Here is a 54,002-nt window from a genome sequence, read left to right as displayed (position 1 = left end):
CGGGCGAAAGCGCCCCGGCCGCGCACGCCGGCCACCGGCCCACGCCCGGAGGCCCAGCGGGTGGCGGCGGGCAGGACGGCAGCGCTCAGGGCGCGGATGACGGCGCCGGGCGGCCGCCGCCCGGTTCTCTGGCGGACGTGCTGACCCCGCAGGAGCTGCGCATCGCGGGACTGGTCGCCGACGGCCTGTCCAGCAAGGAGATCGCCGCCCGGCTCTTCCTCAGCCCGCGCACGGTCGAGTACCACCTGTACAAGATCTATCCGAAGCTCGGCATCGGCACCCGTACCGAACTCGCGCGCCTAGTAGTTCTACGGAAGGCGCCGGTGGCGGCGCAGGACATGCTGTGAGCATGCAGAACGACATCTGGAGTGAAGAGTTCGGCGCCGCCGCCGACGCGCCGATCCTGCTGATCATGGGGTCGATGTCGCAGGGGATCCTGTGGCCGGACGAGTTCGTCGGCAGGCTCACGGCGGGCGGCCGGCGGGTGATCCGGTACGACCACCGCGACACCGGCCGATCGGCCACCATCGATTTCGACAAGGAGCCGTACACGTGGGACGACATCAGCGACGACGTGCTGCGGGTGATGGACGCGCACGGGCTGGACAGCGCGCATCTGGTCTGCCACTCGGCGGGCGGGCTGCTCGGCCAGAAGATCGCGGCGGAGCGGCCGGAGCGCGTGCGGACGCTCACCGTCATCGGCTCCTCGCCGCTCGGCGGCGGTGAGGGCCAGGTGATCATGCGGGCGCTCATGGGAGAGCCGCAGCCGGAGGGCAGCCTGCCGGATCCGTCGCCGGAGTTCGTGGCCTTCTACCGCGCGCTGCTGGCCGCCCCGCCGGCCGCGAACCGCCGCGAGCGGATCGACGGCATGATCGCCGAGCAGCGCCTGCTGCACGGGACCGGGCTGCCGTTCGACGAGGACGCGGCGCGCCGGCTGCAGGAGCGCGTCTACGACCGGGCGCGCGACCTGGACGCCGTGGTCAACCACCGCCGGGCCGCGATGGCCAGGCCGGACTTCGAGCCGGTGGGCGTCCTGCACCTGGTCAAGGCGCCCACCCTGGTCATCGAGGGCACGCACGAGCCCGTCAAGGCCGGCCACAGCGCGATCATCGCGGAGCGCGTCCCGGGGGCGCGGCTGATGATGATCGAGGGCTTGGGGCACACGCTGCCGCCGGAGGTGCACGAGGAGCTGGCCGCGGCCGTCCTCGCGCACACGGCGGAGTGAGGTCGCCGGCCGCGGCGGCACGGCCCGTCGCGGCGCCGGCCTCCGGGAGGCGTTACAGCAGTTTCTCGATGGCGGCGGTGACGGCCGGGTCGTCGGGGGCGGTGCGGGGTCGGAAGCGGGCCACGACCTCGCCCTCCCCGTCCACCAGGAACTTCTCGAAGTTCCACTGCACGTCGCCGGCCTCGCCCTGCGTGTCGGCGGCCTCGGTGAGGCGCTCGTAGAGCGGGTGGCGGTGCTCGCCGTTCACGTCCGCCTTCTCCAGCAGCGGGAAGTCGACGCCGTACGTGGCCGCGCAGAACTGCTGGATCTCCTCCGCCGAGCCCGGCTCCTGGCCGGCGAACTGGTTGCAGGGCATGCCGATGACGGTGAAGCCGCGGGGGCCGTACTGGCGCTGGAGCTCGACGAGGGCGCCGTACTGCGGGGTCAGGCCGCATCGGGAGGCCACGTTCACGATGAGGGCGGCCTTGCCGGCCGTCAGCTCCCCCAACGTGGTGGGGGCGTCCGTGAGGGTGCGAAGTGGGATGTCGCTGAGACTCATGGTTCGACCCTACAGAACGAGTCAGGGCCAGATTTGTGACGCAGTCCTCATTTTCCCGACAAACACGCTGAACACGGATATATCGGAATCTTTACTGACGATCTGTATTTCCATGGTCAATTCGCTGTAAAGGGAGCAACTCGGGCAGGGTGGCGCGGTCCACGTACCCCCTCGAAAGGGAACCCGCATGCCCATGCTCCGCCGTACCGGCGTCCTGGTCCTGTCCGCCACCCTGGTGGCGGCGGGCGGCGCCTCGGCCGCACAGGCGCAGAGCTCCCAGACCAGCCAGACCGGGAAGAACAAGTCGATCGCGAAGGCCATGGTGGCCAAGCGAGGCTGGGGTCAGGCCCAGTTCAGCTGCCTGCTCAGGCTCTGGGCCCGAGAGAGCGGATGGAACCACCGCGCCGGCAACCGCTCGTCCGGCGCGTACGGCATCCCCCAGGCGCTGCCGGGGCACAAGATGGCCACGTCGGGCCACGACTGGCGGACCAACCCCCGTACGCAGATCGCGTGGGGCCTCGGTTACATCAAACAGCGCTACAGCTCGCCGTGTCGCGCGTGGGGCCACTTCCAATCCCACGGATGGTACTGAGCCAAACCCCAGACTTGCCCGTTCTTTCCCGCAAGGGCTGCCCAAACAGGCGGCGGACCGGGCAATCCCGGCCCTGCGAGAGGGCCCTTTATCCGCAACGAACCCACAAACACCTGTCCTAGGCGTGTCGAGATGTATGACCCACGGTGACCGCGCGTAATAGGAATCGTGCTAGAGGACACGTCGTGGAGCCCTCCGGGCCGTCCAGCAGGATCGGGCGGAAGCAGAATCCCGGGGGGCCACGCGGACCCTCCACGTCCGAGCCACGGACGCGGACCGGCAGGGCGCCGGCTGAGTGCGCCCGTCCGCACGCGACCCGACCGTGAGGATCGACTTGGACGGCAAACGCGCCCTCAGCGGCACTCTCATCTCAGTTACCGCGTTCACCGCACTGGGCACCACACCAGCCAGGGCCGAGACCGGACCGCCGGTCAGGACCCGGATCTGGACCACGTCAGCGCAACCGAAGATCACGGCCGTCAGGCCGGCCAACAGGAACAAGAAGATCGCCCTGGGCCACGTCGTCCAGCGGGCCTGGAACGTCCAGGAGTTCCGCTGCCTGGACAACCTCTGGACAAGGGAGAGCAACTGGAACCACCGGGCGCTCAACCGCTCGTCCGGCGCGTACGGCATCCCGCAGGCCCTGCCCGCGGGCAAGATGCGCGGCGCGGGCAGCGACTGGAAGTCCAACCCCGAGACGCAGATCCGCTGGGGTCTGGCCTACATCAAGGGGAGGTACGGCAGGCCGTGCGGCGCCTGGGGGCACTGGAGATCGCACAACTGGTACTAGCCGGCTTCGGAGGGCATCCGGAGCAGCTCACCGGGTGCCCTCCCGACGCCCCGCGTGGGCCTCGATCGCCTTGATCAGCAACTCGAGCCCGAAGTCGAACTCCGCCTCGTGGTCGCACTCGTCGAGCAGCGCCGACAGCGAGCTCACCTCGGGGAACAGCGCGGGATCGACCCCCTCCGCATTGATCGTCCGGGTCTGCACGGGCGCGAACGTGGGCGTCACCCCGACCTCCCGCAGCAGCGAGCCCACGATGTAGGCGATGAACATCCGCAGCATCCGGACCGCGTCGGCCCCGTCGAACCCGGCGCTGCGCAGCGTGGCCAGCGCCCGCTCGACCGGCAGCAGCCCCGCGGCGGAGTGAAGCTGGCGGCTGACCACGAGCATGGTGTTGCGCGGATAGTGGTGGGCGATCTGCCGGAACGCCCGCGCCTGCATCCGCACCCGGTCGGTCCAGTGGGCGTCGGGGTCGTCGGTGAACTCGATCTGGCTCAGCACCGTCTCGGCCACCCCGTTGAGCAGGGCGTCCTTGTTGGGCACGTGGTTGTAGAGGGACATCACCCCGACGCCCAGCTCGGCCGCGATGCGCCGCATGGAGACCGCGTCCGCCCCTTCGCGCTCGATGAGGTCGATGGCCGCGGCGACGATGCGGCCTCGGGAAAGGGGCTCGGTGGGCATAGCTCATTCTATTGACTGACGTACGGCGTACGTGCAAGCTCGAACCACGGACGTACGGTGTACGTAAGCTCCCCCCGGAGGTCCCATGTCGACGCACGAGCTCTACACCATCCCCGCCGGCCTGTCCACCTGGGACGTCGAGATGGCCGGCGCCAGCCGGTTCACCTGGGAGTACGACGACGGCAGGGATCGCATGCTGGCCTTGTACCAGAAGGGCAAGGACAAGCAGTGGGACTCCACCAAGCGCATCGACTGGGACCTGGAGGTGGATCCGTACAACGTGCTCGGGATCCCCGACCAGACCATCGCCATCTACGGCACCCCGCTCTGGGAGCGGATGAGCGAGCAGGCCCGCCAGGACGTCCGGCTGCACGGCGCGGCCTGGCAGTTCTCCCAGTTCCTGCACGGTGAGCAGGGCGCGATGATCTGCTCGGCCAAGATCGTGGAGTCGGTGCCCGACCTGGACTCGAAGTTCTACGCGGCCACGCAGACCATGGACGAGGCCCGCCACGCCGAGACCTACGCCCGGTTCCTTCAGGAGAAGGTGGGCCTGGCGTACCCGATCAACCAGCACCTCAAGGCGCTGCTCGACAGCACGCTGAGCGACACGCGCTGGGACATGCCGTACCTGGGCATGCAGGTGCTCATCGAGGGGCTGGCGCTGGCGGCGTTCGGGGTGATGCGCGACATCACCACCAAACCGCTGCCCAAGCAGATCCTCGCGTACGTGATGCAGGACGAGGCCCGGCACGTCGCGTTCGGCCGGATGGCGCTGCGCGACTACTACCGCGACCTGTCGGAGACGGAGCTGCGCGAGCGCGAGGACTTCGTCATCGAGGGCTGCTACCTCATGCGCGACCGGCTGCGCGGCCGGGAGACGTGGGAGAACCTGGGCCTGTCGAAGGCCGAGGTCGAGGAGGCCATGCGGGCCACCGACCAGTCGGAGTACCTGCGGCTGTTCAGGTCGCTGCTGTTCAGCCGGATCGTGCCGTGCGTGAAGGACATCGGGCTGTGGAGCCCGCGGCTGCAGCAGGCGTACGCGGAGATGGGCGTGCTGGAGATGGCCGGGCAGTCGCTGGACGCGCTGATGCGGCAGGACGAGGAGATCGCCGACAAGATCGACGAGGCCCGCTTCGCCGAGGAGGAGTCCGAGCGGCACGCGGAGGTGGCCGACACGATCGCGATGGGCGCCGACTCCTAGTTTTCGGCAGACTACGGGGAGACCGGATCCACGTCAGGGAGCCCCGTTTGCGCGCACTACTGAGCTATCGCGACGCTGTGGTCCTGCTGGGCGGCGAGAGCGCGCTCACGCGGGTGCTGGACAACGCGTCGTCCGTGGCCCTGTTCGGGCTGGGCGGAATCGACCTGTTCGACGCCCGCGCCGAAGCGGTGCGGCTGGGCGACGGCCTGATCCGCCGCCTGCGCGACAAGCTCAAGGGCCTGAGCCGCTACGACCGGACGCAGCGGCTGGCGGCGGCGCACGCGGTCATCGTGATCAGCGCCTATCTCGAGGCGCTGGGCGAGGCGGACGTGCTGCCCGAGCTGACCCGCGAGGACCAGGAGCGGCTGCTCGGCCTGAACGCCGACCATCTTCTGGGCAGCCTGATCGACATGCGGCTTCCCCTGCCCGCGCCGGACCGCCCCCATGAGGACGTGGTCGCCGACCTGACGGCCGCCTACCGCATGTACACCGCCACGCTGGTCACCCTCCTCAAGGGCCTGGCCTGCTGGGACGCCTGGGACGAGACCCGGCGGGGAAGGCTGGGCCACGACATCCCGGAGCGGGCCGTGCGCCGCTACCAGGAGTCGTTCCTCCGGCTGGCCGCCGACTTCCCCGAAGTGGCCCTCTGGTCGGCGATGATCGACCACCGGGCCACCCGCGAGCGGATCACGCGGGGCCTGGCCGGCCTCCAGGAGCGGCTGGCCGCGCTCGCCTCGGGCCGCGGCCCGTCCGACCGGCTGGCGGCGCTCGTCCAGGCGAACCGGGCCGCCCTCCACCGCCCGATCGTCACCTCGGCCGAGACACCGCCCGGCATGACGATCCCCCGGCTGCACGAGGGCTACGTCAATCCGGGCTTTCGCGCCTGCCCACCCGGGGGCGACCGCCGGCTCGCCTCGGAGGAGTCGTGGTGGGCGCTGCCCCAGCGCGACGATCTGGACGCCTTCCTGGCCGCCCATCTCACCCATCCGTCGGCCACACGAGCGCCGCTCCTGGTGCTCGGGCAGCCGGGCGCGGGCAAGTCCGTGCTGACGCGCATGCTGGCCGCCCGGCTGCCCGCCGCCGACTTCCTGCCGCTCCGGGTCGAGCTGCGCGGCGTCCCCGCCGACAGCGACGTGCTGGCGCAGATCGAGCACGGCATCAGGGACGCGCTCGACGAGAGCATGTCCTGGCCCGAGCTGACGCACGCGGCGGACGGGGCGCTGCCGGTGATCATGCTGGACGGCTTCGACGAGCTGCTCCAGGCCACCGGCGTGAGCCAGACCGACTACCTGGAACGGGTCGGCGACTTCCAGCGCCGCCAGGCCGAGCGGGGCCGGGCCCTGGCGGTCATCGTCACCTCCCGCACGGCGGTGTCGGACCGGGCACGCGTCCCCGAGGAGTCGATCGTGGTGCGCCTGGAGCCGTTCACCAAAGACCAGGTCCGCCGGTGGATCACGGTCTGGAACGACGGCAACCGCGCGTTCTTCCAGCGGCACGGCCTCGAGCCCCTGCGTGAGGAGCACGTGCTCGCCGTTCCCCGGCTCGCGGAACAGCCCCTGCTCCTGCTCATGCTGGCCCTCTACGACGCCGACGGGAACGCGCTCGGGCTCACCGGCGACGAGCTCCACGAGGCAGAGCTGTACGAGCGGCTGCTGCGCGGGTTCGCCGCCCGCGAGGTGCGCAAGACCGTCCGGGGCCTGACGGACGCCGATCTGGAGCAGGCCGTGGAGGACGCGCTGCTGCGGCTCTCGGTCACCGCGTTCGCCATGTTCAACCGGGGCCACCAGTGGGTCCGGGAGCCCGACCTGGACGCCGACCTGCGGGCGCTGCTGCCCCCGGCCCAGGAATCGGCCCAGAAGTCGGCACAGGAGCCGGCCCAGCCGTACGGCCTGCGCCGTGTCCTGTCCCGCGCGGAGACCGTCATCGGCGGCTTCTTCTTCATGCACACCACGGAGGCCCTGCGCGACGAGGAGCGTCTCAAGACCTACGAGTTCCTGCACGCCACGTTCAGCGAATATCTGGTCGCCCGGCTGGTGCTCCGCGAGCTCGCCGACCTGGCCGGCGAGCTGGCCTTCGCCGCCTCCCGCCACCGCCCGGCCAGGCCCGACGACTCCTTCCTGCACGCGCTCCTGTCCTTCGCGGCCCTGGTCGTCCGCGAACCCGTCGTGGACTTCCTGCGCCACGGCGTCCGCACCCGGATCCCGCCGGACGGGCTCCCGCTGCTGCGGCGGCACCTGCACGAGCTGTTCGCGGCGGCCCTGATGCCCCGCCCCGGGTCGCCCTACGACGCCTACCAGCCGGTACGAGCCGACTCGCCCACCCGCTGCGCGGCCTACAGCGCCAACCTGCTCCTGCTGTCGGTGCTCTCGTCGGCCGACCCCGTCCCCGGCACCGACCTGTTCCGCACCGCCCAGCCGGAGGGCGCGAACGAGGCGTGGCGCAAGATCGCCCGCCTGTGGCACTCGCAGCTCACCCGGGCCGAGTGGAGCGCGCTCATGAGCACCGTCCGCGTCCGCCACTTCCTGCGCGGCCGGACCCGGATGCTGGAGGTCGGCGCGGAGCGGGGGCAGAGCTTCCAGCTCAAGGACCTGGCCTTCTACTCCTGGCCGGGCCAGGACGGCCCGCGGCCCGACACCACGATCGCGGCTCACGGCCCGCTCGACCTGTGGGCCCGCGAGATCTCCTTCCGGGACGACTCACTGCTGGCCCAGCTCTTCGTCAACCTGCTCCCCTACACGAGGCACGTGGTCCCGTCGCTGGACGCGGGCGTCCTGTCCCCCGTCGCCGACCTGCTGGAGCTGGTGCTGGCGGCACACCCGGACACGAAGACCTTCCGCCAGGCCATGGGCTGGATCCCCCAGGGAGCCTACGACGACGTCGTGCTGCGGCGGCTCGAAGCGGACTTCCACACCTTGCCTCCGCGCGACGTGCGGCGCCTCCTGGAGCTCTACGTGTCCAGCGACAACGAGCGCTTCCACCGGATAGCCGCGCTGGCGGAGCTAGCAGAGGGGCAGGCGCAGGATCAGATGCGCTCCCGGTCCCGTCCCGGCCTCGAGGGACCCGCCGTGGGTGCGGGCGATGTCGCGGGCGATGGGCAATCCGAGCCCGCTCCCCCCGGTGTCCCGTGACCGGGTCTGGTCCAGCCTGGTGAACCGCTCGAACACCTGCTCCCGCCGCTCCTCCGGAATCCCCGGCCCGTCGTCGGCCACCTCCAGCACCGCCTCCTCCCCGCGGGCCCGGACGCAGACCCACACGGCGCAGTCGGCGTAGCGGTCGGCGTTGGACAGCAGGTTCACGAACAGCCGGGCCAGTTGCAGCCGGTGCCCCATCACGATGACGTGGGGCTCGACGTCCACACTCACCGGCAGCCGGCAGGGCCGCCGGGCGATCTCGTCCTCGACGAGCCGCCCCAGGTCGATCCGCTCGTACGCCGCCGCCGCGCCGGCGTCCAGCCGGGCCATCAGCAGCAGGTCCTGCACGATGTCGGCCAGCCGCTGCGCGTCCATGAGCGCCGCCCGCCAGTCGGTCTCCGTGCGCTCCTCGAGCCCCGCCTCCAGCCGCACCAGCAGGGCCGTGATCGGGGCGCGCAACTCGTGGGAGGCGTCCGACACGAACCGCCGGTGCCGGGCGATGGCGTCCTCCAGGCGGGCCAGCGTGTCGTTGACGGTGGCGGCCAGCTCGGCCACCTCGTCCCTGGTCGGGGGGACCTCGATGCGCAGGCTCAGGTCCGCGGCGCTGATGTGCTCGAGCCCGGAGCGGATCCGCTCCACGGGGGCCAGCACGCGGCCGACGCCGTACCAGGCGCCCCAGGCCATCAGCGCGAGGAGCGTTCCCGACCCCCCGTACAGGAGCATGGGCAGGAAGGACGAGCGCAGCAGGAACGGCTCCCGCAGCGCCGCGTAGGCCACGATCGGGCCGTAGACGGTGCTGCGGTTGCTGGTCCCGACCACGACCATGCACCCGCTGGGCGGGCATTCCCGGGTGCTGACCCGCGAGTCCGCCCCGGTGGGCCTGACCTGGGTGAGCGGAGGCCGGCCGGTGAGGCTCAGGCTGGCCGCCACCACATGGCCGTCGTAGTCCACGATCTGCAGGAGCTGGACGCCCTGCTGCGGGGGGATCGGGCCGTCGAACCGCTGCCGGTCGACGATGGTGGTCAGGCGCCGGCTGGCCGCGTCGGCCTGGGCGATCAGATCGGCCCGCGCCCGCGCCGGGTACGTGATCGAGATCACCCCCACGCCGCCGAGGATGACGACGCCGAACAACACCACCGTCGCGATCGTCACCCGGCACCTGATGGAGCGCCAGTGCACCATGTTCCGACTTTGCCACGAAGCGTACAAACCGCAGGTCAAAGGCGCATCCACCGTCAGCTGTGGAAGCGGCGGTGCAGCTCGCGTATCTCCTCGGCCAGCTCGGGGACCGGGCCCTCGACGACCACCCCGGGGGCGATGTCGCCGATCGGCAGCGTACGCACGGGCGGCGGGGGGACGTCCAGCTCGGACAGCCAGGCGGCGAGCTGGACCGACGAGGCGGCGTACACGATGCGGCCCAGCCCGACCCAGGCGTGCGCGGCGGCGCACATCGGGCAGTGCTCGCCCGAGGTGTAGACCGTGGCCGCCGCCCGCTCCTCGGGGCTCATGTGCTCGGCCGACCAGCGCGCCAGCGCGAACTCGGGGTGCCGGGTGCGGTCACCGGAGGCGACCCGGTTGTGATCCTCGGCCAGGACGGCGCCGCCGCCGGAGACCAGCACCGAGCCGAACGGCTCGTCCCCCACCTCCAGGGCCCGGGTGGCGAGCTCGACACAGCGGCGCAGGTGCGGCAGTTCGGATGGGTCGATCATCATTTCCTCCTTCAAAGACACCGGCCTTCAAGACACCGGCCTTCGATCACCACTGCAGATCGGCCACGTGGGTGCTGCCGGTGCCCCGGCCGATCGCGGGCAGGGCCACGTTCACGATCGTGATGTCGAGCAGCACGAAGAACATTCCCGCACACATCACGATGAAGGTAATGGTCTGCCGGAAGTGCATGATCTTTCACGTTCCCGCACGTCATGTACAGGAACCCCACCTCGAGGCCACAGAAAATCGGTTGATCCGACGTATTAGCCTAGATGGGATGCCTCCCGATACGCACGAACCTCGCCGTCCCCTGCTGTCCACTCACTCCCTGTGGCGGATGAAGTCCTACCTCCGCCCGTACGCCGTCAGACTGGTCTTCATCTGGCTGGCCGCCATCGTCGGCATCGCCGCCGCCATCGCGCTGCCTCTCATCATCGAGAAGGTCATCGACGGTCCCGTGGAGCACCGCGACCCCGGCGCGCTGCTCCCCCTGGGGCTGCTCGCCGTCGGCGTCGGCGTCCTGGAAGCCCTGCTGATCTTCCTCAGGCGCTGGGCCCAGGTCAAGCCGGTGCTCGGCCTGGAGACCGCCATCCGCGACGACCTGTACAAGCACCTGCAGCGCCTGCCCATGGGCTTCCATGGCGACTGGCAGTCGGGGCAGTTGTTATCGCGGGCCACGACCGACCTGTCGACGATCCGCCGCTTCCTCGGCTTCGGCATGCTCTTCCTGGTCATGAACATTCTGCAGCTCATCACGGTCAGCGTGCTGCTGCTGAACAAGTACTGGCCGCTCGGTCTGCTGGTGCTGGCCTCGGCCGTGCCCATCGTGTGGACCTCGCTGCGCTTCGAGAAGCGCTACATCAAGATCTCCCGTCAGGTCCAGGACGAGCAGGGCGACCTCGCCACGCTGGTCGAGGAGTCCGCGATCGGCATCCGCACGATCAAGGCGTTCGGCCGCCGCCACCACGTCTACGACCGCTACGACGACGCCGCGCTCAAGGTGTACGGCTCCTCGATGGACAAAGTACGCCTGTCCGCCAAGTTCTTCTCCTTCCTCGAGATCATCCCCAACATCACCCTGGCCCTGGTGCTGCTGATGGGCGCGCTGGCCGTCGGCTCGGGAGCGCTGACGCTGGGCGCGCTGATCGCGTTCACCACGCTGATGCTGCAGCTCGTGTGGCCGATCGCCAGCCTCGGCTACATCCTGGCCATGGCGCAGGAGGCGATGACCTCCGCCGACCGTCTCATGGAGGTCATGGACACCGTCCCCGCGATCGAGGGCGGCACCGACACCATCGACGAGCCGCGCGGGCACCTGCGCTTCGAGGGGGTCGGCTTCCGCTTCGCCGACTCCGAGGGGCCCGTGCTGCGCGACGTCTGGCTGGAGGTGCGGCCGGGTGAGACGGTGGCCGTCGTCGGCGCGACCGGCGCGGGCAAGACCACGCTCACCGCGCTGGTGCCCCGCCTGATCGACCCCACCTCGGGGCGCGTCACGATCGACGGGCACGACGTGCGCGACCTGGAGCTGACCACGCTGCGCTCGGTGGTGGCCACCGCGTTCGAGGAGCCGACGCTGTTCTCGATGAGCGTGCGCGAGAACCTCATGCTCGGCCGGCTCGACGCCACCGAGGAGGAGCTGGCCGAGGCCATCCAGACCGCGCAGGCCATGTTCGTCTACGACCTGCCGTGGGGCCTCGACACCCGCATCGGCGAGCAGGGGCTCTCGCTGTCGGGCGGGCAGCGCCAGCGGCTCGCCCTGGCCAGGGCGGTGCTGAGCAAGCCCAGGATCCTGGTGCTCGACGACACGCTGTCCGCGCTCGACGTCGAGACCGAGGCCCTGGTCGAGGAGGCGCTGCGGCACGTGCTGCGCGAGGCGACCGGCATCGTGGTCGCCCACCGGGCCTCCACGGTGCTGCTGGCCGACAAGGTGGCGCTGCTGCGCGACGGCACCATCACGCACGTCGGCCAGCACCACCAACTGCTGGCCGACGTGCCCGAATACCGGGAGCTGCTGGCCCAGGACGCCGACTTCGACGACGCCGCGGAAGGAGCCCTGCGATGACCACGACGGTCCAGGAGGACAAGCCGAGCGCGGCGGCGTCCTGGCGGGGCGTCGCCTCCGAGGATCAGGACGAGCTGCCGGAGAAGGTCTCCGTCCTGCTGCGGGCGCGCTCGCGGCGGCTGCTCGGCGGGCTGCTGCGCCCGTACCGCAAGAGGATCGCGCTGCTCGTGTCGATCATCGTGGTCTCGAACGCGGCCGGTCTGTCGATCCCCTACCTGGTCTCGGTCGGCATCGACCGGGGCATCCCCCCGATCACGAGCGGCACCGGCCCGGCCGTCCTGCTGACCGTGGTCGGGGTGATCCTGGGCGCGGCGATCACGCAGGCGCTCACCCGGCAGGCGTTCCTGCGGCTGTCGGGGACGATCGGCCAGAGCATCCTGCTGGAGCTGCGCCGGAGGGTGTTCGACCACTTCCAGCGGCTGTCGCTGAACTTCCACGAGCAGTACACCTCCGGGCGCGTCATCTCGCGGCTGACCTCCGACATCGAGGCCATCGCCGAGCTGCTGCAGTCCGGGTTCGACGCGCTGGTCAAGGCGGTGCTCACCATGGTGGGCACGGCGGTGCTGTTGCTGGTGCTGGACGTGCACCTGGGCCTGGTGGCGCTGGTCCCCCTGCCGCTGTTGCTGCTGTTCACGCAGTGGTTCCGGCGGCAGTCGGCCATCGTCTACCGGCGCACGCGCGAGACGGTCGCCCTGGTGATCGTGCACTTCGTGGAGTCGATGACCGGCATCCGCGCGGTGCAGGCCTTCCGCAGGGAGCCGCGCAACCAGGAGATCTTCGAGCAGCTCAACGACGACTACCGGGGCGCGAACGCGCGCAGCATGCAGCTCGGCGCCACGTTCATGACCGGCATCAAGCTGATCGGCAACATGACGATCGGCGGGGTGCTGCTCTACGGCGGCTGGCTGGCCCTGCACGGCGAGGTCACGGCCGGGGTGCTGACCGCGTTCCTGCTGTACCTGCGCCAGTTCTACGAGCCGATGCAGGAGGTCAGCCAGTTCTACAACACGCTGCAGTCGGCCGGTGCGGCGCTGGAGAAGCTGTCGGGCGTGCTGGACGAGGAGCCCGGCGTTCCCGAGCCGCGTCAGCCGGTGGAGCTGCCCCAGGGCAGGGCGCGCGGCAAGGTGCGCTTCGAGGGCGTCAGGTTCGCCTACGTCGAGGAGATGCCGATCCTGCCGGACCTCGACCTGACGGTCCCGGCCGGGCAGACGGTGGCGCTGGTCGGCGCGACCGGCGCGGGCAAGACGACGCTGGCCAAGCTCATCTCCCGCTTCTACGACCCCACCGGCGGCCGGGTGCTGCTCGACGGCGTCGATCTGCGCGATCTGGACGAGCCGACGCTGCGCCAGGCCGTGGTCATGGTGACGCAGGAGAACTTCCTGTTCAGCGGCACGGTCACCGACAACATCAGGTTCGGCAGGCCCGACGCCACCGACCGCGACGTCCGCGAGGCGGCCAAGGCCATCGGCGCCCACGAGTTCATCTCGGGCCTGCCCGACGGCTACGACACCGAGGTGGGCAAGCGCGGTGGCCGCATGTCTGCCGGGCAGCGGCAGCTCGTCGCGTTCGCGCGGGCGTTCCTGGCCGATCCGGCCGTGCTCATCCTCGACGAGGCCACCTCCAGCCTCGACGTGCCGAGCGAGCGGCTGGTGCAGCGGGCCCTGCGCACGATCCTCGCCGACCGCACCGCGCTGATCATCGCGCACCGGCTCTCGACCGTGGAGATCGCCGACCGGGTGCTGGTGATGGAGCGCGGTGAGATCGTCGAGGACGGGCCGCCCGACCGGCTCATCGCCGCCTCGGGCCGCTTCGCCGGGCTGCACCAGGCGTGGCTGGACAGCCTGAGCTAGTGGTGCGGGTGTGCCACGGCCACGACGTTCGCGTACAGCTCGTACGCCACGAACAGGGCCAGCGGCACCCCGAGCCCGACCAGTAACCGGCCGGGCAGGTGCGTCCGCGCGACCGCGGGCGCCCTGCCCGGCACGGGCATCGGTGCGAACACCGGCTCGGGTTCGGGATCGGGCGCGGCCACGAGTTCGGGATGGCGGGTCAGATACCCGGAGGGGAACCAGGTCACGCGGTACGCGCCACAGCCGGGACAGCACGCCCCTGACCAGGGCGGCTGTACGGGAATTCCCGAGCTGAGCCAGATGTCGACCTTGTTGCCGCGCGCGTCGGAGAGGTGTCTGACGACGAAGTCCTCTTCCCAGACGTACAGACAGCGAAGGCATTCGTAGGGCCACGTCTCACGGGTGTCGAATCCGTCGGGCACTTGGGCCACCCCCGGCCATTGATCCGCCGTGTCGTCCCGAGTGTCCGCCCGGCCTCGCGCGCCCATCAAGACGGGCTTGTGACACCTGCAGCCACGGAATGCTCACCGTGTGTCAGGTTAGGAGTCAGTAAAGCGGTTTGCGGACCGGGCTGAGCAGCGGCGTCGCGTCGGGCGCCACAGGCTCGGCCGGTGGGATCAGCTCCGGATGGCGTGACAGGTAGCCGTCCGGGAACGTGGTCGCCTGCTGACAGCCGCAGTGCGGGCAGATCACGCCCGCCATGGGCGGTGTCACGGGCAGGCCGCCGCGCAGCCAGATCTCCCCCGCGTTGCCGTGCTCGTCGTCGATGTGCCTGACGGTGTAGTGCTCTTCCCACACGTGCCAGCAACCCCGGCATTCGAAAGGCACTTTCCTGTGCTCTTCTTCCAATGAGGTCACCCCCCTCGCTTTCGAGTGTCCGCCTCCCTCCCGGAATATCGCAACCGGACTCACCGAACCGTGAACACAAAGGTGAAAGCGCCCGCTACCACGCTCATCGTGCCCAGCCAGGCGAAAAACGCATCAAAGCCCGCATACAGCGGCCTTCCAGCGTGCAGCGCCGCCTGCACCCGGCGAAAGCGCACCCCGGTCCGGATCAGCAGCACGCCGCCGCAGAGCGCGGCCAGCGCGAAGCCGGCGATCGCGATCGCCGGCAGGCCGTGCCTGGCCGACACCCCGGCCGCGCCGAGCCCGCCGGTGGCCAGGGCCACGGCCGTGCGCACCCAGGCCAGCCGGGTCCGCTCGCTCTGCAGGCCCCGGTCCCAGATCTCCTCGTCCGGCGTCATCGGATCAGGCGGACAGGACGATGAGGACGAGGGCGACGATCGCCACGGCCGCCACGCCGTAGCCGAAGACGGCCGCGAGCGCGGGCGGCGGCAGCGGATCCTGCTTGCGCAGGGCGCGCTGGATGTTGCGCCAGCGCGGGTAGGCCATGCCCGCCGCCAGCGCGGAGAGGGTGACGAGCACGATGGCCAGTCCGGTGCGGATCCACGGCACGAACACGTCTTCGGGCACGGCCGCCATGGCGACCCCACCCGCGCTGAGCGCCAGCGCCGTGCTCAGCCAGGTGAGGAAGGTGCGTTCGTTGGCCAAGGTGAAACGCGGGTCGGGCTCCATGGGAAAAACGGTAGTTCGTCCCCATTTCCCCTAGAGATGGCGGGATTGGGCTAACTGCAGGCCTTGGCCACCTGCTCCACGTAGGCGGCGCCCTCGGTGGTGACCTTCTGGGCCGCGTCGACGGCGTCGTTGACGTCGTTGACGGTGATGCCGGTCAGGGTCGTGGCGAGGTTGTCGGAGGCCTCCTTGAGCGTGGTGTTGGACGCGGAGTCGGCCACGTCGTTGAGCTTGGCCGCGGCGTCGTCGATGGCCTTGTCCATGGCCTTCGGGTCGTCGGTCAGCTGGGCGATCTGCGCTCCCAGGTCGGTGATGATCTTCGGCGCCTGGATGCACGCCTGGGCCTTGTCGATGGTGCTGTTGACCTCGCTGCAACCTGCGGCGGCTATGCACACGACGAAGACTGCGAGGGGCACGAACCGGCTCTTGAGGCTACGCATACTTCGACCCTACCCAAGGGTTCGGCCACGTGGCGTTATTGATCGGAGCCAGCCGGTCAGCAGCCGCCCGACCTCGTCGGGCCGCTCCTGCTGGATCCAGTGCCCGCAGCCGTCGAGCAGGTGGGAGGCGGTCAGGCCGGGCAGCGTCTCGGGGAAGGCCGCGATGGCGTCGGCCATCCAGGTCGTGCTCGGGTCGAGCCGGCCGCCGGCGAACAGCGCGGGCTGGGTGATCGGGGCCCCTTCCCAGGCGGCGAGGTCCTCCCAGTCGCGGTCCATGTTGCGGTAGCGGTTGAGCGCCCCGGTCAGGCCGGTCCGCTCGAACTCGCCCGCGTACACGTCCAGGTCGTCCTCGCTCAGCCAGGAGGGCAGCACGCCCTGCGGGAAGCGGTCACGCAGCCGGCCGCCCCGGGGGACGAACGAGGCGGGACCCGCCATCGTGTCCGCCGACAGGGCGGCGTAGAAGCCGGCCAGCCAGCCGCGTACGTCGGGCTCGATCTCCGCCTCGGCCCGCCCCGGGGCCTGGAAGTAGCTCGCGTAGAACTCCTCCTCCCCGCCCATGGCGGCGAAGGCGTCGGTGGGCCGGTACGGGCCGCGCGGCGCGTAGGGGACGCTGAGCAGGCCGACCGCGGGGAAGACGCCGGGCCGGAGCAGGGCGGTGTTCGCGGCGATGGTCGCGCCCCAGTCGTGGCCGACGATCACGGCGGACCGCTCGCCGAGGGCCCGCACGACGGCGACGTTGTCCGCGACGTGGGCCGTCATCCGGTACGCGGCCACGTCGGCGGGCTTGGAGGAGCGGCCGTACCCGCGCAGGTCGATGGCCGCCGCGCGGAACCCGGCCGCGGCCAGGGCGGGGAGTTGGTGACGCCAGGAGTACCAGGTCTCGGGAAAGCCGTGGAGGAGCAGGACCAAAGGGCCGGCGCCCTGTTCGGCGACGTGGATCCGGCCCCCTGGGACCGCGACGAGATGGTGGCGTACATCGTGTGACATGGCTGAAACTATGCGGGCGGGCAGGCCGGGAGCACGACATCCGTTGCCGTTTCGGCAATGCCAAAGAAATCCTTGACATGGCCGGGACTCGTGCTGATCTGCCTGGCCGGAGTGCCGGCCTCGGCCTGCTCGGCATCGTCCCGACCTTGTGCCTGCACGCCGGCGGGCTCGTCGCCGCCGGGCTGATGATGCTGCTGACCTGGAACGATAGGTAAACGGATATCGATTCTTTCGCGATATCGCTATTAGACATCCGCTGATCGCATCTGCTTTGCTCCTGCCCTCTGACGGACGACGACAAGGACCTGGCATGCGACACCTCCGCGCCCCTCGCCGCAACAAGGCGCTGGAAGCGACCGCCATGACGATCTCCCTCCTGGCGGGCGGAGCCCTGACGGCCGCCCCGGCCTCGGCGGCGGCACCGGCGGCCGTGACCGTCCTGTCGCCCGGCGCGCAGGCCAAGAAGGACCTGCGCGCGCTGGAGAAGTCCTTCGACGGCCGCATCGGCGCGTACGCCATCGACACCGCCACGGGCAGGACGGTCGCCTACCGCTCGGGTGAGCGGTTCCCGCTGCTGTCCACGTTCAAGGCGCCGGCCTGCGCGGCCGCGCTGCACAAGGCCCGCACCTCCGAGCCCGGCCTGATGGAGAAGGTCGTGAAGTGGACGGACGCCGACCTCAAGCCCAACTCGCCGATCACCGAGAAGCACGTCAAGGACGGCCTGACGGTCGGCAAGCTGTGCGAGGCGACCATCACCGTGAGCGACAACACCGCCGGCAACATGGTGCTCAAGCAGATCGGCGGCCCCGCCGGGCTGACCAGGTACTTCCGCACGCTCGGCGACCCGGTCTCCCGCCTGGACCGCTGGGAGACCGAGCTGAACGACTGGACCCCCAAGGAGAGGCGCGACACCACCACGCCCGCGGCCATCGCCCGCGACCTGCGTGCCCTCACCGCCGGCGACGCGCTCGACGCCAAGGACCGCAAGCAGCTCAACGCCTGGCTGATCGCGACCGAGACCGGCGACGAGCGCATCCGCGCCGGTCTGCCCAAGACCTGGACGATCGGCGACAAGACGGGCACGAACGGCGACTTCGGCGGCGGCAACGACATCGCCGTCGCCTGGCCGTCCGGCAGGTCCGGCGCCCCGATCATCCTGGCCGTCTACACCAACCGCCAGGCGGGCGTCCCCGTGGACAACAAGGTCATCGCGCGGACCGCGACGATCCTGGCCCGAGGGCTCGGCAGGCTCTGATGGCACGTCGGGGGACGAAGATCATGCGTCTGGCCGCCGCCGGGGCGGCGGCGGGCGCGCTGGTGGCCGCCGTCGCGATCCCGGCCGTGGGGGGCGCCGGGCTCGGGTTCGTGATGGCGGCCGACGAGGTCGACCTCAAGCCGGTCGACCTCACCGAGCCGCCACCGGCCGAGGTCACGATCGTGCGCGACGCCAAGGGCGGCGAGATCGCCCGCTTCTACGAGGAGTATCGCGAGGTCGTCGAGTTCGACGAGATCTCCGAGGTCATGAAGACGGCGATCGTGGCGATCGAGGACTTCCGGTTCTACGAGCACGGGGCGATCGACATCGAGGGCACGCTGCGCGCGTTCGCCACGAACCTGCAGTCGGGCCGGGTCAGCCAGGGCGGGTCGAGCATCACCCAGCAGTACGTCAAGCAGGTGCTGCTCAATTCGGCCGGCACCGAGAAGGAGCGGAACGCGGCCCTGGAGGCCAGCTACGCGCGCAAGCTCAACGAGCTGCGGTACGCGATGGGGGTCGAGAAGAAGTACAGCAAGAACCAGATCCTGGCGAAATATCTGAACATCGCCTACTTCGGCGCGAGCGCGTACGGGGTGGAGGCGGCGGCCGAGCGTTTCTTCGGGGTCAGCGCGGCCAAGCTGAACCTGACGCAGGCGGCGACGCTGGCGGGTGCCGTCCAGGATCCGAACGCCACCGACCCCAACCTGGGTAAGGAGCACCGGGCGCGGCTGCTGCAGCGGCGCAACGTGGTCCTGAACCGGATGGCCGAACTCGGCGAGATCACCCCGGCCGAGGCGGCCAAGGCGAAGGCCGCCAAACTGGGCTACAAGGGCACGCGGCTCCCCGGGGGCTGCGAGTCCAGCAAATATCCGTACTTCTGCCTGTACGTCCGCCACGAAATCCTCGGCACCCCCGACTTCGGCCGCACCGCCAAAGCGCGGCTGGCCCGGCTCAACCGCGGCGGCCTGACGATCAGGACCACGCTCGACCCGGCCATGCAGGCGGCCGCCGACCGGGCGATCAAGAAGTGGGTGCACGCCTCGGACAAGCCCGTCGCCTCCGAGGCCCTCGTCCAGCCCGGGACCGGGGCGATCAAGGCCATGGCCGCCAGCAGGCGCTACGGGAGGAGCGCGGCCAGGAACGAGATCTCGTACAACGTGGTCGCGGACGCCGCGCACGGGGGCGGGATCGGTTTCCAGGCCGGGTCCACGTTCAAGACGTTCACCCTGGTCACAGCCCTGAAGGAGGGCCTGAAGCTGGACGACGGCCTGACGGCGGGCGCGGGTTACCGGGCGCCGGCGTACGCGACGTTCAAGAACTGCAAGGGCGAGAACATCGGCGACCCCGCCCACACCGTCACCAACGACGAGGGCTCCCCCGGCTGGAAGACGCTGCGGAGCGGCACGTGGGACTCGGTGAACACGTTCTTCATGGAGCTGGAGGAACGGGTCGGGCTCTGCGACACGGTCGAGACGGCCAAGTCGCTGGGCATCCGGCGCGCGGACGGCAGGAAGCTGCAGGAGTACGAGACGTTCACGCTCGGCATCAACGAGACGGACCCGGTGACGGTGGCCGCCGCGTACGCGGCCCTGGCGGCTCACGGCGAATACTGCGCCCCGATGGCGATCACCCAGATCACCGACCATAACGGCAAGGCCGTCACCTACCGCCCGAAGTGCCGCCAGGCCGTGGACCCGGGGATCGCCGACGCCACCGCCGAGGTCCTTTCAGGGGTCTTCACCGAGGGCACGATGAGCGGGGTCGGCGGCCTGGGGCGGGACGCGGCGGGCAAGACGGGCACCACCGACGACTACGCGGCCGCCTGGTTCGCCGGCTTCACGCCTGACCTGGCGGGGGCGGTGAGCCTGGGCGATCCCCGCGGTTCCCAGGAGCACAAGCTGACGGGGGTGACGATCGGGGGCCGGTTCTACGGGTCGGTGCAGGGGGCCAGCATCCCGGGGCCGATCTGGAAGGACACGATGCTGCCGGCGCTGAGCCGCGTGGAGCCGACCCGGTTCACGGCGATCGACGCGGCCAGATTCGAGGGCTGCACCCAGTCCTGCCGCCCCGCGAAACCGGCCCAGGACGAGATCCCGGAGGAGACCGCGGACGAGATCTTGGAGTCGGAGGACGTCCTGGAGTAGGGGGCGATCGTGGTCACCAGCTCAGGACCTTCGGCCGGCCGGCCGGGAGCGGGACGCGGTCGCGTAGCACCCGTACGCCCAGCGGGACCAGGGCCACGCACAGCAGGGCGGTCACCAGCGCGTCGGGGAGGGACGCGCCCTTCAGCACGCCCATCCACGTGCCCCCGGGGATCAGCAGCAGCAGGGCGCGAGCGGTGCCGAACACGCCCGCGCGCCAGGCGGCGACGGCCAGCAGGAGCGAGCCCGCGTACTGCCCGGCCGACGCCCAGACCGGCACCCGCCACGGCCCGTACGAGATGTCGACGTACTCCTTCATCACCGCGTCCGTCGCCTGTTCCAGCCCGAGCACCTCCGTGAGCTGGAAGGCGCTCTGGTCGGCGCCGGCGAAGTACAGGCGCGCGAACAGCCCCATGACCAGCAGCGTCGCACCCCAGAAGGCGAGGCCGCCGCCGACATGCTGGGCGAGGGTGACGAAGGCGGGGAAGAGCAGCAGCGCCCCCAGCGCGAAGACCGCGTAGGAGAGGGCGAACAGGGCGGGTTCCGAGGTGTAGGCGAGAAGCTGACCGTAGGCCGCGAACGGCTGCGCGTCCTCCCACGCCCGTTGCTGAGGGGTGAGGGCGGTGATCGTGCTCAGGTGGCGCAGCAGGAATCCGGCGCACATGACGACCGGCCCCAGGACGAGCGCCGCGCCGCCGATCCAGCGGCCGGGAAAGGAGGTGTTCATGCGGGCGAGCCTGCCCCCCGCGTACGGGCGGGTCATCTGCCGTTCGTCGACCGGCGCCCCTGTCGAAAGTCAGGTGCGCCTCAGAACTCGTCGTGGCCCGTGACCTGACGGATGGAGAAGACGTGCCGGCTCGCGGCGCAGATGGTCTCGAGGACGTGGATGGGCGTGCCGTCGGTGGAGTAGCCGGCCCGGAGCACCTGGACGACCCACTCGCCCGGGTCGAGTTCCAGCGTCTCGCGCTCGAACGCGGTGGGCGGCCGGGCGGTGAGGTCCTCCTCCGCGTGGCCGAAGACGTGGCCGAGGGCGGTCAGCGCGGACTGGAGCGACGGCTGGACGAACTCCGGCTCGGCCAGTCGCGTGCCCCCGAAGAGGTCGGCGCGGAAGTAGCTGGTCGCGACGCGTACCGGAACGTCGTCGGCGGTCATCATCTTGCGGCGGGCCACGACCGGCGTGCCGGGCTCGACCCGCAGGCAGGCCGCCACCTGCTCGCCGGCCGGCTCCGGCCCGACGTACAGCATCCGCCGGCCGGCCCTGAGCCCTTGGCGCTCCGCCTCGGACAGGAAGAGCGACCGGGAGCCCCGTACGGCGGGCTCGGTCGGCAGCGTCCGCCGCACCAGCACGCGAGGGCCCCTGTCCCGGGTGGCTTCCTTCGGCGTCTTCGGGTCCATCGCTGACGTCTCCTCCTCGGTGAGCGGCACGCGGGCATGCTAGCCGTGCGGACGTACCGGTCCGGTCACCCGAAAGATGTAGCCCGATCTCCTCAACGCGCAGGAAGCCTCATGACCTGGCCCTTCACTAGATTCGCCAGTACGTTCCCCTCGGTCGAAGGAGGCATTCCCATGACCCCTGCCCGCAAGACGATCTTCACTGGCCTGGCCACCTTCGTGGTCGGAGCGGCGCTGTGGCGGTTCGGACTCGGCTTCGAGATCGTGGTGTTCACGCCCTCGAAGCTCGGCGTGGTCCTGATGGTCGTCGGCGGGCTGGAGATCCTGTACGGGATCTACAAGGCCGTACGCGGCACCGGTGCGGACCGGCGGCCTGCGGACTGACCTTCGTGCGGTGCCGATATTCGGTTGTCGGCCGTCACGCGCGTGGCCGATCATTGCGACCATGGCCACCACACGACGAGCCGACATGTTCACCGCGGACGGCAAGCCCTCTGACGACGACCCGCGTGAGCACGGTCCCTCGCTGGGCGACGAGCGCACCACGCTGGCCGAGACCCTGCGCACCGCACGCCTCACGCTGGAGATGAAGTGCGCGGGTCTCGACGCGGAGGCCATGGCGCGCCGTTCCGTCGAGCCGTCGACGATGTCGCTCCTGGGCCTGGTGCGGCATCTGGCCGAGGTGGAGCGCGCGACGTTCCGGGTGCTGATGGCGGGCCAGGACGTGCCCCGGCTGTTCACCTCCGAGACCGACCGCGACGGTGATTTCGAGGGCGCGGTTCCCGACCCTCAGGTGGTGGCGCAGGCGTGGGAGGCCTGGCGCGCGGAGGTGGACTTCTCGACGCGGTTCGTGGCCGAGGCGCCCAGCCTCGACATCACCGCCGACGACCCCTCGAACCTGCACGGCAGCGGTGGAGGGGCGATGTCGCTGCGCGAGGTGCTGCTCGGCATGATCTGGGAGTACGGCCGCCACATGGGTCACGTCGACCTGTTGCGCGAGCGGATCGACGGACGCATAGGCCAGTAATGATCATGCGGGGAGCCTCACTCAGGTCTCCCACCCTCCCCCCACCCGACAAAGCCCCTCAGAAGGCGTCAAAAAGGGCGCTAATGTGCTGGGGTGATCTCCTACCGCCCCACCACCGCAGCCGACCTCGACCATGTCACCGCCTGGACCGTGGGCGAGCCCGTCGGCTGGATCCCCGCCGACCGCTACCTCGCCGAGCTGGCCGAAGGCATGTACCGCCCGGAGTGGACCTGGATCGCCGAGGACGGTGACCGCGTGCTGGGCCGGGCACTGTGGTGGGGACCGAGGGGAGGTGCGCACCCGGTCGCGCTCGACTGCCTGGACGTGGATCCGGCCGTGGGCGACCGTGCCGCCGTCGGCGCGGCGCTGATCCGGGCGGCGCTGGCCGGATTCCCCGAGCCGGTGCAGTACGTGGTGAAGGTCGCGGGAGGGTGGCGCGAGGACCCGGCCACGGCCGCCGCGGCGGGCTGGCGGCGGGCGGCCGCGCACGCGGCGGGGCTGAGCCGGGAGGTGGAGCGGCTGCAGTTCGAGTGGGCGCCCGCGGACGGGGTGCCCGCCGCCACCGGCGCCCTGCGTTTCGCCGACGCCTCCGACGAGGAGTTCCTCACGGTGTTCCGGAGGATCGCCGAAGGCAGCCTGGACGCCCAGACCCGCGCGAACGTGGCCGCCATGGGCGCGGCGGCGACCGCCCAGGAGGAGATGGACTTCTACCTGGGGGCGCCCGGCAGGCGGGAGTGGTGGCGGCTGGCGTACACGGTGGAGAAGGGCGAGGTGGCGGGCATGGCGATCCCGTCGGCCACTCCGTACAACGTGAATGTCGGCTATCTGGGGGTGGTGCCGGAGTTCCGCGGGCGCGGGTACGTGGACGAGGTGCTCGGCGAGATCACCCGCATCCACGCGGCCAACGGCAAGCGGCGCATCACCGCCACCACCGACCTGGGCAACGCGCCCATGGCGGCGGCATTCCGCCGGGCCGGTTACCGCAACACGGAGATCCGGCTGGCCTTCTCCGACCCCGCGTAGGCCGGTCAGAGCAGGCGTCTCTGCACCACGTCGGCCATGACCGTCTCCACCATCCTGCCGACGGCTCCGGCGTCGGGCGGAGCGCTCTTCCGGTCGGCGAACAGCAGGTGCCCGGCCCCGATCAGCGTCAGCGCCAGCGTGTCCACCTCGGAGTCGGCCGCGATCCGGCCCATCTCGAGCTCGACGGTCAGATAGGACGCGATCATGGCCGCGGCCTCCGCCAGGAGGGGGACGCCGACCGGCCTGGACCGGCGCAGCCGGGCGCGGAGCTCGTCCCGGGAGATGACGAGGCCGACGATCGCCACGGCGACCGGCCCGAACACGTCCGTCACCGCGCCCGTCAGGTTGCCGGCGACGGTGCCGGTCCCGGCGGCGTCGCGCAGGGCGGCGGCCTGGGCCTCGATCCGGCCGACGCGATCCAGGACGAGCTCGGCCAGGAAGGCGTCGAAGTCGGCGAAGTGCCGGTGCAGCACACCCTTGGCGCAGCCCGCCTCCGTCGTCACCGCCCGGCTGGTCAGCGCGTCGGGCCCGTCGCGTACGAGGACGCGCTCGGCGGCGTCGAACAACTGGGCGCGTGCGTCGCGCATGGCCACCCCTGTCGGCATACCGCGCCTCTCCCCTTCCACGCTGACATCCCGATGCCCCTCATTGACGAGTGGGCACTTGCCCACTACGGTGGGCGCATGCCCACTATACCGCCGGGACCTCCGCGTCCCTCTGAGAACGAACCCCACCGCCACCGTCAGATAGCGGAGTCGTTCGGCGCCGACCCCGAGCTCTACGACCGGACCCGCCCCCACTATCCCGTCGCCATGGTGGAGGCGATCGTCACCGCCAGCCCCGGGCTCGACGTCGTCGACGTCGGGTGCGGCACCGGCATCTCCTCCCGCCAGTTCCAGGCCGCCGGCTGCCGGGTGCTCGGGGTCGAGGTCGACGCGCGGATGGCCGCGTTCGCGCGGAAGACGGGCGTGGAGGTCGAGGTGTCCGCGTTCGAAGCGTGGGACCCGGGCGGCCGCACGTTCGACGCGGTCGTGGCCGGTCAGACGTGGCACTGGGTGGACCCGGTCGCGGGCGCCACCAAGGCCGCGCAGGTGCTCAAGCCCGGCGGCCGGCTCGCGACCTTCTGGTACGTCGCCCAGCCCCCGGCCGAACTGGCGGACGCGTTCGGCGCCGTTTACCGCAGGGTGCTTCCCGAGGCGCCGATGGTCAAGTCGTCGATGTCACCCTTGGAGGGGTACTCGGTGATGTTCAGGAAGGCAGCCGACGGGATCCGGGAGGCCGGCGGGTTCGGGGAGCCGGAGGAGTGGCGGTTCGACTGGGAGCACTCGTACACGCGGGACGCCTGGCTGGAGCAGGTGCCCACGGCCGGCGGCCTCAGCCGGTTCCCGCGCGAGAAGCTGGCGGAGCTGCTGGCGGACATGGGGGCGGCCATCGACGCGGTGGGGGGCGCTTTCACGATGCGGTACGCCACGGTGGTCGTCACCGCACCCCGAACCACCTGACCCACCGCACCTGACCGGCACGCCCGAGGAGGATCGCTCGGGGCGGGTATACCGGGCGCGCCCGGTCCCCGGTGGGTGGGCGCGCCCAGGGTTCTACAGTTTGGTGAAACAGGGGCCGTCGAAGGTGTACGACTGCGCCGTCGGGCCCGTGAAGAAGTCCTTGACCGTGGTGACGCCCGTGGTCGCCTTGTCGTCGACCTTGTTGATCAAGGTTTGCCGGAAGACCGCCGCGCTGGTCGCGTCCGCGTAGTTGCCGGCCTCCGGGGGCAGCATGCCCTCGTAGTCCACCGTCTTCAGCGTCTTCACCGCCGCCAGCAGGCCCTTCCTGCTCACGTCCCCGCCGGCCACCATCTTGTCCAGGGCCGCCTTCATCGGGTACGCCCACGCCCACCCCGACGTGTAGCCGTCGTTCGGGGTGACGCCGGGCAGGGCGTCACGCATCGCCTTGTGGCCCGGGGTGTCGGCGTCCCAGGGCTTGCCGGGGGCCGACTGCTCGTACAGCGCCTTCAGGGCCGGGGCGGCCGGGGACTGCAGGAGGGCCGGGTTCCAGGTGGGTCCCGTGCCGATGAAGCGGCCCTTGTAGCCGGCGGCGGCCGTCTGGCCGACGATCGTGGCGGCGTCGGCGGGGCCGGTCGTCAGGATGACCAGGTCGGGCTTGTTCTTGGTGATCTCCGTGATGGCCCTGCCCTGCTCGGTGGCGCCCGAGGGGGTCTCGACGCTGGTGAACGTCAGGCCGCCGCGTTCGGCGGCGATCTTGGCGCCGGCCGCCGCGTCCGCGCCGTAGTCGCCGGCCAGGTGGACGGCCATGACCGACTTCGGTTCGTACGTCTCCACCGCGTAGTCCACCGAGTTCATCGCCTCGACGCAGTAGTTGGAGCCGGTCTCGATGATGACGTCCTCGAACTCCCAGGCCGAGGTCCAGGAGGCGGGGGCGGAGACGATGTCGCCGGCCTTGAGGTCGGCGATGATCGCGGCCGTGGTGGGTGAGCCGAGGGTCTGGGCCAGGCCCAGCACCTGGTCCTTGATCTCGTTGTAGACCTGCCGGTGCACCTCCGGGTTGTACTTGTTGTCCTTGACGTACTTGGTGACGTCCACCTCGTACCTGCCGCCGATGCCGCCCGCCTCGTTCACGCGGGCCCAGAACGCCTTCTGCGCGTCGGTGATGGGCACGGCCAGCGCGGCGAAGGGGCCGGAGGTGAGGTCGGAGACCGTGCCGAGGTAGATGCAGCCCTTCTTGGTGTCGACCGCGGAGGGGCAGGGTTCGGTGGTGACCCCTGGAGCCTGGGCGCCGCCCTTGCTGCCCTCGTCGTCCCCCCGGAAGACGCCGCATGCGGACAGAAGGGCCACTATGGCGATAAATCCCGCTGCATAGCGACTCTTCATCGAAGAAACCTTTCTAGTAAGAAAAAGGCCAGGACTTCCAGTAGTTGCGGACCCGGATCCACAGGCCGAACAGGCCCCGGGGCTCGAAGATGAGGAACAGCACGATGAGCAGCCCGTACAGGACCGTCTCGACCTGGAACACGTTCGGCGTCCGCGTCGTGTCCCCGCTGATGAACGGCACCAGCACCGGCAGCGACCTGGTCAGCGGCTGCAGCAGCGAGATGAACAGCGCGCCCGCGATCGCGCCCGACACGGTCGCCACGCCGCCGATCAGCACCATCGCGATGAACTGCACCGACAGCAGCAGGTTGAACGAGCCGGGCTCCACGTAACCGGAGATCGTGTACAGCAGGCCGCCCGCGCAGCCCGCGTAGAACGACGAGACGCCGAAGGCCAGCACCTTGTACCGGGTGAGCGGCACCCCGATCACCGCGGCGGCGATGTCCCGGTCGCGGATAGCGGCGAAGGCGCGGCCGATGCGCGAGCGGGCCAGGTTGCGCGCGGCCACGGCGAAGACGATGAGCAGCACCAGCATGAGCGTGTAGAGGAGCTGTTCCTTGGTGCCGAAGGGGCCGTCCTGGTCCAGGCGCACGCCGAAGAGCTGCGGGATCGCGGCCTCCCTGCCCACCCCGGGGCCGCCGGTCAGCTCCTGCCACTCCTTGAAGATGTGCTCGCCGAGGAACACCAGCCCGAGCGTGACCACGGCCAGGTAGAGCCCGCGCAGCCGGCCGGCCAGCGGCGCGACCAGCACCCCCGCCGCCGCGGCGACGAGCCCGGCCGCGGGCAGCCAGATCCACAGCTCGGCGAGGCCGAACCCGAGGTTCTCGCCGTCCACGGGACCCGACAGGGCGGCGGCCGTGTACGCCCCGATGGCCACGAAGAACGCGTGGCCGAGCGAGACCTGACCGGCGTACCCGGTGACGATGTTGAGCCCGATGGCCCCGATGGCCAGCACGTACGCCCCCGCCAGCACCTCCAGCGACCGGTCCTGCAGCAGCACGGAGAGCGCGAACGCCAGCAGCACCAGCAGCCCCGTCGAGACCCGCTTGGCCCGCGTGTCGAGCAGCGCCATGTCCTGGGCGTAGGAGGTGTAGAGCAGGGGCCGCCCCCGCACCCGCCGAGACCGGCCGGTCGGTATGTCGGGGACGGCGGAGGCCGCCGCGGCGCGCGTCTCGGTCATACGCGTTCGACCTCCCGGGTCCCGAACAGTCCGTACGGCCTGACCATCAAGACGATCAGCATCACCACGTACGGCGACACGACCGCGAAGTTCTGCCCCAGCCACGGCGCGAACTCCCCCTGGTACGACTGGAACAACGACTCCACCACGCCCACGATCAGCCCGCCCGCGACGGCCCCGCCGAGCGAGTCGAGCCCGCCCACGATGATCGCCGGCAGCGCCTTCAAGGCGATCACCCAGGTCATCTGCTCGATCCCCTGCCCGGTGCCGACGAACATGCCGGCGATCGCCGCCAGGAACCCGGCCAGGCCCCACGACAGCGCGAACACCGCCCCGACGGAGACCCCCTGGGCCAGCGCGATCTCCTGGTCGAAGGCCGCCGCCCGCATGGCCAGCCCGTAGCGGGTGTAGCGGAAGAACGCGAACAGCAGCGCCACCAGCACGGCGGTCGCCAGCAGCATGGCCAGCCAGCGCGACTGCACGACCAGCGGCCCGAGCGACACCTGCGTGAACCCCCACGGGTCCCCGACCTGGCGCACGTCCCGCCCGATGAAGCCGTTCACCACCACCCGTACGACCACGTCGATGCCGAGCGTGATGATCGCCACCACGAAGACGGGCCGCCCCACCATGGGCCGGATCGCCACCCGCTCGATCGCCAGCGCCACCCCGGCGATGAGCAGCGCGGACAGCAGCACCGCCAGGTAGAAACCGGTCACCGAAGCCAGATAGCTGACCGCCACCGCCCCGGCCAGCATGAGCGCGGGCTGCGCGAAGCTGATCACGCGCGTGGCCTTGTAGATGATCACGAAGCCGAGCGCGAGCAGCGCGTACACCGAGCCGTTGCCCAGGCCCCTGATGACGGACTCGAGCAGCCCCTTCACCGGGCGTACATCCCCTCGACCAGATCCTCGAACAGCTTGGCGATGGCCGAGCGCTTGACCTTCTGGGTCGCGGTCAGCTCGCCGTCCTCGTGGTCGAGCTCCTTGGGCAGGAACGCGAAGCGCTTCACCTGCTCCACCCGCGCGAACCGGTCGTTGACCGCCTCCACGATGCCCCGCACGAGCTCGCGTGTCTCCGGTTTCTCCGACAGGTCCCGATAGGTCGTGTACGGCAGCCCGCGCCGCCGCGCCCACTCCCCCACCGTGTCCAGCTCGATCCCGATCAGCGCCACCAGGTACGGCCGCTGGTCCCCGACGACCACGGCCTCCTTGATGTACGGGGACGCCTTGAGCGCGTTCTCGATCTCGCTGGGCGCCACGTTCTTGCCGCCGGCCGTGATGATGATGTCCTTCATCCGGTCGGTGATCCGCACGTGCGTGCCGTCGGCCCACTCGCCCACGTCGCCGGTGTGCAGCCAGCCGTCCTCGTCGAGCACGTCGGCGGTGGCGCGCGGGTTGCGCCAGTAGCCGGCGAAGTTCCCCGGATGCCTGGTCATGATCTCGCCGGTCGCCTCGTCGATCGTCAGCTCGATGCCGGGGTGCGGCTCGCCGACCGTGCCCAGGCGTACCCGGCCGGGGCGGTTGGCGGTGGCGATGGCGGTGTTCTCGCTCATGCCGTACACCTCGTGCATGGCGATGCCGATGCCCATGTAGAACTTGAGCACGTCGGGCGCGATCGGCGCGGCCCCGGAGGCGGCGTACCGCACCCGCCGCATGCCGAGCCGCTCGCGCAGCGACCGGTAACACAACACCCAGCCGATCCCGTACGCGATCCGCGTCCAGAACGTGTGCCGGCCCCCGGTGCGCACCAGCGCGTCACCGACCCGGTCGGCGGTCCGCAGCCAGAACCGGGTGAGGGCCCGCTTGACCGGTGAGGCCGACTCCAGCCGGATGTTGACCTGCGCCAGCACCTTCTCCCAGATCCGCGGCACCCCGAACAGGATCGTCGGCTGCACCTCGCGCAGGTTGGCCTGCACGGTGTCGATCGACTCGGCGAAGTTCACCTGCACCCCGGCCGCCGAGTTGAACCACACGGTGAACGCCCGCTCGGCCACGTGGCACAGCGGCAGGTACGACAGCGCGAGGTCGCGCTCGGAGGGCGGCGGGGAGGTGAAGCCGCCGCCGGTGACGAGCGTGCGCACGGCGAACTCGACGTTCCCCACGGTGAGCATCACGCCCTTGGGCGGCCCGGTGGTGCCGGAGGTGTAGATGAGGGCCATGACGTCGTCGGGCGCGGCCTCGGCCATGCGCCGCTCGACGGCCTCCGGGTGCGCGGCGCGGTGCTCGGCGCCCAGGGCGAGCAGCTCGGGCCAGGACATCAGGGCGTCGTCGTCGTAGCGGCCGCGGATGCCGCGCGGCTCCAGGTAGACGATGCGGCGCAGCTCGGGGCACTCGTCGAGGACGGCCAGCGCCTTGTCCACCTGCTCCTGGTCCTCGGCGATGAGGACCCTGGCGCCGGAGTCGGCCAGGAGGTAGGCGACCTCGGCCGGCGGGTTGGTGGGATAGAGGCCGACCGTGATGCCGCGCACCGCGACCGTGCCGAGGTCGGCGTAGAGCCATTCCGGGCGGTTCTCCGCGTGCACGGCCACCCGGTCGCCGGCCTCGACGCCGAGCGCGAGCAGCGCGTGGGCGACCAGCTCCACCTGCGTCCAGTACCCCGCCCAGGTGACCTCCCGCCAGATGCCGAGGTCCTTGTGCCGCATGGCGACGGCCCCGGGCGCGCCCCTGGCGCGGTCGCGCACCCGCGTGACGATGGTGGCGGTCCTCAGTCCCTCGGTCCGCACGCTCATGCCGTCCCTCCCAGGTACGCCTCGATCACCGCGGGGTCGCGCTGCACCTCGGCCGGGCTGCCGAGCGCGACCGGGCGGCCGAAGTCCAGCACGAGCACGCGGTCGGCCAGGTCCATGACCAGCGCCATGTCGTGGTCCACCAGCACGACCGGGATGCCCAGCTCGTCGCGGATGTCCAGCACGAATCTGGCCATGTCCTCGGTCTCCTCCAGGTTCATGCCGGCCACGGGCTCGTCCAGCAGGAGCAGCCGGGGCTCCATGGCCAGCGCCCGGCCCAGCTCGACCCGCTTCTGGACCCCGTACGGGAGCAGCCGCACGGGGTGCCGCCGCCAGGCCTCGAGCTCCAGGAAGTCGATGATGTCCTCGACCTTGGCGCGGGCGGCCAGTTCGGCCCGCCTGGCGCGGCCGTACCAGAGGAGGGCCGGCAGCGCGCCGTAGCGGAAGTGGTGGTGGCGGCCGAGCATGAGGTTGTCCAGGACGGTCAGGTTGTGGAACAGCTCCACGTTCTGGAACGTCCTGGCCAGGCCCATGGCGGCGATCTCGTGCGGGCGCCTGGCCAGCAGGTCGGCGCCGAGGAACGTGACCCGGCCGCTCTGGGGCCGGTAGACGCCGGACAGCACGTTGAAGATCGAGGTCTTGCCGGCGCCGTTCGGCCCGATGATGGCCAGCAGCTCGGCCTGGCGCACCTCGAACGAGACCCCGTCGATGGCCTTGACACCGGCGAAGCTCAGGTGCACGTCCTCGAACGTCAGGAGAGCCATCGTTTTCTCCGCTTGTAGTGCTTGACCTCGCGGAACGAGCGGACGGCCCCCAGGTAGAACTCCTTGATGTCCTCGTCGGCGAGCAGCTCCCGCGACGGCTTGTCCATGACGATCTTGCCGGTCTCCATCACGTAGCCGTGCGAGGCGATGGACAGGGCCATCGTGGCGTTCTGCTCGACCAGCAGGACCGTGGTGCCCTGGCGGTTGATCTCGACGATGAGGTCGCGTACCTGCCCGACCAGCGACGGCGCCAGGCCCAGGCTGGGCTCGTCGAGCAGCAGGTATTTCGGGCCCGCCATGAGCGCGCGGCCCACGGCCAGCATCTGCTGCTCACCGCCCGACAGGTAGCCGGACACGCTCTTGCGACGCTCGCTCAGCAGGGGGAACAGGCCGTAGACGCGGTCCAGGTGCGAGGTGCCGGCCGTGTGGCCGCCGACCTTGAGGTTCTCCTCGACGGTCAGCTCGGCCAGGATGCGGCGGCCCTCCATCACCTGGCTCAGGCCGCGCCGGACGATCTGGGCGGGTTTGAGATGGTGGATGGGCTCGCCCTCCAGCGTGACGCCGCCCTTGGTGATCTCGCCGTCGTGCACGTCGAGCAGCCCGGACAGCGCCCGCAGCAGGGTGGTCTTGCCGGCGCCGTTCGCGCCGAGCAGGGCCACGATGGAGCCGGGCGGTACGCTGAGGCTCACCCCGCGCAGCACCAGCATCACGTCGTCGTAGACGACCTCGAGGTTACGGACCTCAAGCACGCACGGCTCCCGGGCATTGTGTGGCCTATGTCACTCCCCGATGACCACAATGTCCACGCTTGCCCGGCCACCGACAAGAGGCCCTGCCGAAATTCGGACGGCACACTGGTCTTAGGATTTCTCGTATGGCAATTTGTGAGCATCTTTCCCAGGCCGGCGACGCTCCCGCGCAGACGCCGGCCGGCTGCGAGGAGTGCATCGCCACGAACGGCCGGTGGGTGCACCTGCGCCGCTGCCTGGAGTGCGGCCACATCGGCTGCTGCGACTCCTCGCCGGCCAAGCACGCCACCGCGCACTTCCACAGCACGACCCATCCGGTCGTCCAGTCGTTCGAGCCCGGCGAGGACTGGCGCTGGTGCTTCGTGGACAGCCAGATGGGCTAACGCTCCAGGATCGCCTCTTCGAAGTCGAGCTGGGACATCACCTCGCGCAGCACCTCGTCGTCGAGGCGGCGCTCGTCGCGCAGGCGGACGAAGACCTGTCGTTCGGCCTGCAGCATGTCGCGGCGCAGCCGCCGGTAGAGCGAGCTGGGCGTCTCGGAGCCGCCGTGGCCGGTGCCGCCGCCCAGGCGTTCCCAGGCGCTCAGCGAGCGGCGCCAGGACTTCTCCCTGAGCTGGTCGATGACCTGCTTCTGGATCTCGTCGGGCTCGCCGTCCTGCTCGGCGACCAGCCGTTCGAGCTCGGCCAGGCCCGCCTCGAGCGCCGCCTGCTGGGCGGCCGCCTCGGCCAGGCGGTCTTCGTACTGCTCCTGCTCGCTCGACACGCGCAACCGCCTGATCAGGGCGGAGAACGTGGTGCCCTGGATGAGCAGGGTGCCGATGACGGTCGTGAACGTCAGGAACAGCAGCATCGCCCGCTCCCGCTCGGGCACCGTCGGCGGAATGGCGAACGCGGCCGCCAGCGACACCACACCGCGCATGCCGGCCCAGCCGAGTATCACCGTCTGCTGCACCGTCGGCGCGACGCCGCCCCTGGTCACCAGCCTGGTCAGGAACGTGACCACGAACACCCACACGAACCTGCTGACGATCGTCACCGCCAGCACCGCGGCCGCGTAGCCGGCGACCTCCCAGGCGCCGTAGCCGGCCATGCCCTCGATCACGGTGACGAGCTGCAGCCCGATCAGCGCGAACACGATCGCCTCGAGGAAGAAGTCGGTGACCTTCCACACCGCGTCGGACACCAGCCGCGTGCCGAACCCCCGCAGGTGCATGCGATTGCCGAGGTAGAGGCCGACGATCACGACCGCGATGACGCCCGAGGCGTGCACGGACTCCGCCGCGAGGTAGGCGGTGAACGGGATCAGCAGCATCAGCGTGTTCTCGACCAGCGAGTCGCGGGTGCGCTCGAACAGCCACGCGAACGCGAACGCCAGCGCCAGCCCGATGGCCACCCCGCCCGCGGCGGCGAACACGAACTCGCCCAGCCCCTGCCACAGGCTGACGGCCCCGCCCACGGCCGCCCCGATGGCCACCCGGTAGAGGGTCAGCGCGGTCGCGTCGTTGAACAGGCTCTCGCCGATGAGGATCGTCAGCGCCCGGCGCGGCAGGCCCAGCCGGCGGCCGACCGCGACGGCGGCCACCGCGTCGGGCGGGGCGATGATGGCGCCCAGCGCGAACGCCAGCGCCAGCGGCAGATCCGGCAGCAGCAGATGCACCACGAACCCGACGACGGCCGTGGTGAACAGCACCAGCCCGATCGACAGCAGGCCCACCGCCCGCTTGACGTCACGCAGGCGCAGGTAGGAGCTGTCGAGCGCGGCCGAGTAGAGCAGCGGCGGCAGGAACACGAACAGCACCAGCTCCGGCTGCAGCGGCACCGGCGGCACCAGCGGCGAGACCAGCAGCCCGGCCGCCACCAGCAACAGCGGGGCCGGCCAGCCCTTGCGCCGCGCCACGGCCGCCACGGCGATCGCGCCACCGGCGACCAGCAGCAGTTGCAGGCCCATGGTCGGGTTCACCGGCGCTCCTCCCGCTCCCCGGCCTGATCGGCTCGGCCGGATCGATCAGTTCGATCGTCCCGCCGTGAGCGTACCCGCCGCGCCGGAGCCTGCCCTCACCACTCCCTGCGATCGCTTCTTTCGTGGTAGTCCGGCTGCTCAGGACGCAGGCGCTCGCCCGTGGAGAACATGGGGTCCCCGGCCGCGTAGGGCTGCTGGGGCTGCTGCTGGTACTGCTCCTGCCGGCCGAGGGCCATCAGCGGGTCGACCGGGTTGGGCGGCGGGGTCTGGTAGGGGCCGTAGTCGTCCACGGCGGACTGCGGCTGCCGCCGCTGGGGCATCGACCGGGGCCGACCGGCGCCCGGGATGCCGTGCATGGGCGTGCCCAGGCCCGCGCCGGTCTGCTCGGCCGGCGGCTGCTCGTACTGCGGCTGGTCGTAGTGGGGCTGCTCGTACTGGGCCTGGTACTGGGGCTGAGGCTGCTGGTAGGCGTCGGGGCGCCTGCCGCCGTACGGGTCGGACGGGTACGGGTCGGCCTGGTACAGGTCGGGCCGTTGTTGTTGCTGTTGCTGTTGCTGCTGCTGGTACGGGTCGGCCGCCTGCGAGGGGAAGCCCAGCGGGTCGGTGCTCAGCGGCGCCGGGCGGCGCTGGTCTCCGGGCATCTGGTAGGCCGACGCGCTGTCGACGTACTGCGGGCCCGTGAAGGGGTCGGCCTGGGGCTGCACGTAGTGAGGGCCGCTGAGCGGGTCGCCGGTGTACTGGGGACCGCTGAAGGGGTCGCCCGTGTACGGCTGCTGCGGGGCGGTCGTCTCGACGTACTGCGGGCCCGTGAAGGGGCTCCGCTGCTCCCCGTACGCGGGGGTGGCGTCTCTGGGCCCCGTGGTCTCGCCGTAGGAGGCCACGAGCTTGTCCTGGGGCGGCGCGCCCCTTGCCACGAGGACGTCGTTGGGCGACAGGGCGGCCGTGGGCCGCTCGTCGAGCTGGGGCTGCGGCTGCGACTGTGGTTGCGGAGCGTATTGGGCCGGCCGCTGGTAGGTCCCGGTGCCGGGGATGACCTCGGTCCCGGGATCGTGCGCGGGCACGGCGGGCTGCTCGCCCGTGGCCTCCGCGAAACCCTCGTCGAGGGTGTCGAGCAGCCTGCCGACGTCCTCCATCGGCATGCGGAAGCTCGCTGTGCACATCTCGCCGCGCCACAGGCTGAGGACCAGCGTGCCCTCATGCCACGTGACCCGGAGGCAGCGCTCCTGACCTCGTGCATCGAAGAAGACTTCGCCGAACGACGGCAACGGGACAACTTCCGACATGGCAGACATACTGCTTTAACCAGCCTTTATTCGTCCACTCAACCCCGGAAAACCCTAGGGAACCGACCATCTCATCTACACCGGGAACCCCTCCGGTCACTCGCTGTGAGGCCCAGCTGGAGTTCCGATCGCCCAGTGTGCCACGCAACCCGCCGCCAGGATTCCGGAATGCCGGGATGCGTCTGGACGATCACACCGCGTTCGGCGCGGCGACCCCGGAGAGCGGGTAGCGTTTACTGCCGTGCCGGACTCCCATCTCCCGTCAGTGGACGAACTGCTCAGCATCGCGGTCAGCGCTCTCGGAGGGAGCGAACGGCAGGGCCAGATCACCATGGTCCAGTCCGTGCAGCGGGCCATCGACGAAGACGAGCATCTGGCCGTCCAGGCGGGCACGGGGACCGGCAAGTCGCTGGCATACCTGGTGCCGTCGATCCGGCACGCGATGGACAGCGAATCACCCGTCGTCATCTCCACGGCCACCATCGCCCTGCAGCGCCAGCTCGTGGACCGCGACCTGCCCCGGCTGTCCGAGGCGCTGGGCAAGGAGCTGCCGCACGAGCCGACGTTCGCCATCCTCAAGGGCCGCCGCAACTACCTGTGCCGCTACAAGGCGACCGCCGGCTGGCCCGAGGAGGACGAGCAGGACCAGCTCTTCGACCCGCGCGAGGTGAGCGCGACCGGCCGCATGGTGCAGCGCATCCAGGAGTGGGCCGAGGAGACCGAGACCGGCGACCGCGACGAGCTGGTGCCGGGCGTGAGCGAGCAGGCGTGGCGGCAGTTCTCGGTGAGCGCCCAGGAGTGCCTGGGGGCCACCCGCTGCCCGAGCGGCGCCGAGTGCTTCGCCGAGCTGGCCAGGGCGCGGGCGGGCGAGGTGGACGTCGTGGTGACCAACCACGCGCTGCTGGCCATCGACGCCATGGGCGACCTGCCGGTGCTGCCCGAGCACGAGGTCGTGGTCGTGGACGAGGCGCACGAGCTGGTCGACCGGGTGACCTCGGTGGTGACCGGCGAGCTGTCGGAGGCGTCGGTTCTGCTGGCGGTGCGCCGCGTCGGCCGGCTGATCGAGCAGCCCATCGCCGACCAGCTCATGGAGGCGGGCGAAGACCTCAAGGCGCTGCTGGCCGCCGCGCCGCCCGGCCGCATCGACGACCTGCCGCAGGTGCTCGGCCTGACCCTGCAGCTCGTACGCGACACGGCGTGGCGCTGCGTCACGGCCCTGGGCCCGCGCAACGCCGACAAGGACGACCCCGACAAGGCGGGGCAGCGCAAGGCGGCGTTCACGGCGCTCGACGAGGTCCACGACACGGCGGTGCGCATGCTGGAGGCCTACGGGCACGCCTCCGAGGCCGACCGGGCGGAGGTGGTCTGGCTCGACGCCGGCACCGACCGGCGCCCGCCGTCGCTGCGGGTCGCCCCGCTGACCGTGAGCGGCATGCTGCGCGACAAGCTGTTCGGCGAGCGCACGGTGGTGCTCACGTCCGCCACGCTCGCGCTCGGCGGCACGTTCGACGCGCTGGCCGCGCAGTGGGGGCTCGGCGACGGCAAAGGCTGGCAGGGCATCGACGTCGGCTCGCCGTTCGACCACCCCCGCGCCGGCATCCTCTACGTCGCCAAACACCTGCCCCAGCCCGGGCGCGACGGGCTGCCCCAGCAATACCTCGACGAGATCACCGAGCTCATCGAGGCGGCCGGGGGGCGCACGCTGGGCCTGTTCTCCTCGATGCGCGCCGCCAAGGCGGCCACGGAGGCGCTGCGCGAGCGGCTGGACGTGCCGCTGCTGTGCCAGGGCGACGACTCGACGATGCTGCTGGTCAAGCAGTTCGCCGAAGACGAGCCGACGTGCCTGTTCGGGACACTGTCGCTGTGGCAGGGCGTCGACGTGCCGGGGCCGGCGCTGCGGCTGGTCATCATCGACCGGGTGCCGTTCCCGCGCCCCGACGACCCGCTGACCTCGGCCCGGCAGCGCCACGTGGCGGCCAGGGGCGGCAACGGCTTCATGGCGGTCGCGGCCAACCACGCCGCCCTGCTGCTGGCCCAGGGGGCGGGCCGGCTGCTGCGCGCCCAGGATGACAAGGGCGTGATCGCGGTCCTCGACCCCCGCCTGGCCACGGCCCGCTACAGCGGCTTCCTGCTGGGCTCCCTGCCCCCGTTCTGGCGCACGACCGACCCGGCCATCCCGAGAGCGGCCTTGAAGCGCCTGGCGTCGGAAGCGTCCGCCTCCTCCTGACACGAACACCGCACGGCCGGCGTTGTGATCTGACGCGGGCGGCCTGACGCGGGTGGCACGCCGCACGGCCTGCGGGCGGCCCGAGACGAGCAGCGCGCCCACGGCCGGCGGAGTCGCCTGGCGCGGGCGGGGTCTGGGTTGCCACGGAGGCCGGTCAAGTTTGCGGCGTTGCGGCGGCCGGCCCCGTGCGGGTCAGCGGGCGTCACCCTGGGGGCCGCCCGCCCCGTGCGGCGGGTGGCGCCGGGCCGGCCTGCCGTAAGAGATGGCGGGTTCGTCGCCCGACGCCGGCTCGTCGCGTGCGCCGGGCCGGCCCGGCAGGACCGATGGGCGGTTTACGACCAGGGGGCGAGGTCGGGGCGTTTGGGAGAGATCCCGTCGCCCGAGGAGACGCCGCGCAGGCGGCGGGTCATCCACGGCACCAGGTGCTCGCGCATCCACTGCGCGTCCTCGCGGCGCCGCGCCCGCGGATCCACCGCCCGCTCCGGCCAGTCCTGGCGCCAGTCCTCGAACGGCACCCCCAGCACGTCGAGCACCCGCGCCGCCACCAGCCGATGGCCGTCCTCGTTCATGTGCAGCCGGTCGGCGCTCCACGCCCGCCAGTCGCGCAGCCCCTGCATCGACCACTGGTCGACCAGGCGGCACCCGTAGAGGTCGGCGATCGAGCGCACGTGCAGGTAGAAGATGGCGAAGCGGCCGCGCAGGCGGCGCATCAGCGGCGTGTCACGCGGATCCACCCCCGTGAACAGCAGCACGTCGGCCCCGCCCGCCCGCAGGTCGCGTACGGCCCTGGCGAGCTTCTTGGCCATCACGTCGGGATCGCTGCCCGGCCTGAGCAGGTCGTTGCCCCCGGCGCAGAAGCTGACCAGGTCGGGCGCCATGTCGACGGCCAGCGGCACCTGCTCGGCCACGATCTGGTCGAGCAGCTTGCCGCGCACGGCGAGGTTGGCGTAACGGAAGGAGGGGTCGTCGGCGGCGAGCCGCTCGGCCACCCGGTCGGCCCAGCCACGGTAGTGACCGGCGGGACCGGGATCGTTCAGTCCTTCGGTGAAACTGTCGCCGAGGGCGACGAAGGACTTGTAATGCCTCATGAGGTGGGTTTCATCTCCGCGATAGCGTGCAGCGCAAGGACGTATGACTGTAGTCCGAACCCCGCGATGGTGCCCGTCGCCACCCCGGCCACGACGGAGGTATGGCGAAACTCTTCCCTCGCGGCGGGGTTGGAGATGTGCACCTCGATGAGCGGGGCCGTGCGCTGGGCGACGGCGTCGCGGACGGCGTAGGAGTAGTGGGTGAACGCGGCCGGGTTGAGCACGACCGGGATGCGGCCGTCGCACGCCTCGTGGATCCAGCCGATCAGCTCGGCCTCGCTGTCGGTCTGGCGCACGTCGACGTCGTGGCCGAGCTTGGCGCAGGTGTCGTGGCAGAGGTCGACCAGGTCCGCGTAGGTGTCGGCCCCGTACACGCTGGGCTCACGGATGCCGAGCCGCCCCAGGTTGGGCCCGTTGAGCACGAGGATCATGCGGAGATCTCCTTGTAGGCGGCGTCGAGCAGCTCTTCTGCGGGGTCTTCGAGGCGGCCCGGCTTGGCCAGGTCGTCGAGGACGACGAACCTCTGCTTGGCGCCGCGGTTCTTCTTGTCCAGGCGCATGTGGTCACGCAGCCGCGGCCAGGCGTCGGCGCGGTAGGAGATCGGCAGGCCCACGCCGGTGAGGATGGACCGGGTGCGCTCCACGACGTCGGCGCGCCCGGACAGCCGCGACAGCTCGGCGGCGTAGACCATGCCGATGGCCACGGCCTCACCGTGGCGGATGGCGTAGTGCTCGTCGCGCTCGATGGCGTGGGCGAGCGTGTGGCCGTAGTTGAGGATCTCGCGTAGGCCCGCCTCGCGCAGGTCGGCGCCCACGACGTCGGCCTTCACCTGGATCTTGCGCTCGATCAGCTCGCGGGTGTGGGGCCCGGCCGGGTCGGTGGCGGCCTCGGGGTCGGACTCGATCAGCTCCAGGATCACCGGGTCGGCGATGAAGCCGCCCTTGATGATCTCGGCCAGCCCGGCCACGTAGTCGCGCCGCGGCATGGTGGCGAGCGTGGACAGCTCGCACAGCACGCCGGCGGGCGGCAGGAACGTGCCCACGAGGTTCTTGCCCTCGGGCGTGTCGATGCCGTTCTTGCCGCCGACCGCCGCGTCCACCATGGCCAGCAGCGTCGTGGGCACGAGCACCACCTGTACGCCGCGCAGCCACGTGCCCGCCACGAACCCGGCCAGGTCGGTCGTCGCGCCCCCGCCCACGCCGACCACGGCGTCGGAGCGGGTCACGCCGTGGCGGCCGAGCGCGGACCACAGCCCGGCGGCCACCTCGACGGTCTTGGCCGGCTCGCCGTCGGGCACGGGCAGGTCGACCACGACGTGACCGGCCTCGGCCAGCGCCGCGGCGACCGGCGCCGCGATCCGCGGCAGGGTCTCGGGTCGGATGACCGCCACCGTGCGCACGCCCGGCTTGAGCAGCGTCGGCAGCTCGGCCGCCACGCCGGTGCCCACCACCACGTCGTACGGGCTGTCGCCGCCCACCCGGATCCTCGTCGCGGTCATGCGGGCAGCCCCTCCACGATCTCGTCGGCGAGCTCGCCGGGCTCGCGCTTGTCGGTCACGACCGTCCGTACGGCCAGGCGCTCGTAGACCGGACGCCGCTCCTCCATGAGCTTCTTGAGCCGGCTGCGCGGGTTGAGCACCAGCAGCGGCCTGGCCGAGGCGAGGCCCACCCGCTGGACCGCGTCGGCCAGCCCCACCTGAAGGTAGACGACGTGGTGGCCGTCGAGCAGGGCCTGCGTCTCCGCGTGCAGCACGGCGCCGCCGCCGAGGGACAGGACGCCCTCGTGCTCGGCCAGCGCCCGGCGCACGGCCTCGTGCTCGAGCTCGCGGAAGCGGGCCTCGCCGTCCTCGATGAAGATGTCGGCGACGGGCTTGCCCGCCACCGCCTCCACGTCGGCGTCGGTGTCGCGGAACTCCACGCCGAGCCGCTCGGCGAGCAGCCGCCCGAGCGTGGTCTTGCCGGATCCCGGAGGGCCGATCAGCACGGCCTTCGCTGTCATTTGATCACCATGGAAGAAAGGTAGCCGGACAGGTTGCGGGCGACTTCCTCCACGGAGTCGCCGCCGAACTTCTCGATCGCCGCGTCGGCCAGCACCAGCGCGACCATCGCCTCGGCCACGATGCCGGCCGCCGGGACCGCGCACACGTCGGAGCGCTCGTGGTGGGCCTTGGCGGCCTCACCGGTCTTGACGTCGATCGTGGCCAGCGCCCTGGGGACCGTGGAGATCGGCTTCATGGCGGCGCTGACCCGCAGGATCTCGCCGTTGGTCATGCCGCCCTCGACGCCGCCGGCGCGGTTGGTGGTGCGGCGTACGCCGTCTTCGGTGGTGTATTCGATCTCGTCGTGCGCCTGGGAGCCCGGGCGCCTGGCGGTCTCGAAGCCGTCGCCGACCGCGACGCCCTTGATCGCCTGGATGCCCATGAGCGCCCCGGCGAGCCGGGAGTCGAGCCTGCGGTCCCAGTGCGTGTAGCTGCCCAGGCCCGGCGGCAGGCCGTAGGCGAGGACCTCGACGACGCCGCCGAGCGTGTCGCCGTCCTTGTGGGCCTTGTCGATCACGGCGATCATCGCGGCGCTGCCCTCGGCGTCGGAACAGCGCACCGGGTCGTCGTCGATCCTGGCCAGGTCGCCCGGCCCGGGCAGGGCCTCGGCCGGGGTGCGCGCGCCGCCGATCTCGGTCACGTGGCTGACGATGTCGACGCCGAGCGCCTGCTTGAGGAAGCGCTTGGCCACCTCTCCGAGCGCCACCCGGGCGGCCGTCTCGCGGGCGCTGGCCCGGTCGAGCACGTTGCGGGCGTCGTCGAAACCGTATTTCTGCATGCCCGCCAGGTCGGCGTGGCCGGGGCGGGGGCGGGACCTGGGCGCGTTACGGGCCAGGCCGTCCAGCTCGTCGGCGTCGACCGGGTCGGCCGACATGACCTTCTCCCACTTGGGCCACTCGGTGTTGCCGATGCGGATCGCCACCGGGCTGCCCATCGTGCGCCCGTGGCGGACGCCTCCGACGACGGTCACCTCGTCCTGCTCGAACTTCATCCGCGCGCCGCGCCCATAACCGAGCCTGCGGCGGCGCAGGGCCTCGTCGATGGCGGCCGTGGTCACCTCTACCCCGGCCGGCAGGCCTTCGAGGATGGCGACGAGCTCGGGGCCGTGGGACTCTCCTGCGGTCAACCAGCGCAACATGCGTACAAGTCTTCCATGTACGGCCTAGTGAGATGTCCCTCGTTCACCTGGCGAGACAGAGTGTCGCGAACGCGCCGAGCAGCATGAAGGGCCCGAACGGGAACTGCGTGTGCCGGTTTCCGCGCCTGGTCAGCAGAAGGGCGAGGGCGTAGAAGGCGCCGAGGAGCTGCCCGGCGAAGGCGGCCACGACCAGCGCCTGCCAGCCCAGCGCGCCGCCGGCCATGCCGATGAGCCCGGCCAGCTTCACGTCCCCGAACCCCATGGCGTCGGGCCTGGCGAACCAGAGCACCCCGTACACGGCCGCCAGCACCGCCCCACCGGCGAGCGCCCTGGACAGCTCTCCTGTGGGCAAGAGGGCGAGCGCGGTGATCGGGTACGCCGGGAGGGTGATGGCGTCGGGCAGCGTACGGGTGCGCCAGTCGATGACCGCCAGGGCGACGCCGATGACGGCGAAGCACACGAACGGGGTCCCCACCCGCCACGCGACGAGCGCGGCCACGGCGGCGGTCAGCACTTCCAGGGTGGGTGGCCAGGACGGCACGCCGTCCTGGTAGGAGTCGGCCAGCGCCCTGATGGCCCTTCCGCAGACGAGGCCGAGGAGCGCCATGAGTGCGACCACCCGGCGACCCTAGTCCGACACCCCCTCCCAACCGGCCCTCCCAACCGATTCGGCATGGCACGACCCGAATCAGCACCCCTTCGGCACGACAACGCGCGGTGGGCCAGTGCACGACGGACGCACGCGCCGGCTCAGCGCACGATGAGCGGGAGGGGTGAGCGGGAGGGGTGAGCGGGAGGGGTGAGCGGGAGGGGTGAGCGGGTGCACGGCGGGCAGGGCGTGGTGGGCGGGCACGCGATGGGGCCAAGGTGCGGTGGGCGGGTGGGTGCGGGGGGTCGGGGCAGGGGCGTGCGGGTTGGCGGTTGTTGTGGGTCAGCGTTTGGAGAACCAGCGGCGTTTGCGGGGGGTGGGTGGGTCGGGTGCGGGCTCGACCCTGGCGACGGTGACCCCGGTGAGCTGCCCCACGGTGCCGGACTCGACGGCGGCGAGCGCCGCCAGCACCTCGCCCTCGATCACGAACTGCACCGGCCCCGCCACGTCCACCACGACCGCCGCCGCCTCCTCCTGCACGGCCGCATGGCAGACCTGCAGTGTGGTGGCCTGGATCGGGCGCGCGTCGGACCGCCACCGGGTCAGCGCCTCCGTGCTGGTGAACGCGAGCACCGCCTGCCGCCCGTCCTGCCCGACGAGCTTGGGCAGGGCCATCTCGCTCTCCTTCTCCTGACGCAGCCCGTGCGCGCCGACCTCGGACTCGGTGAGCAGCGCGACGACGGGCACCAGCAGCCGGGCGCCGCTGAGGGCGGTCAGGACGTCGGTGGCGTCGGCCGTACCGGCCTGGTGGGCGGCGAGGGCGGCGGCCACGGCGGGAGAGGCGGCGCCGTCGTCATGGGGATCGAGAGGTCGCGGGATGCTCGGCACAGAGTCCGAGACTACCCGCGCCCGCCACCACCCCGGCGCCCGGCGCGGTCCGAAAGCCTGTCAGCGGCCCGCAGACCGGCGGCGCAGGGTCACGGCCATGCGCGGCATTCCCGCCAGCACCCGCAGCGCGAACCGCAACCTGGCCCGCGCGCCGGGCAGCACGTGCAGCTCCCCGAGCCATTCCTCCAGCCACCGGCCCCGGGCCACCGGCGGAAGCATGATCGCGCCCGCGCTGATGACCCCGAACGAGGCCGGTACGCCGCGCCGCCCCGACAAGGCGGCCCTGGACAGCCGCCGCAGCTCCTCCTCGACCTGCGTCAGCCGCAGCCGCCGGGCGACGGGGGCGACGACGTCGAGGGTCTCGCGGGACTTCTGGTGCTGCTTCGCCTCCGGCAGGAAACCGATCGTGCGCAGGTTGTGCAGCCGGTCGGCGAGCTTGAGCGTCAGCACCCGCTCGTCCGTGGAGGTGGCCCAGTCGGCCGGCCTGCGGCCGGGATCGTCGAGCGCGGCGAACCCGCGTACCAGATCCGTGATCGCCTCCCCGACCTCCGCGACCAGCTCCTCCACCGGGCAGGCGGTGTCCTCCAGCACGTCGTGGAGCAGCCCGGCGCAGATCAGCTCGTGGTCCATGCCCAGCTCGGCCAGGATCACGGCGACGGCGACCGGGTGGGAGACATAGGGGTCGCCGCTCCGGCGAAGCTGCCCCCGGTGCCAGTAGGCGGCGATCAGGTAGGCCCGCTGCACCAGCCGCAGGCGTTCACCGGTCAGCGCGTCGCCGGCGGCGTCCAGCAGGGACTGGAGGTTCGCGGTCGGCCGAGGGCTCACGGTCCTCCTCCCACCGCGCCGGGTCCGGCCAGCCAGCCCGGCACCCGCTGCCGCCGCGACCGGTAGGCCCTGGCGATCGCCTCCCTGGCCTGCTGCGCGCCGTCGGTGGTGATCCGGTAGTAGCGGCGACGTGGCCGCCCCTCCGCCACGTGCGTCTCAGGGTCCTCCCACCGGCTCTCCACCCAGCCCATCTGCTCGAGCCGGGCCAGGATCGGGTAGAGCGTGCCGCTCGGCATGTCGGCCAGCCCGCACAGCTCCAGGCCATAACGCTCCCGCTCGGGAGCGCTCAGGAGCGCACGCAGGACCGCCTGCGTCGGCATGGTCATCCGTGGACTGCTCTGCATAGCTCGAACTCTACATAGGTAGGGAAGCCGCGTCCCTTCCCTTTCGGTGACGTCCTTGAGCGGGTCTCAGCCGAGGTCGGCGATGGCCGCCACCGGACCGCCTCCCGACGGCCCCTGGTGAACGGCGGCCACGGAGACGAACACCGCCGGGTCGCCCGTGACCGAGGCCGCCACCCCGCCCACCGCCGCCTTGATCTGGCGGTGCCAGTGCACGTCGGAGTCGTCGAGCATGATGTTGCGGCGCCCGCGCACCCGCCCCGACGGGTCGGCCTCGCACTTCATGAACACGTTGACCAGCCGGTCTCCGAGGTCGGACGGGTGCGGGCGGTCGGGCAGCGACAGGCCGGCGTCGCGGATGGCCTCCCAGATGCCGTCGGCGTCGAGGGCGTCCTTCATGACGCTGTGGCCGATGCGGTAGCGGCCGCCGATGCCGCGTACGTTGCCCACCAGCACGATCTGCGCCCGGTCCAGCTCCACGCCGGACGAGCAGGAGGCGACCGACGAGTAGAGCGACAGGTCCTTGTGGATCTGGTCGGCGGTGGGCATCTCGATCTCGCCGAGCGCGACGGCGATGCCGAGGGCGGTCGTGGAGTTGGACAGGTCCATGGAGGGGCCGGTCTCCTCGATGGCGGTGTCCTGGCCGCGGCTCTTGGCATCGGTGATGGTGGCCAGGGTGAGGAGCGGCGTCTTGGTCTGTACGTAGTGGACGTCGCGCGGGTCGTCGATGCCGGCGATCTTCATGGCCTCGCGCACCCCGGCGGCGACCTTCTCCACCATGGCGGGGCGGCCGATGTCTTCGGGCAGGATGACCTCGCTCATCGCGACCCCGACGGACAGCCGGGGCTCCTCGGTGGCGGGGGCGTCGGCGGTGGTGGCGAAGATGGTGGCGTGCGGGCTCAGGATGCCGTCGGTGCCGCCCGACCACACCAGCGGCACGCTCTCCGGCGCCGGATGCCCGTGCTCGGCCAGCACCTCGCGGAAGGCGCGGTCGGCCAGGATGCGGGTGTAGTCGTTGACGCCGCCGTTGCCCTCGGTCTTGCCGACGACGGCCAGCACCCGGTCCGCCTCGATCACGCCGTCGGCGATGAGCCGCGACAGCCCGGAGGCGTCGGTGACGCTCTCGATGGGCACCTTGCGTACTTCGATCGGGTCCGGCATGCCACGCCCCTTCTCGTACCGGTTCCCCCTGCCCTGGCGACGCTAGCCGAGCCGGTCAGCGGGGTTCATGGTCAATGTGTGCCCATGAACGCCGTCGGTGATGTCAAGGTACGCTCAGCGCGATCACCGGTCGGGGTGTACGGCGTTCATGCCCACGGCGGGGATAGGGTCCGGGATGTGATTCGCGAAGCGCACGTCAACGGGATCAAGCTCGTCTACCGGGAGGAAGGCGACTCCTCCGCTCCCCCGCTCCTGCTGATCCACGGCCGCACCGCCGACCACAACGACTGGAACGGGATCACCCAGCACTTCGCGGCCCGCCATCACGTGTTCGCGCTCGACCTGCGGGGACACGGGGCCAGCGACCATCCGGGGGAATATGCGCTGTCCGCGATGGCCGGGGACGTCATCGCGCTGCTCGACCATCTGGGCATCGAGCGGGTCACGCTGATCGGGCACTCGCTCGGTGGCGTGGTGTCGTACCACGTGGCCATGGACCACCCCGGGCGGGTGGCGCGGCTCGTGCTGGAGGATCCGCCCCAGCCCTACCCGATCACCGGGCGCGCGCCGATCGAGGAGGACGGGTCCATCGGGTTCGACTGGCGGATGATGCACGACACCGAGCGGCAACTGGTCGATCCCGACCCGGCGTGGGCGGGGCGGCTGGCGAAGGTGACGGCGCCGACGCTGGTCCTGGCCGGCGCGCAGAGCCCGCTCGACGCCGGGAAGGTGGCGGCGCTGATCCCGGGGGCGGAGCTGGTCACGCTCGACGTGGGGCACCTCGTCCACATGGACGCGCGGCGCGAGTTCCTGCGCGAGGTCGACGCCTTCCTCGCCCGCTTCCCCGGCCGCTGAGAACGCCCGCCTCTCCCTCGCGGAGCTCCATCTCATCCGGCCGTAACCCTGGTGTCACGTACCGGGGCCAGGGTAGAGGCGTGGTCGACATGCACGTACCCCAGCGTCTGAGCAGGCTGCGGCTGATGGCGCCCTCGATCGGCCAGTGCGCCGTCGCCTCCGCGCTCGCCTGGCTGGTGGCCAAGGAGGTGCTCGGTCACTGCCGTCCGTTCTTCGCGCCCATCGCGGTGGTGGTCTGCATCGGCGTGGGGTTCGGGCAGCGGCTGCGGCGGGTGGTCGAGCTGGTCGTCGGGGTCAGTGTGGGGATCGGCGTCGGCGACCTGCTGGTGTCCTGGATCGGCTCGGGAGCCTGGCAGATCGCGCTGGTCGTGGCGCTGGCGATGGCCGCCGCGGTGCTGCTCGACAGCGGCTCCCTGATCGTCCTTCAGGCCGGCTCCTCGGCCGTGCTGGTCGCGACGCTCCTGCCGCCGAGCGGCGTCGGGGGCCTCAACCGGATGGTCGACGCCCTGGTGGGCGGCCTCATGGGGCTGGCCGCGGTGGCCCTGCTGCCCGCCAGCCCGTCCGCGCTGGCGACACGCCACGCGATGGGGATGTTCGGGGCGCTGTCCGACGCGCTGCGGCGGACCGCGGAGGCCGTCGAGAGGTCCGACTCGGGCCTGGCCGCCGAGGCGCTGCGGGCGGCGCGGGGCACCCAGACGAGCGTTGAGGAGTTCAAGCAGGCGCTGGAGACCAGCAGGGAGATCGCCACCATCTCGCCGCTGCACCGCCATCGCCGGACGCGGCTGGAGGGCTACGAGAAGGCCGCCGTCCCGCTGGATCACGCGCTGAGGAACGCCAGAGTGCTGGCCAGGCGGGCCATCGTGGCCCTCGACGGCTCCCGGCCGCTGCCGCCCTGGCTGCCCCGCGCGCTACGCGACCTGGCCGACGCGACCCTGCTGCTCCGCGACGAGCTGGCGGCGGGCCGCACCCCCGACGAGTCGGTGCGGGCGATGTTGTCGGTGGCCTCGCGCCAGAGGTCCGAGCGCTGGGGTTTCTCGGCGGACGTGATGATCGCCCAGCTCCGGTCGATCATCGTGGACCTGCTGCAGGCGACCGGCACCGAACGCGAGGAGGTGGTCGCCGCGCTGCCACCCCTCGACGCCGCCGAAGACACTCTCGAGGACACTCTCGAGGACACTGTCGAGGACACTGTCGAGGACACTGTCGAGGACACTGTCGAGGACACTCCCGAAGACGTCCCAGAGGACGCCTCCGAAGACGCCTCCGAAGACGCCTCCGAAGACGCCTCCGAAGACGCGAACGCTCACCACGAGCGGGAAGATCCGGACCACGAAAAGCGCTTAGCCGGGACGAACGTGACCTCAATGTCATAAAGATCCGCCAAGGTGGAAAGGTGCGTACGAGGCTCAGCGATCATGTAAGAGAACGGCTGAGCACCTTCGGCCTCATGGCGCCCTCCGTCGCACAGTGCGCGGTCGGTGCCGCTCTGGCCTGGCTCATCGCCATCGAGCTGCTCGGCCACCCCCGCCCGTTCTTCGCGCCCATCTCCGTGCTGATCTGCGTGGGCGTCGGGCTCGGGCAGCGGCTGCGGCGCGTGGTCGAGCTGGTCGTCGGGGTGAGCCTCGGCGTCGGCGTCGGTGACCTGCTGGTGTCCTGGATCGGCTCGGGAGCCTGGCAGATCGCGCTGGTCGTGGGGCTGGCCATGGCCGTGGCGGTGCTGCTGAACAGCGGCGCGCTGTTCGTGGCGCAGGCGGGTTCGTCGGCCGTGCTGGTGGCCACGCTGGTGCCCGGCGAGGGCGCCGGCGGGCTGGACCGGATGGCCGACGCGCTCACCGGTGGCATCGTCGGCATCGCGGCGGTCGCGTTGCTGCCCGCGAGCCCGTTCACGATCGCGGCCAAGCATCTGTCCGGGGTGCTCGACGCGCTGTCCACGGTGCTGGAACGGGCGGCGGAGGCGATCGAGAAGCGCGACGTGGACCTGGCGGCCGAGGCGCTGGAGGAGGCGCGCAGCACGCAGGCGGCGGTGGAGGAGTTCGAGGCGGCGCTGGAGACCAGCAAGGAGATCGCCCTGATCTCGCCCCTGCACTGGCACCGGCGGGCCCGCCTGGCCCGCTACGAGACGGCCGCCGTGCCGGTGGACCTGGCGCTGCGGAACGCGCGGGTGCTGAGCAGGCGCACGCTGGCCTCGCTCGGCGAGGCCAGCCCGCCCCCGGCCGCCCTGGCGGAGGCGATGCGGGAGGTATCGGAGGCGGCGCTGCTGCTGCAACTGGAGCTCGGCGCCGGGCGGGAACCGGCGCTGGCCCGGCAGGCGCTGCTGGCGGTGGCGGCCAGGGAACGGCCGCAGGGGCTGGGGTTCTCGGCCCACGTCATCATCGCGCAGTTGCGCTCGGTGGTCGTGGACCTGCTGCAGGCGACGGGCATGGAGCACGAGGAGGCCACCGCGGCCCTGACCCCGCTGGACGAGCCCTCCCCGTGAAGGTGCGCGGGTCGTGAACCGCGCTCATGAGGGCGGTGCGCCTGGGTGCGGGGCTCCTAGGAAGAGCTCGCCGTTCCACCCTGGCCCGCGACCTCGGCAGACTCGGGAACGCCGCCACACGGGCGGCCGAGGTGACCACGGAGGTCCGGCGAAGATGATCGGAAAGACACTGCTCGTGCTCGGCGTCCTCACCACGCTGTCGGCCTGCGCCGCCGACGGCCGCGGCGGAGCGGGCGGGAAGCCGCATCCGCACGTCGGCATGTGGGTCACCGCCGACGGCCGGATCCGGCAGGAGCTGCGGGCCGACGGCCGGTACGAGGAGGAGCGGGACGGGCGGCGGCGGGCCTACACCGGCCGCTACACCGTCACGGGCGACCACATCGACTATGTCGACGACCTCGGGTTCACCGCCACCGGCGACGTCCGTGACGGGGTGCTCTACCACGAGCACCTCGTCCTGCACCGGGAGCGATGACCCGGCCGCCGTCAGGTGGACAGGCGCTTCAGGCGGGTCACCGCCTCGTCGATGACCTCGTCCTTCTTGCAGAACGCGAACCGCACGAAGTGCCGGCCCCGCTCCGCGTGGTCGTAGAAGACCTGGGTGGGGATGGCCACCACCCCGGCCAGCTCGGGGAGCCGGCGGGTGAGCTCGAGGCCGTCCGAGAAGCCCAGCGGCCGGATGTCGGTCTGCACGAAGTACGTCCCCGAAGGCCGCAGCACCGAGAACCCGGCCGCCGACAGCCCCTCCATCAGCCGGTCGCGCTTGTCCTGGAGGCCGGCCCCGAGCGCCGCCACCCAGTCCAGCTCGTGCCGCAGCCCGTAGGCCACCGCGAGCTGCCAGGGCGCGCTCGCCGTGAACGTCAGGAACTGCTTGACCGTCTGCACCGCCGTGACCAGCGCCGGCGGGGCGCACACCCACCCCGTCTTCCAGCCGGTGACCGAGAACGTCTTGCCGGCGGAGGAGATCATGACCGTGCGCTCGCGCATCCCGGGCAGCGTGGCCATGGGGATGTGCTCGACCCCGTCGAACGTGAGGTGCTCGTACACCTCGTCGGTGACGGCGGTCAGCCCGTGCTCCTGGCACAGCTCCGCGATGAACGTCAGCTCCTCACGGGTGAACACCGTGCCCGTCGGGTTGTGCGGCGAGTTGACGAGGATGACCCGGGTGCGGGGCGTGATGGCGGCGCGCAGCTCGGCGGGGTCGAAGGTGAAGCGGCCCTCGACCGGGCGCATCGTCACGGCCACCAGCCGGGCCTGGGCCAGGGCGATGGAGGCGGCGTAGGAGTCGTAGTAGGGCTCGAACGCGATCACCTCGTCCCCCGGCTCGCACAGCGCCAGCACCGAGGCGGCCACCGCCTCGGTGGCGCCCACCGTGACCAGGATCTCCCCCACCGGATCGTAGGCGAGCCCGTAGCGCGCCAGGCGGTGCTCCGACACGGCCTGCCGCAGCTCCAGCACGCCCGGCCCCGGCGGATACTGGTTGGCGCCCGCCCCGATCGCCTGCACGGCGCGGTCGAGCATCGCCGCGGGCCCGTCGGTGTCAGGGAAGCCCTGGCCGAGGTTGATCGACCCGGTCTGTACGGCCAGCGCGCTCATCTCCGCGAAAATCGTCGTGCCGAAAGCGCGCATCCTGGAAACAAGTGGTTCGGTCACGGCTCCACACTATTAGTCTCGTCCCGTGATCATTCAGGTCGTGCTCGCCCTCGCCCTGACCGTGCCCCCCGTGACGACCTCGGATCCGGCCGGGCCGGATGCCTGCCCGGTCCCCATGCCCACCCGTACGACCTGCGGTTTCCTCGAGGTTCCCGAGCGCAGGGACGCCCCCGGGAGGAAGATCGAGGTCGGCTACGCCGTGCACCTGTCGGCCGCCCGGAATCGCCGGCCCGACCCCGTCGTGTACATGAGCGGCGGCCCCGGCTCCGCCTCGACGCAGCTCATGGGGTTCCTCAGCGCGATGTTCCCCGACCGCGACGTGGTGACGGTCGAGCAGCGCGGCAGCAAGTACTCCCGGCCCGTCCTGGGCTGCCCGGAGACCGCGCAGGCGCTGCTCGGCCGGTTGCGCCGGCCGCCCGCCGACGTGGGCGCCGCCGCCGTACGCTGCCGCGACCGGTTGCGGGAGCAGGGCGTGGACCTGCGGGGATACAACACGAAGGAGATCGCGGCCGACGTCGTCGCGCTGCGCGAACACCTCGGCTACCCCTCGTGGAACCTGTTCGGCGTCAGCTACTCCACCCGGGTCATGATGGACGCCGCCGCGGCCGACCCCGAGGGGGTGCGGTCGGTGGTGCTGGACTCCTACCTGCCCGAGGGCGTCGACTGGTACGACGACGCCGACCGGAACCTGGCCGACACCATGGCGCGGCTGGGCGTGCGGGACCGGTTCGAGGCCGTGGTGGCGCGGCTGAACAGGGCCCCGGCGCAGGTCCCGACGACCGACCCGCTGCTCGGCAAGGCGTTCACGGCGCGCATGAGCGGCGACGACGTGGCCACGATCCTGGCGGAGGCGCTGGCCGAGGCCGAGGTGGCCCGGGTGGCGCCCGCGATGGTGAGCGCGCTGGCCGAGGGGCACGACGAGCTGCTGCGTCCGCTGGCCGACGCCGTGGGTGAGGGGCTGGTGTCGCACGAGTTCGGGCTGTACCACGCGGTGCAGTGCCAGGACGAGGTCCCGTTCAACACCGGCAAGTCTCGACTTTTCACCGTCAATGCCGACAAAGCGGTCTGTACGGCGTGGCAGCTCCCCGCGTCCAAGCCCGTGAACGCCACCACCACGGCCACCACCACGGCCACCACCACGGCCACCACCACGGCCACCACCACGGCCACCACTGCGGCCACCACTGCGGCTCCCGTCTACGTGCTCGGCGGCGAATACGACCCCACCACGCCGCCCAGGACCGCGGAGCCCGCCGCCCAGGCGCTGCCCGCCGGCCGGTTCGAGCGGTTCGCCGGGGTCTCCCACGCGGTGTTCCTGGCCAGCGCGTGCGCCCGCGAGAAGATCGTCGGCTTCGTCGCCGCCCCCGACCGGCAGGTCATCACCCCCTGCGCCGCCGAAGCCACCGAAGCCGGAGCCGCTGCCGCTGCCGGGGGCGGGGGCGGGGACGGGGCCGGGGGCGTCATCCGGCCGGGTGACCTGCTCGTGACCGCGGCGCCGTACGAGATCTCGCGCGCGCCGTGGCTGGCCGCGCCCTTCGCGCTGTTCGCGCTCATGTCGCTGGTCCAGCTCGTCTCGGGCGCGCTGAAGGGCCGGGCGCTGGCGGCGTTCGGCGGGCTGGCGGGCCTGGCGTTCACAGGGCTGATCGCCGAGTCGGTCCACACCTTGGCGAGCAGGAACGAGACCGCCCTGGCGGTCGGGATCCCCGCTATCGCCGGGACGTACTCGTGGCTGGCGGCCGGGGCCGCCGTCCTGACCGCCGCGGCGCTGTTCCAGAAACGCAGATGGCCGCAAATCGTGGCAACCGCCATCAGCGGCGGATTCCTCGTATGGTGGTTCACCTGGTTCCTGTGACACGTATCCGTGAGCTCGACGCCCTACGCGGTTTCGCGGTGGGCGGCATCATGCTGGTCAACACCTGGCAGCACACCGAGAAGGAGCCGCCGACCGGGGTCGACTGGACGATCGAGGCGCTGTTCCAGAGCCGCTTCTATCCGATCTTCTCGATGCTGTTCGGCATCAGCTTCCTGCTGTTCCTGCGCAACAACAGCCGCTGGGCGCTGCTGAGCAGGCTGTTCTGGCTGCTGTGCCTGGGGCTGATCCAGCGCACCTGGTACGAGGGCGAGGTGCTGACCGACTACGCCTTCTGGGGCGCGGTGGTGCTGCTGCCGGCCTCGTTCATGGCCGGTGGCCTGCCGGTGCTGCTGCTGGGCCTGGCGGGCGTCGCCTGGGCGCTGATGCCCGGCGTGGGCGGCGGGGCGATGCTGATCCCCGGGCTGTTCCTGATCGGCATGGGCGTGTGGCGGCTGGAGCCGTCGCGGCGGCTGCTGCTGCCCGGCTTCGCGGTGACCGCGCTGACCACCGTGCTGCTCACCGGGTTCTGGCTGGACGTCGCCCATCTGCGGCCGGACGCGTGGTTCGACTTCGCCCACACCTGGCTCGTCTACAGCCTGGCCGCGCTGGCGGGGGCGGCGGCGTACTCGCTGGGCCTGGTGCTGGCGCTGCGGCCGTGGTCGTCGGCGGCGCTGGAGCCGCTGGGCAAGATGGCGCTGACGAACTACGTCTCCGGCACCGTGGTGATCGTCATGGCCGCGCCGATGCTCGACTCCGACGCGACCCGGTGGTCGGTGGTGGCGCTGGCGGCGGCCACCGTCATCGCTCAGGCGCTGATCAGCCGGTGGTGGCTGGCGAGGTTCAGGTACGGTCCCCTTGAGTGGGCATGGCGCTGCCTGACCTGGTTGCGGCCGGTGCCCAACCGGCTAGAGTCGGGCCGTGACCAGAATCGCCCTCTGTCAGATCCCGGTGTCCCCTGACCCTTCGGCGAACCTGAAAAGAGCCACTGAGGCGCTCGCCCGCGCCGAGGGGGCCGAGCTCGCGATCTTCCCCGAGGCCACGCTCACCCGCTACGGCAGGCGCATCACCGACCTGGCCGAGCCGCTGGACGGGCCGTTCGTGTCGGGGCTGGCCGAGGCCGCCAGGCGGCACGGGCTGGCGGTGATCGCCGGGGTGTTCGAGCCGGGTGAGGGCCGGGTGCACAACACGGCCGTGGCCATCGACGCCGAGGGCGCGGTGCGGGCGGCGTACCGGAAGATCCACCTGTTCGACTCGTTCGGCGCCAAGGAGTCCGACCTGGTGGCGCGCGGCGCCCAGCCGGTCGTGGTCGAGCTGGCCGGGGTCCGGGTCGGGCTGATCACCTGCTACGACATCCGGTTCCCCGAGCTGGCCAGGGCGCTGGTCGACCAGGGCGCGGAGCTGTTCGCGGTGATCGCCGCCTGGGGGTCGGGGCCGCTCAAGGAGGACCACTGGGTGACGCTGGTCCGGGCGCGGGCGCTGGAGAACACGATGTGGACCGCGGCCGTCGGCCAGGCGCCCAATCCGGCTGAGTCGTCCGACGGATTCGGGGTGGGCCGCAGCATGCTGGTCGACCCGCTCGGCGTGGTCCGCGCCGACCTCGGCACCGGCCCTGGCGTGCGGATCGTCGAGGTGGATCACGAGTGGACGGCCACCGCGAGGGCCACGCTGCCGTGCCTGGACCACCGGGTGCTCTAGGGGGCGGTCCGCCGGA

General features: G+C 71.4%; 55 protein-coding genes. 23 read left to right on the top strand and 32 right to left on the bottom strand.

Annotated features, from left to right (window positions below; genetic code table 11):
- Both AB0I15_RS45550 and AB0I15_RS45545 read left to right on the top strand, forming a co-directional pair.
- Positions 1–347, top strand: a 347-nt coding sequence (locus AB0I15_RS45550) for a helix-turn-helix transcriptional regulator (protein ID WP_358111115.1), incomplete at its 5' end; no start/stop codon positions are given.
- A 2-nt stretch (positions 348–349) separates the two neighbouring features.
- Positions 350–1,225 (top strand): alpha/beta fold hydrolase, encoded by an 876-nt coding sequence (locus tag AB0I15_RS45545; protein WP_358111112.1) that lies wholly within the window; start codon positions 350–352, stop codon positions 1,223–1,225.
- A 52-nt stretch (positions 1,226–1,277) separates the two neighbouring features.
- Here AB0I15_RS45545 and AB0I15_RS45540 read toward each other — a convergent pair whose 3' ends face one another.
- Positions 1,278–1,763, bottom strand: coding sequence for a glutathione peroxidase (locus tag AB0I15_RS45540; protein WP_358111109.1), 486 nt, complete (start codon positions 1,761–1,763; stop codon positions 1,278–1,280).
- A gap of 187 nt (positions 1,764–1,950) precedes the next feature.
- On the opposite strand from AB0I15_RS45540, the gene AB0I15_RS45535 reads away from it, so the two are divergent.
- Positions 1,951–2,355, top strand: coding sequence for a transglycosylase SLT domain-containing protein (locus AB0I15_RS45535; RefSeq protein WP_358111106.1), 405 nt, complete (start codon positions 1,951–1,953; stop codon positions 2,353–2,355).
- 322 nt (positions 2,356–2,677) lie between these two features.
- A complete protein-coding gene (locus AB0I15_RS45530; RefSeq protein WP_358111103.1) occupies positions 2,678–3,145 on the top strand; it encodes a lytic transglycosylase domain-containing protein in 468 nt (155 codons plus the stop codon).
- Positions 3,146–3,172: 27 nt separating this feature from the next.
- Here AB0I15_RS45530 and AB0I15_RS45525 read toward each other — a convergent pair whose 3' ends face one another.
- Positions 3,173–3,820, bottom strand: a complete 648-nt coding sequence (locus AB0I15_RS45525) for a TetR/AcrR family transcriptional regulator C-terminal domain-containing protein (protein ID WP_358111100.1) — start codon at positions 3,818–3,820, stop codon at positions 3,173–3,175.
- A gap of 85 nt (positions 3,821–3,905) precedes the next feature.
- On the opposite strand from AB0I15_RS45525, the gene AB0I15_RS45520 reads away from it, so the two are divergent.
- Positions 3,906–5,021, top strand: a complete 1,116-nt coding sequence (locus tag AB0I15_RS45520; RefSeq protein ID WP_358111097.1) for a ferritin-like domain-containing protein — start codon at positions 3,906–3,908, stop codon at positions 5,019–5,021.
- A 2,999-nt stretch (positions 5,022–8,020) separates the two neighbouring features.
- Here the strand turns inward: AB0I15_RS45520 and AB0I15_RS45515 are convergent.
- Positions 8,021–9,334 (bottom strand): HAMP domain-containing sensor histidine kinase, encoded by a 1,314-nt coding sequence (locus AB0I15_RS45515; protein ID WP_358111094.1) that lies wholly within the window; start codon positions 9,332–9,334, stop codon positions 8,021–8,023.
- A gap of 53 nt (positions 9,335–9,387) precedes the next feature.
- A complete protein-coding gene (locus tag AB0I15_RS45510; RefSeq protein WP_358111090.1) occupies positions 9,388–9,861 on the bottom strand; it encodes a nucleoside deaminase in 474 nt (157 codons plus the stop codon).
- 278 nt (positions 9,862–10,139) lie between these two features.
- Between AB0I15_RS45510 and AB0I15_RS45505 the strand changes: the two genes are divergently transcribed.
- Both AB0I15_RS45505 and AB0I15_RS45500 read left to right on the top strand, forming a co-directional pair.
- Positions 10,140–11,924 (top strand): ABC transporter ATP-binding protein, encoded by a 1,785-nt coding sequence (locus AB0I15_RS45505; protein ID WP_358111087.1) that lies wholly within the window; start codon positions 10,140–10,142, stop codon positions 11,922–11,924.
- On the top strand, positions 11,921–13,774 hold the full coding sequence (locus AB0I15_RS45500; protein WP_358111084.1) for an ABC transporter ATP-binding protein: 1,854 nt from the start codon (positions 11,921–11,923) through the stop codon (positions 13,772–13,774). Before AB0I15_RS45505 ends, AB0I15_RS45500 begins: the two co-directional genes overlap by 4 nt.
- Here AB0I15_RS45500 and AB0I15_RS45495 read toward each other — a convergent pair.
- The 6 genes from AB0I15_RS45495 to AB0I15_RS45470 form a co-directional block, all read right to left on the bottom strand.
- A complete protein-coding gene (locus AB0I15_RS45495; RefSeq protein ID WP_358111081.1) occupies positions 13,771–14,196 on the bottom strand; it encodes a hypothetical protein in 426 nt (141 codons plus the stop codon). The two genes, AB0I15_RS45500 and AB0I15_RS45495, sit on opposite strands and share 4 nt — an antisense overlap.
- Positions 14,197–14,320: 124 nt before the next feature.
- Positions 14,321–14,572, bottom strand: coding sequence for a hypothetical protein (locus tag AB0I15_RS45490; protein WP_358111078.1), 252 nt, complete (start codon positions 14,570–14,572; stop codon positions 14,321–14,323).
- A 110-nt stretch (positions 14,573–14,682) separates the two neighbouring features.
- Positions 14,683–15,018 (bottom strand): DUF202 domain-containing protein, encoded by a 336-nt coding sequence (locus tag AB0I15_RS45485; RefSeq protein ID WP_358111075.1) that lies wholly within the window; start codon positions 15,016–15,018, stop codon positions 14,683–14,685.
- 4 nt (positions 15,019–15,022) lie between these two features.
- Positions 15,023–15,349: a DUF202 domain-containing protein gene (locus AB0I15_RS45480; RefSeq protein ID WP_358111072.1), complete on the bottom strand. Its 327-nt coding sequence runs from the start codon at positions 15,347–15,349 to the stop codon at positions 15,023–15,025.
- Between the two features lie 50 nt (positions 15,350–15,399).
- Positions 15,400–15,786: a hypothetical protein gene (locus tag AB0I15_RS45475; protein ID WP_358111070.1), complete on the bottom strand. Its 387-nt coding sequence runs from the start codon at positions 15,784–15,786 to the stop codon at positions 15,400–15,402.
- A 9-nt stretch (positions 15,787–15,795) separates the two neighbouring features.
- Positions 15,796–16,773, bottom strand: a complete 978-nt coding sequence (locus AB0I15_RS45470) for an alpha/beta hydrolase (protein ID WP_358111067.1) — start codon at positions 16,771–16,773, stop codon at positions 15,796–15,798.
- On the opposite strand from AB0I15_RS45470, the gene AB0I15_RS45465 reads away from it, so the two are divergent.
- The 3 genes from AB0I15_RS45465 (at position 16,767) to AB0I15_RS45455 (ending at position 20,172) form a co-directional block, all read left to right on the top strand.
- Complete coding sequence (locus AB0I15_RS45465; protein WP_358111065.1) at positions 16,767–16,988, top strand: hypothetical protein; 222 nt, start codon at positions 16,767–16,769, stop codon at positions 16,986–16,988. The genes AB0I15_RS45470 and AB0I15_RS45465 overlap by 7 nt on opposite strands.
- A gap of 95 nt (positions 16,989–17,083) precedes the next feature.
- On the top strand, positions 17,084–18,028 hold the full coding sequence (gene bla, locus AB0I15_RS45460; protein ID WP_358111062.1) for a class A beta-lactamase: 945 nt from the start codon (positions 17,084–17,086) through the stop codon (positions 18,026–18,028).
- Positions 18,029–18,051: 23 nt separating this feature from the next.
- Positions 18,052–20,172 carry a transglycosylase domain-containing protein gene (locus AB0I15_RS45455; protein ID WP_358111059.1) on the top strand — a complete coding sequence of 707 codons (2,121 nt, stop codon included), beginning with the start codon at positions 18,052–18,054 and terminating at the stop codon, positions 20,170–20,172.
- A gap of 13 nt (positions 20,173–20,185) precedes the next feature.
- Here AB0I15_RS45455 and AB0I15_RS45450 read toward each other — a convergent pair whose 3' ends face one another.
- Positions 20,186–20,932, bottom strand: coding sequence for a hypothetical protein (locus tag AB0I15_RS45450; RefSeq protein ID WP_358111056.1), 747 nt, complete (start codon positions 20,930–20,932; stop codon positions 20,186–20,188).
- Positions 20,933–20,976: 44 nt separating this feature from the next.
- A complete protein-coding gene (locus tag AB0I15_RS45445; protein WP_358111053.1) occupies positions 20,977–21,594 on the bottom strand; it encodes a UTRA domain-containing protein in 618 nt (205 codons plus the stop codon).
- A gap of 141 nt (positions 21,595–21,735) precedes the next feature.
- Here AB0I15_RS45445 and AB0I15_RS45440 point away from each other — a divergent pair, with 141 nt between their 5' ends.
- The 3 genes from AB0I15_RS45440 to AB0I15_RS45430 all read left to right on the top strand — a co-directional run bounded on the left by AB0I15_RS45440 (position 21,736) and on the right by AB0I15_RS45430 (position 23,611).
- Positions 21,736–21,945 (top strand): DUF5708 family protein, encoded by a 210-nt coding sequence (locus AB0I15_RS45440; RefSeq protein ID WP_358111051.1) that lies wholly within the window; start codon positions 21,736–21,738, stop codon positions 21,943–21,945.
- A 61-nt stretch (positions 21,946–22,006) separates the two neighbouring features.
- Positions 22,007–22,588 carry a DinB family protein gene (locus AB0I15_RS45435; RefSeq protein WP_358111048.1) on the top strand — a complete coding sequence of 194 codons (582 nt, stop codon included), beginning with the start codon at positions 22,007–22,009 and terminating at the stop codon, positions 22,586–22,588.
- Positions 22,589–22,681: 93 nt separating this feature from the next.
- Positions 22,682–23,611 (top strand): GNAT family N-acetyltransferase, encoded by a 930-nt coding sequence (locus AB0I15_RS45430; RefSeq protein ID WP_358111045.1) that lies wholly within the window; start codon positions 22,682–22,684, stop codon positions 23,609–23,611.
- 5 nt (positions 23,612–23,616) lie between these two features.
- Here AB0I15_RS45430 and AB0I15_RS45425 read toward each other — a convergent pair whose 3' ends face one another.
- Positions 23,617–24,216, bottom strand: coding sequence for a TetR/AcrR family transcriptional regulator (locus AB0I15_RS45425; protein ID WP_358111042.1), 600 nt, complete (start codon positions 24,214–24,216; stop codon positions 23,617–23,619).
- A 78-nt stretch (positions 24,217–24,294) separates the two neighbouring features.
- On the opposite strand from AB0I15_RS45425, the gene AB0I15_RS45420 reads away from it, so the two are divergent.
- Positions 24,295–25,113, top strand: coding sequence for a class I SAM-dependent methyltransferase (locus AB0I15_RS45420; RefSeq protein ID WP_358111039.1), 819 nt, complete (start codon positions 24,295–24,297; stop codon positions 25,111–25,113).
- Positions 25,114–25,206: 93 nt separating this feature from the next.
- Here AB0I15_RS45420 and AB0I15_RS45415 read toward each other — a convergent pair whose 3' ends face one another.
- Genes AB0I15_RS45415 through AB0I15_RS45390 form a run of 6 tightly spaced genes read right to left on the bottom strand, consistent with a single transcriptional unit; the run spans position 25,207 to position 31,875 of the window.
- The gene (locus AB0I15_RS45415; RefSeq protein ID WP_358111036.1) at positions 25,207–26,496 is read right to left on the bottom strand and encodes an ABC transporter substrate-binding protein; all 1,290 of its coding nucleotides are present in this window, start codon (positions 26,494–26,496) and stop codon (positions 25,207–25,209) included.
- Positions 26,497–26,509: 13 nt separating this feature from the next.
- A complete protein-coding gene (locus AB0I15_RS45410) occupies positions 26,510–27,676 on the bottom strand; it encodes a branched-chain amino acid ABC transporter permease (protein ID WP_358111033.1) in 1,167 nt (388 codons plus the stop codon).
- Positions 27,673–28,560, bottom strand: a complete 888-nt coding sequence (locus AB0I15_RS45405) for a branched-chain amino acid ABC transporter permease (RefSeq protein WP_358111030.1) — start codon at positions 28,558–28,560, stop codon at positions 27,673–27,675. Before AB0I15_RS45405 ends, AB0I15_RS45410 begins: the two co-directional genes overlap by 4 nt.
- Entirely contained in the window at positions 28,557–30,407 is a 1,851-nt protein-coding gene (locus AB0I15_RS45400) for an AMP-binding protein (protein WP_358111027.1), read from the bottom strand. The genes AB0I15_RS45405 and AB0I15_RS45400 overlap by 4 nt, the downstream gene beginning before the upstream one ends.
- The gene (locus tag AB0I15_RS45395) at positions 30,404–31,168 is read right to left on the bottom strand and encodes an ABC transporter ATP-binding protein (protein WP_358111024.1); all 765 of its coding nucleotides are present in this window, start codon (positions 31,166–31,168) and stop codon (positions 30,404–30,406) included. Before AB0I15_RS45395 ends, AB0I15_RS45400 begins: the two co-directional genes overlap by 4 nt.
- A complete protein-coding gene (locus AB0I15_RS45390) occupies positions 31,156–31,875 on the bottom strand; it encodes an ABC transporter ATP-binding protein (protein ID WP_358111124.1) in 720 nt (239 codons plus the stop codon). Before AB0I15_RS45390 ends, AB0I15_RS45395 begins: the two co-directional genes overlap by 13 nt.
- A gap of 167 nt (positions 31,876–32,042) precedes the next feature.
- Here AB0I15_RS45390 and AB0I15_RS45385 point away from each other — a divergent pair, with 167 nt between their 5' ends.
- Positions 32,043–32,300: a UBP-type zinc finger domain-containing protein gene (locus tag AB0I15_RS45385; protein WP_358111021.1), complete on the top strand. Its 258-nt coding sequence runs from the start codon at positions 32,043–32,045 to the stop codon at positions 32,298–32,300.
- Here the strand turns inward: AB0I15_RS45385 and AB0I15_RS45380 are convergent.
- Complete coding sequence (locus AB0I15_RS45380) at positions 32,297–33,877, bottom strand: Na+/H+ antiporter (protein WP_358111018.1); 1,581 nt, start codon at positions 33,875–33,877, stop codon at positions 32,297–32,299. The genes AB0I15_RS45385 and AB0I15_RS45380 overlap by 4 nt on opposite strands.
- A gap of 95 nt (positions 33,878–33,972) precedes the next feature.
- Entirely contained in the window at positions 33,973–35,160 is a 1,188-nt protein-coding gene (locus AB0I15_RS45375) for a hypothetical protein (protein ID WP_358111015.1), read from the bottom strand.
- Between the two features lie 241 nt (positions 35,161–35,401).
- On the opposite strand from AB0I15_RS45375, the gene AB0I15_RS45370 reads away from it, so the two are divergent.
- Positions 35,402–37,387 carry an ATP-dependent DNA helicase gene (locus AB0I15_RS45370; RefSeq protein WP_358111012.1) on the top strand — a complete coding sequence of 662 codons (1,986 nt, stop codon included), beginning with the start codon at positions 35,402–35,404 and terminating at the stop codon, positions 37,385–37,387.
- Positions 37,388–37,719: 332 nt separating this feature from the next.
- Here AB0I15_RS45370 and AB0I15_RS45365 read toward each other — a convergent pair whose 3' ends face one another.
- The 10 genes from AB0I15_RS45365 to AB0I15_RS45320 form a co-directional block, all read right to left on the bottom strand.
- Positions 37,720–38,475 (bottom strand): SGNH/GDSL hydrolase family protein, encoded by a 756-nt coding sequence (locus AB0I15_RS45365; protein WP_358111009.1) that lies wholly within the window; start codon positions 38,473–38,475, stop codon positions 37,720–37,722.
- Positions 38,472–38,906: a type II 3-dehydroquinate dehydratase gene (gene aroQ / locus AB0I15_RS45360; protein WP_358111006.1), complete on the bottom strand. Its 435-nt coding sequence runs from the start codon at positions 38,904–38,906 to the stop codon at positions 38,472–38,474. The genes AB0I15_RS45365 and aroQ overlap by 4 nt, the downstream gene beginning before the upstream one ends.
- Positions 38,903–39,973, bottom strand: a complete 1,071-nt coding sequence (aroB, locus tag AB0I15_RS45355) for a 3-dehydroquinate synthase (protein ID WP_358111003.1) — start codon at positions 39,971–39,973, stop codon at positions 38,903–38,905. The genes aroQ and aroB overlap by 4 nt, the downstream gene beginning before the upstream one ends.
- Complete coding sequence (locus AB0I15_RS45350) at positions 39,970–40,473, bottom strand: shikimate kinase (RefSeq protein WP_358111000.1); 504 nt, start codon at positions 40,471–40,473, stop codon at positions 39,970–39,972. Before AB0I15_RS45350 ends, aroB begins: the two co-directional genes overlap by 4 nt.
- On the bottom strand, positions 40,470–41,651 hold the full coding sequence (gene aroC / locus AB0I15_RS45345; RefSeq protein WP_358110997.1) for a chorismate synthase: 1,182 nt from the start codon (positions 41,649–41,651) through the stop codon (positions 40,470–40,472). The genes AB0I15_RS45350 and aroC overlap by 4 nt, the downstream gene beginning before the upstream one ends.
- 43 nt (positions 41,652–41,694) lie before the next feature.
- Complete coding sequence (locus AB0I15_RS45340) at positions 41,695–42,270, bottom strand: A24 family peptidase (protein WP_358110994.1); 576 nt, start codon at positions 42,268–42,270, stop codon at positions 41,695–41,697.
- 312 nt (positions 42,271–42,582) lie between these two features.
- On the bottom strand, positions 42,583–43,128 hold the full coding sequence (locus AB0I15_RS45335) for an SseB family protein (RefSeq protein ID WP_358110991.1): 546 nt from the start codon (positions 43,126–43,128) through the stop codon (positions 42,583–42,585).
- Positions 43,129–43,188: 60 nt separating this feature from the next.
- The gene (locus tag AB0I15_RS45330; RefSeq protein WP_358110988.1) at positions 43,189–43,953 is read right to left on the bottom strand and encodes an HD domain-containing protein; all 765 of its coding nucleotides are present in this window, start codon (positions 43,951–43,953) and stop codon (positions 43,189–43,191) included.
- The gene (locus AB0I15_RS45325; protein WP_358110985.1) at positions 43,950–44,297 is read right to left on the bottom strand and encodes a PadR family transcriptional regulator; all 348 of its coding nucleotides are present in this window, start codon (positions 44,295–44,297) and stop codon (positions 43,950–43,952) included. The genes AB0I15_RS45330 and AB0I15_RS45325 overlap by 4 nt, the downstream gene beginning before the upstream one ends.
- A gap of 66 nt (positions 44,298–44,363) precedes the next feature.
- Positions 44,364–45,455 carry a ring-opening amidohydrolase gene (locus AB0I15_RS45320; protein ID WP_358110982.1) on the bottom strand — a complete coding sequence of 364 codons (1,092 nt, stop codon included), beginning with the start codon at positions 45,453–45,455 and terminating at the stop codon, positions 44,364–44,366.
- A gap of 177 nt (positions 45,456–45,632) precedes the next feature.
- Between AB0I15_RS45320 and AB0I15_RS45315 the strand changes: the two genes are divergently transcribed.
- From AB0I15_RS45315 to AB0I15_RS45300, 4 genes are all read left to right on the top strand, one after another.
- Positions 45,633–46,310 carry an alpha/beta fold hydrolase gene (locus tag AB0I15_RS45315; protein ID WP_358110980.1) on the top strand — a complete coding sequence of 226 codons (678 nt, stop codon included), beginning with the start codon at positions 45,633–45,635 and terminating at the stop codon, positions 46,308–46,310.
- 89 nt (positions 46,311–46,399) lie between these two features.
- Positions 46,400–47,683 carry an FUSC family protein gene (locus AB0I15_RS45310; RefSeq protein ID WP_358111121.1) on the top strand — a complete coding sequence of 428 codons (1,284 nt, stop codon included), beginning with the start codon at positions 46,400–46,402 and terminating at the stop codon, positions 47,681–47,683.
- A gap of 74 nt (positions 47,684–47,757) precedes the next feature.
- Positions 47,758–48,786: an FUSC family protein gene (locus AB0I15_RS45305; protein WP_358110978.1), complete on the top strand. Its 1,029-nt coding sequence runs from the start codon at positions 47,758–47,760 to the stop codon at positions 48,784–48,786.
- Positions 48,787–48,940: 154 nt separating this feature from the next.
- Entirely contained in the window at positions 48,941–49,261 is a 321-nt protein-coding gene (locus AB0I15_RS45300) for an Atu4866 domain-containing protein (protein ID WP_358110975.1), read from the top strand.
- 11 nt (positions 49,262–49,272) lie between these two features.
- Here AB0I15_RS45300 and AB0I15_RS45295 read toward each other — a convergent pair whose 3' ends face one another.
- On the bottom strand, positions 49,273–50,439 hold the full coding sequence (locus AB0I15_RS45295; RefSeq protein ID WP_358110973.1) for a pyridoxal phosphate-dependent aminotransferase: 1,167 nt from the start codon (positions 50,437–50,439) through the stop codon (positions 49,273–49,275).
- A gap of 25 nt (positions 50,440–50,464) precedes the next feature.
- Here AB0I15_RS45295 and AB0I15_RS45290 point away from each other — a divergent pair, with 25 nt between their 5' ends.
- The 3 genes from AB0I15_RS45290 to AB0I15_RS45280 are packed head-to-tail and all read left to right on the top strand — an operon-like array spanning position 50,465 to position 53,986.
- Positions 50,465–52,291: an alpha/beta fold hydrolase gene (locus AB0I15_RS45290; protein WP_358110971.1), complete on the top strand. Its 1,827-nt coding sequence runs from the start codon at positions 50,465–50,467 to the stop codon at positions 52,289–52,291.
- Positions 52,288–53,250 carry a DUF418 domain-containing protein gene (locus tag AB0I15_RS45285; RefSeq protein ID WP_358110969.1) on the top strand — a complete coding sequence of 321 codons (963 nt, stop codon included), beginning with the start codon at positions 52,288–52,290 and terminating at the stop codon, positions 53,248–53,250. Before AB0I15_RS45290 ends, AB0I15_RS45285 begins: the two co-directional genes overlap by 4 nt.
- Complete coding sequence (locus tag AB0I15_RS45280) at positions 53,210–53,986, top strand: carbon-nitrogen hydrolase family protein (RefSeq protein ID WP_358110966.1); 777 nt, start codon at positions 53,210–53,212, stop codon at positions 53,984–53,986. The genes AB0I15_RS45285 and AB0I15_RS45280 overlap by 41 nt, the downstream gene beginning before the upstream one ends.
- Positions 53,987–54,002: the final 16 nt, after the last annotated feature.

It is taken from the genome of Nonomuraea sp. NPDC050643, assembly GCF_040654715.1.
Classification (GTDB): Bacteria; Actinomycetota; Actinomycetes; order Streptosporangiales; family Streptosporangiaceae; genus Nonomuraea.
Note: the sequence above shows the minus strand (reverse complement) of the source record. Positions and strands in the feature narration are given on the sequence as shown.

Coding starts and splice junctions, on each gene's coding strand:
- AB0I15_RS45545 (WP_358111112.1), top strand. CDS start 350: ATGCAGAACGACATCTGGAGTGAAGAGTTCGGCGCCGCCGCCGACGCG.
- AB0I15_RS45540 (WP_358111109.1), bottom strand. CDS start 1,763: ATGAGTCTCAGCGACATCCCACTTCGCACCCTCACGGACGCCCCCACC.
- AB0I15_RS45535 (WP_358111106.1), top strand. CDS start 1,951: ATGCCCATGCTCCGCCGTACCGGCGTCCTGGTCCTGTCCGCCACCCTG.
- AB0I15_RS45525 (WP_358111100.1), bottom strand. CDS start 3,820: ATGCCCACCGAGCCCCTTTCCCGAGGCCGCATCGTCGCCGCGGCCATC.
- AB0I15_RS45520 (WP_358111097.1), top strand. CDS start 3,906: ATGTCGACGCACGAGCTCTACACCATCCCCGCCGGCCTGTCCACCTGG.
- AB0I15_RS45515 (WP_358111094.1), bottom strand. CDS start 9,334: ATGGTGCACTGGCGCTCCATCAGGTGCCGGGTGACGATCGCGACGGTG.
- AB0I15_RS45510 (WP_358111090.1), bottom strand. CDS start 9,861: ATGATCGACCCATCCGAACTGCCGCACCTGCGCCGCTGTGTCGAGCTC.
- AB0I15_RS45505 (WP_358111087.1), top strand. CDS start 10,140: ATGCCTCCCGATACGCACGAACCTCGCCGTCCCCTGCTGTCCACTCAC.
- AB0I15_RS45500 (WP_358111084.1), top strand. CDS start 11,921: ATGACCACGACGGTCCAGGAGGACAAGCCGAGCGCGGCGGCGTCCTGG.
- AB0I15_RS45485 (WP_358111075.1), bottom strand. CDS start 15,018: ATGACGCCGGACGAGGAGATCTGGGACCGGGGCCTGCAGAGCGAGCGG.
- AB0I15_RS45480 (WP_358111072.1), bottom strand. CDS start 15,349: ATGGAGCCCGACCCGCGTTTCACCTTGGCCAACGAACGCACCTTCCTC.
- AB0I15_RS45475 (WP_358111070.1), bottom strand. CDS start 15,786: ATGCGTAGCCTCAAGAGCCGGTTCGTGCCCCTCGCAGTCTTCGTCGTG.
- AB0I15_RS45470 (WP_358111067.1), bottom strand. CDS start 16,773: ATGTCACACGATGTACGCCACCATCTCGTCGCGGTCCCAGGGGGCCGG.
- bla (WP_358111062.1), top strand. CDS start 17,084: ATGCGACACCTCCGCGCCCCTCGCCGCAACAAGGCGCTGGAAGCGACC.
- AB0I15_RS45455 (WP_358111059.1), top strand. CDS start 18,052: ATGCGTCTGGCCGCCGCCGGGGCGGCGGCGGGCGCGCTGGTGGCCGCC.
- AB0I15_RS45450 (WP_358111056.1), bottom strand. CDS start 20,932: ATGACCCGCCCGTACGCGGGGGGCAGGCTCGCCCGCATGAACACCTCC.
- AB0I15_RS45440 (WP_358111051.1), top strand. CDS start 21,736: ATGACCCCTGCCCGCAAGACGATCTTCACTGGCCTGGCCACCTTCGTG.
- AB0I15_RS45435 (WP_358111048.1), top strand. CDS start 22,007: ATGGCCACCACACGACGAGCCGACATGTTCACCGCGGACGGCAAGCCC.
- AB0I15_RS45425 (WP_358111042.1), bottom strand. CDS start 24,216: ATGCCGACAGGGGTGGCCATGCGCGACGCACGCGCCCAGTTGTTCGAC.
- AB0I15_RS45420 (WP_358111039.1), top strand. CDS start 24,295: ATGCCCACTATACCGCCGGGACCTCCGCGTCCCTCTGAGAACGAACCC.
- AB0I15_RS45415 (WP_358111036.1), bottom strand. CDS start 26,496: ATGAAGAGTCGCTATGCAGCGGGATTTATCGCCATAGTGGCCCTTCTG.
- AB0I15_RS45410 (WP_358111033.1), bottom strand. CDS start 27,676: ATGACCGAGACGCGCGCCGCGGCGGCCTCCGCCGTCCCCGACATACCG.
- AB0I15_RS45400 (WP_358111027.1), bottom strand. CDS start 30,407: ATGAGCGTGCGGACCGAGGGACTGAGGACCGCCACCATCGTCACGCGG.
- AB0I15_RS45395 (WP_358111024.1), bottom strand. CDS start 31,168: ATGGCTCTCCTGACGTTCGAGGACGTGCACCTGAGCTTCGCCGGTGTC.
- AB0I15_RS45390 (WP_358111124.1), bottom strand. CDS start 31,875: ATGCTGGTGCTGCGCGGGGTGAGCCTCAGCGTACCGCCCGGCTCCATC.
- AB0I15_RS45385 (WP_358111021.1), top strand. CDS start 32,043: ATGGCAATTTGTGAGCATCTTTCCCAGGCCGGCGACGCTCCCGCGCAG.
- AB0I15_RS45375 (WP_358111015.1), bottom strand. CDS start 35,160: ATGTCGGAAGTTGTCCCGTTGCCGTCGTTCGGCGAAGTCTTCTTCGAT.
- AB0I15_RS45365 (WP_358111009.1), bottom strand. CDS start 38,475: ATGAGGCATTACAAGTCCTTCGTCGCCCTCGGCGACAGTTTCACCGAA.
- aroQ (WP_358111006.1), bottom strand. CDS start 38,906: ATGATCCTCGTGCTCAACGGGCCCAACCTGGGGCGGCTCGGCATCCGT.
- aroB (WP_358111003.1), bottom strand. CDS start 39,973: ATGACCGCGACGAGGATCCGGGTGGGCGGCGACAGCCCGTACGACGTG.
- AB0I15_RS45350 (WP_358111000.1), bottom strand. CDS start 40,473: ATGACAGCGAAGGCCGTGCTGATCGGCCCTCCGGGATCCGGCAAGACC.
- aroC (WP_358110997.1), bottom strand. CDS start 41,651: ATGTTGCGCTGGTTGACCGCAGGAGAGTCCCACGGCCCCGAGCTCGTC.
- AB0I15_RS45325 (WP_358110985.1), bottom strand. CDS start 44,297: ATGCAGAGCAGTCCACGGATGACCATGCCGACGCAGGCGGTCCTGCGT.
- AB0I15_RS45320 (WP_358110982.1), bottom strand. CDS start 45,455: ATGCCGGACCCGATCGAAGTACGCAAGGTGCCCATCGAGAGCGTCACC.
- AB0I15_RS45310 (WP_358111121.1), top strand. CDS start 46,400: ATGCACGTACCCCAGCGTCTGAGCAGGCTGCGGCTGATGGCGCCCTCG.
- AB0I15_RS45305 (WP_358110978.1), top strand. CDS start 47,758: ATGGCGCCCTCCGTCGCACAGTGCGCGGTCGGTGCCGCTCTGGCCTGG.
- AB0I15_RS45300 (WP_358110975.1), top strand. CDS start 48,941: ATGATCGGAAAGACACTGCTCGTGCTCGGCGTCCTCACCACGCTGTCG.